Raw genomic sequence first — 53,539 nt, forward strand, 5'->3', positions numbered from 1 at the left:
AAAGTAAATACCTCTTCTTGTCGTTTTAAAACCTTGGTAATTGTTGTTTCCCTGTCGCATCTTGCTTGACAAAGCGACCAGCTTGTTGCATTTCTTTTCTAAGTATTTTGCGTACATCATCATCTGTCAAAGGTTCTTTTGATTCTTTTTGCTGCATTTGATACATTTTCTTAATTCCCGCAATATTCAGACCATCATTCAAATAATCTTTTATCTCTAGCAAAACATCAATGTCTTGAAGTGAATACAAACGGTGATTTCCTTGATTGCGTGCTGGATGGATTAATCCTTGGTCTTCATAGTAGCGAATTTGTCTAGCGGTGAGATCGGTTAGCTTCATCACAGGCCCAATTGGAAACAGCGGCATTGATCTCCGGATTTCCTTTTCACTCACGACAATTCCCCCTCAAAACATAATTATTTTTTGATGATAGTAGCATTATAATGTACGTCAGATGTTTTGTCAAATTTATGTAAGATTATCTAACATATACCATAAACCCATACATATCAACAATTCCACAACAAAAAAACCACGATAGAAACTACCGTAGTAAAAAAAATAAAAACTTTTTTTGAAAATGGAAGTTACTTTTTTATAAAGAATTTTCTATTGCTCTAGTTACAGCAATTTTAACGTGTTCGTATGTTAAACCGCCTTGGACGTATAGTTGATAAGGCTCTCTAATCGGTCCGTCCGCTGTAAGTTCTAGACTGGCTCCTTGAATAAATGTACCTGCTGCCATTATCACGTCATCTTCGTAGCCTGGCATATATGCGCCGATTGGCAATACATGCGCATTAACTGGGGAAGCTGCTTGGATTGCTTGAGCAAAAGCAATCATTTTATCTTTGCTGTGGAAAGATACACTCTGAATTAAGTCCGTTCTTTTGGCATTCCATAGCGGATCTGCTTCTACGCCGAATTCAGCTAACATAGCAGCAGTAAAACGCGCACCTTTAATTGCTTGAGCAGTTACATGCGGCGCCAAGAAGAATCCTTGATACATTTCTAATAAGCTATAAAGAGATGCACCTGCTTCTCTCCCTATCCCAGGAGTCGTCAACCGGTAGCCGCATAAATCGACCAAGATATTTTTCCCAGCAATATAACCACCAGTTTTCGCCAAACCTCCACCCGGATTTTTAATTAGCGAGCCTGCAATAATATCTGCGCCCACTTCGGTCGGTTCTATTCGTTCCACAAATTCTCCGTAACAATTATCTACAAAAACAATGATATTAGGATTGATATTCTTTACAAAAGTAACCATTTCTTTTATTTTCTCGATTGTAAAAGAAGGTCGATCTGCATAGCCTCTAGAACGCTGAATACCAATCATTTTTGTATTAGCGGATATTTTTTTAGATATTGCAGGATAATCTATTTCGCCCTTTGGTAGTAGCGGTACTGCATCGTAGCCAATTTGAAAGTCTTTAAGCGAACCTTGCCCTTTGCTTCTAATACCCACGATTTCTTCTAACGTATCATATGGTTCACCAGTTATATATAACAACTCATCTCCTGGGCGCAAGATTCCGAACAAAACAGTAGAAATTGCATGCGTGCCAGAAATAATTTGCGGTCTCACAAGAGCCGCTTCCGTTCTAAATACGCTCGCATAGACGCGCTCTAACGTGTCTCTCCCTTCGTCATCATATCCGTAACCAGTTGATGGATTAAAATGAAAATCACTTACTTTATTTTCTTGGAAAGCATTAAGCACTTTTGCTTGGTTAAATTCAGCAATTTCATCAGTTTCGTTTTGTAATGGAGCAATTTGTTGTTCAACTTTTTTTCTTATTGTTTGAATTTCAGTCATTAGTAGTTTCCTTTCTAGGTCGATAACCCTCGATTCGGTAACATGCTTTTTCTTCCATATATTCAAGCTTTGTTATCCATGCTTGTTGTTTCATTTGCGCTAATTCTTTACCTTTTTCTTCTGATAAATCTTCTGTAAAGAAAGTCCAGTTTTTCTCAATTAGTTCAATCATTCGTTGTTTTATTTTTTTAGGAGCACCTTGATCTAATGCAGAAATAAGTAAGTGCTCTGGACGATCAGGTACGAATGTAGATAGCGCTTTGTCCATTTTATTATAGATAATTAATGATGGAAGATGACTCATCTCAAGCTCTTCTAGCAAGTTTATTACAGTCGTTTCATGCTGAAGGTAATCTGGGTCAGAGGCATCTACTACATGAATTAAAACATCAACATTAGCGGTTTCTTCTAAAGTAGAACGAAATGCCGCGATTAAAGTTGTTGGTAAGTCTTGAATAAAGCCTACCGTATCCGTTAAAAGTGCTTGAAATCCACCTTCAAATCGTATTTTTCTTGTAGTTGGATCTAGTGTTGCAAATAATTTGTCCTCTTCAAGTGTCGTCTCATTTGTTAAACGATTGAAAATGGTTGATTTTCCCGCATTGGTATAACCGATTAAACCGAAACGAAATACGGATTGCGTGTTTCTTCTATCAATAATACGTTTGCGATGTCGTTCGACGTGTGTTAGTTGTGCTTTTATATCATGCATTTTTTCGCGAATATGACGTTTATCCATTTCTAGTTTCGACTCACCTGGACCTCTTGAACCAATTCCTCCGCCTAATTTCGAAAGTGAAGCACCTTGTCCACTAAGTCTAGGTAGTAAATATTTGTACTGCGCATAGGCGACTTGTAGCTTACCTTCTTTAGACTTAGCGCGCATCGCAAAAATATCTAAAATCAATTGTGTGCGGTCAATAATTCGAGCATCCACTACTTTAGAAATATTGCGAACTTGTGTAGCACTAAGTTCACTATTAAAAATAACTACATCCGCCTCGTGCATATCCACTAATTCTGAAAGTTCCATTAGCTTACCAGAACCTATGAATGACGTCTGACTGACACGTTCTAATTTTTGAATCAGCTCATCCATTACTTCTCCGTTCGCTGTTTTAGCAAGGCTACGTAGTTCGCTCATGGAGTTCCAAAAAGCTTCTTCTGTTTTATTTGGCAATATGACGCCTACAAGTATTATTTTCTCCCGTTCCACAAGTACATCTCCCTTTTTCAGACAAGACTAATCGTAGCATATTTTTAGCATAAAAAAAAGACATGAAACATCGCAAAAAAGCGAGTTTCCTGTCTTTTAAGTAAAGTGCTTATTCCGCATCAGGATTTAAAGCGACATTCTTCTGCGGAGAGAAAGTTGAAATTGCGTGTTTAAATACAAGTTGTTGTTTTCCTTCGACATCTAGTAGTACGGTAAAATTGTCAAAACTTACAACACGTCCTCTTAACTGAAAACCATTTGTTAAAAATACTGTTGCAAGAATTTTCTCCTTACGCAATTGATTTAAGTAATAGTCCTGTAACCCTTGTCCACCTTGTTTCATAATTTCCCTCTCCAATCTCTATCTTATACTAAAAATTTCCCAAACCCCAATGAAGTTCCATTGTGCAATTGGTTGGCTAATTTCAAATACCCTTTATTTCTTCTTACCAAACAGAAAAGTGTTATTTAACTGATAAAAAGCTTTGGGCTTTATTCAATGCTTCTGCTTCGGTAGTACTAGTGCCCGCTTGAATCCAGTCAATATCCATTCTATTCCTAAACCATGTTAACTGTCTTTTGGCAAAATGACGTGAGTTTTTTTGGATTAATTCTTTTGCTTCTTCCAGTGAACTATTTCCTTCAAAATAAGTAAATAGTTCCTTATATCCTATACCTCTTATGGCTGGTACATCGGCTAAATTCTCATCGTATAATTTTCTTGCTTCTGCAACGAGTCCTTGTTTAAACATCTGCTCTACACGTTGATTAATTCGTTCATAAAGCAACTCTCTGTCTAAATCAAGTCCTAAAAAAAGCGGTTGGTATCTTTCGTTTAACGCATGATGAACTTGATATTCAGAAAAAGGTTTTCCAGTCAAATGTATTACTTCTAGAGCACGTATAATACGCCTCTTATTATTTTCATGAATAAGTTCTGCGCTTTTGGAATCAAGTTGTTCTAACATTTGCCATAAGGTCGTTTTGTCCAATTGAGCTAGTTCTGCTCGGTAAGCCTTATCTTCACTTACATTTCCAAAATCATAATCATAAAAAACAGACTGAATATATAGGCCTGTTCCACCAACTATAATTGGAAGTTTTCCTCTATTATGTATGGATTCAATTAAGCCCCTTGTTTCCGATTGGAATTTTGCAGCTGTAAAAGGGACTGCAGGGTCAGTTACATCAATAAGATAATGCTTTATCCCACCCATTTCTTCTGGTGTGATTTTTGCAGTACCAATATTTAACCCGCGATATACTTGCATAGAGTCTCCACTAATAATTTCTCCATCCAATTTCTTCGCAAAAGCAACACTTAAATTTGTTTTGCCGACAGCAGTTGGACCAACAATGACGATGACAGGAATCTTACTCAAAAAAAAACCTCCTTTTCACCTGTAATCAATGTACCATGAAAAAGGTTTCTTGAAAATAGTGAAAATGATTTTTTTCATAAAAAAAAGCGCAAATCTGAAGGAATTGCGCTCTTTTTCTCATTCTTTTATCTATCATGCCAATCAGCTGGCTCTCTAGCATCATTAATTTGGATATTTAATTCTTCCATATATGTTTGTTTTACATCATCACTCCAGTGGAATTGTTTCGCCATTTCATCTACAACAGCATCTTTCCATTCGAGTAAATACGGCATATCAAACAATAAGTAACCTGTACGACGTAATAAGAAATCAATGGGTGTTGTTACTGCTTCATGTTGAATCGAATAGCGAAGTTCAGCATACAGGCTATTTGGTAAGGTAGTCTCATTTTGTTCTTTATGTTCTTGGGCGTAGGTAAACAGTTGATCAATATTACTACCAAATCGTTTAGCAATTTCGCGCCCTTCTTCTAATATCCAACCGAAACGATTATTTCCTTCTTTCGCTTTTTTTGAAAGGAATGTTTCTAACTGTTCTGAACCTCCAATGTCTCCACCGGAAATAGGTAAATGTTTTGTTTGTACTGGTTTATATTTTTTACCAGTTTCTTTAGACAAGGTTTTAGATACATCGTCTAGTAATTTTTCAGCCATTTTGCGATAACCTGTTAATTTACCACCAGCCATTGTGATTAAGCCACTTTCTGAGAACCAAACTTCATCTTTTCGAGAAATTTCAGAAGGATCTTTTCCTTCTTCATAAATAAGCGGACGTACACCAGCCCAACTTGATTCAATGTCTTTTTCACTAATATGCACATCTGGGAACATATAGTTTATCGCTTTAATAACATAATTATGGTCAGATTCGAGTGCTTTTGGATTAATCACCGCTTCATCATAAACTGTGTCTGTTGTACCCACATACACTTTTTTATCACGAGGAATAGCAAAAACCATCCGACCATCTGGCGTATCAAAATAAACAGCTTGTTCCATTGGGAATTTCTGTTTATCAATAACTAAATGGATACCTTTTGTTAAGCGGAGGTGCTTATTGTTTGTAGCATAATCGAGTTTTCTTACTTTATCTACCCATGGCCCAGCAGCATTAATTACGCGATGTCCTTTAATATCATAAGCTTTTCCAGTTAGTCGGTCTGTTACTGTAACGCCAACCACTTGTTTTTTATCATCATATAAAAAGTGTTCCGCTTTCGTATAATTAATTGCATTTGCTCCAAGTTCAACGGCTTTTTTCATTACTTCAATTGTTAATCTAGCATCATCTGTCCGGTATTCTACATAATAGCCAGAGCCTTTTAATCCATCTTTTTTAACAAATGGGTTTTTTGCTAATGTTTCTTTGGCGCTTAAAATTTTGCGTCGTTCATTCTTTTTTACACCTGCTAAGTAATCATATAGACGAATACCAAAAGAAGCTGTCGTTTTACCCATATTTCCGCCTTTATGGAATGGCAACATCATCCATTCTGGAGTCGTAACGTGTGGACCATTTTCATAAACGATAGCACGTTCTTTACCAAGGTCTGCTACTTCTTTAATTTCAAATTGTTGTAAGTAACGTAAACCACCGTGGACTAATTTCGTGGAGCGACTTGAAGTTCCACTTGCGAAGTCACCCATCTCCACTAGTGCAACGTTCATACCTCTAGTGGTGGCGTCTAATGCGATTCCTGCTCCAGTAATCCCACCACCAACTATGACTAAATCAAATTTTTCTTCTTGTAAATTTCTTTCAATGGTTTCTCTATCAAAAGCTGAAAATAATTGTACCATTTTGTTTGCCCCCTTCAAATTGTTTACCATCTGAATTATGTCTTCTTGCTACTTTTCCACTATTCCAACTAACTGAAACGCTTTAAGTTATAAAAAACAAAAAAAGAGACTGCAAATGAAGGCGATTGCGCTCGCCTTTTGCAGTCTCTCCGAATCTCAGACAATTTAATTATTAACTTACTTCGATTATAGCTTGTAATCTTTTAGAATGAAAGCGTTTTGCTCAGGGGTTTGTTTTATTGTTTTTAATGATTACAGCTTTTTCTGGAAAATCGGTCATAATACCTTTTGCAGTAATATCTAAGAAATGGCCTATGTCAGCTTCTTTATTAACCGTCCAAAAACGTGCTGGAATTTGTTGGAGAATTGGATTTCCACAAGCTTTCATTGACGGATGAACTGCATCTAACTGAATTTTTTTATGTAAAGGAAGCACTTTATCTAAATTAGCATGTGTGATAAGCGCTAATTTAGCTCCACTATCTAACCCTCTAAGACGGATCAATGTATTAGGATTAAACGAAGAATACATCCGCTTAACATTCGGAAATTGACTTGCTAGTTCTAATACTTTTTTCTCAATTCCCTCATATTCAAAGACATCTGTTTTTAATTCTATATTAAGACTTACTCCTGTGTGATTAACTAATTTAAATACTTCTTCTAAAGTAGGCACGCGAACTTTTCTTAAAAAATGCTTAGCAGTATATAATTTTTTCACTTCAGACAAAGTGTAATCTTTTAAAAATCCAGTCCCGTTAGTCGTTCTATCCACACGTTCATCATGCATTACAATTAATTCTCCGGATTTTAGAACGTGTACATCTAATTCCACTCCATCTGCACCAGCTTCTATCGCTTTTTTTATTGCTAATAAGGTATTTTCTGGATATGTGCCACTACTGCCTCTATGAGCATAAATCTCTGTCAAATCGTTCCCCCCAAACTATTTACTTATAAATACTATAACAAAAATAAGTAAATATACTCAAATTTTTAAAAACCATATATTATTTCATCTTTTTAAATTACTTCTTGATTTATGTGTGGTATTATAGTATGGAGCTAAAAACAGATGGCTTTACTATCTCTGTCTAAGTTTACACATATATTTATCACAAATAGGAGATGTTAATTTGAAAAGGACTACTCGCTACAGTAGAAAATATGTTCCGAGTATTGATGGACTTCGAGCACTCGCTGTTATCGCTGTTATCGCCTACCATTTGAACTTCAGTTGGGCTAAAGGCGGATTTATCGGCGTAGACATATTTTTCGTCTTATCTGGTTATTTAATTACAAATATATTGTTAACACAATGGGAAAAAAATCAATCACTTCAATTAAAGCAATTTTGGCTCAGACGCTTTCGAAGACTTATTCCAGCTGTTTATGTGATGATTGTGGTTGTTGTTATTTATTCCGTATTTTTCCATCCTGAAATTTTAAAAAACTTACGTGGTGACGCTATCGCTTCATTCTTTTATGTAAGTAATTGGTGGTTTATTTTCCATAATATATCTTATTTCGATTCATTTGGACTTCCATCACCCTTAAAAAACTTATGGTCTCTTGCTATAGAAGAACAGTTTTATATGGTTTGGCCTTTGTTTTTACTCGTATTCCTCAAGTGGGTTAAAAATCCTAAATTACTTTTAAAAATCGTCATAGGCTTAGGTCTTCTTTCTGCAATTTTGATGACTGTTTTATATGTCCCAGGAACTGATCCAAGTCGAGTTTATTACGGAACAGACACAAGAGCATTTGATTTACTAGCTGGTTGTGCGCTCGCTTTTGTTTGGCCCTTTAATCGACTTAGTCCTGTTGTACCGAAGAAAAGTAAGGCAGCACTTAATATCGCTGGAACAATCAGTATTCTTTTCTTTGTATTATTTACAGCTTTTGTGAGTGAGTACCAACCATTTTTATATCGTGGAGGGTTGTTGTTCGTTGCTATTCTTGGTGTTATCATGATTGCAACTATTTCCCATCCAGCCTCTTATTTAAGCAAAATATTTAGTTTTAAACCGCTTAGATGGATTGGGACACGCTCCTATGGTATTTATTTATGGCATTATCCAATTATTACATTGACTACTCCTGTTTTAGAAATCACCCAACCTAATATTTGGCGAGCTATCTTACAAGTTGCTGCAACAGTTATTATCGCCGAATTATCGTTCCGCTTCATTGAAACACCTATTCGCAAAAACGGTTTTATTAATTATTTTAAAGGCTTTAAAGATAAAAATTATTTTGTCTGGAAAAATAAACCGATTGGTAAATGGCTTAGTCTTGCTGGGGTTGTCGCTGTTTTAGCCGTTTTTTCGCTTGGGATGACAAATGTTCTTTCAGTCAATACAAGCGCCGAAAACCAACAAACATCAGTTAAAACTACGTCTTCTAATAAAGATACTAAGAAAGAAAACAAAAAAAATACAGAAGCGAAAGAAAAATCACCGACAGATACAAAGAAAAAGAAAGAAACCGAAACGAAAAAGGCTACGACTCCAAGCGATCCAGCGCAATCAGATAAAGAAAATAAAGCTGCTACTCCGCCCCCTACGATTACTCAAACAGTAGCAATTGGTGATTCGGTCATGCTTGATATCGAACCATACTTAAAAGAAGCTGTTCCTAATGTAACAATTGATGGTCTAGTTGGTCGACAGTTACGTGATGCTATAAATACCGCAACTGGTTATAAGGAATTTAATAGCAAAAATAGTGCAGTAATCTTAGAACTTGGTACAAACGGTCCTTTCACGGAAGAACAACTAAATACGCTATTAGATCAATTCGACAAAGCGACTATTTATCTTGTAAATACAAGAGTTCCTAGAGGATGGCAAAATGAAGTAAATAAGAGTATTGCTAATGCAGATTCACGTCCAAATGTGACCGTAGTTGATTGGTATTCACGCTCAAGTGGCCAGTCACAATACTTTGCTCCTGATGGTGTTCATTTAACCAAAACTGGAGCTCAAGCATATGTTGCAATGTTAACTAGTGTAATGAAAAAAAAACAAGTTGCCCCTAGCTAGGGGCAACTTGTTTTTTAGTCACGTTTGCAAAATCAGGTCAAGAAACTAGTTGAAATAGGGCTATAACCGCTCCACTACAAAGCTAGACTTTATTTGTTTTAGGTTACACCAGGATGTTGTTCCTCTTTAAAATTATTTGTAGAGAATTTTTCACTTTATTCCTCGAAAACATTTTTCCATTCGTTTCGTTTTGCTAAAAATTCTGCTGCCAGCTTTTTCGCCCCTTCCAAACTATGACTAGCTGCCCAGCCGCATTGAACTTCATTACAGGCTGGAACTGCATCTGCTGCTAATACATCCGTTAAAGTCGTAGCTAAAATCTCTAAAACGTCATCATAATCAGTGTGATTGATAAATGATACATAAAAACCAGTCTGGCAACCCATTGGGCTAATATCTACTAATTTATCTGTATGGTTTCGTGCAAGTTCAGCCATCAAATGCTCTAAAGAGTGCAGTGCTGGCATTTCCATATGTTCTTTATTAGGTTGTTTAAAGCGCACATCATACTTATAAATTTCGTCCCCATGCATGCCGACTTTTGTGCCAGCAAGCCTCACAAACGGCGCTTTTACTTTGGTGTGGTCTAAATTAAAACTTTCTACATTCATTCTTTCTGCCATCAATATACCCTCCTTTTATTCTTAGTCATTATAGCAAAAAAAAGAATTCTTGCATATTTTCTATGCAAGAATTCTTTTTTATTCGTCTTTAACATCTGTTGTATCTTTTATTTCTGGAATATCCAACCATATAGAAGTTGGCTCACCTTCCATTGTTTCATCTAATACAAAGGATCCGTTAGAATAGCGATCCGTCACTCGTAGATTAGCAACGTCGATTTCGACAATTTGGTCTGTATTTGTTTCGATAAATAGATGATCGTTATTATCAGCAAGCGTTAAACCAATGAAACGATGCGGATTACTTTTCAGTTCGCGTAACATTAATAAGCCGCGTTTTGCTCTTGAGATTGGTTCGAATTCACTAGCTTTCATTTGTTTAAGTGAGCCTCGCTGTGTGGCAAGAAGGATATGTTTTTGTTCGTTCGGCATAAGTACTACACCACCCACAACTATATCTTCTTGTTTTAAGTTAATCGCTTTTACACCAGCTGTTCTTGCACCAGATTCTGGAATTTCAGTAATCGAATAGCGAAGACCATAACCATTTTTGGTTGCTAAGAAAATATCTTCTGTGCCATCAATTAGATAAACACTTAGTAGCTCATCATCATCTTTTAGTTTAATCGCCATCATCGATTTAGAATAGCGCTGTGGTTTATAATTCGTAATAGCCGACTGCTTGATCATGCCATTTTTAGTAACGAATAAAAAGCGTTTTTCTTCTGAAAAGGCTTGGATTGCGATAGCAGAACGGATTTCTTCTCCTGCTGATAAATCGCTGGCCAAGTGACTCACGTGATCACCGAGGTTTTTCCAACGGATATCAGGAAGTTCATGCACTGGTCGATAAATGAAATTCCCTTTGCTTGTGAATAACAGAAGCGAATCAAGTGAATTCATTTTTTGGATAAAGATGGCATGGTCTGCTTCTTTCATGGCTAGTTCCGCACCATTTGATGCTGCATAAGAACGTTGGCTCGTACGTTTCACATAGCCTTCTTTCGTCACAGAAACAATCACATCTTCATTTGCAACAAGAACTTCCGTGTCAATTTTGATTTCTGTAATTTCAGCTTGCACTTCTGTACGGCGGGCAGTTTTATATTTTTTCTTAATTTCTACTAGCTCTTCTTTTAAAACTGCGATTAATTCAGCTTCATCACCCAGAATTTTTTCTAGCACACTAATTTGTTCAGCAAGAGATTTTGCCTCACTTTGAAGTTCGTGTATATCTGTATTTGTTAAACGATATAGTTGTAAAGATACAATCGCTTCAGCTTGTTTTTCGCTAAAATCATATTTTGTTTGGAGATTTAATTTCGCATCACGTTTGTCTTTTGAACCGCGAATTAATTTGATGACTTCATCTAAAATAGACAAAGCTTTAATTAAACCTTCTAAAATATGTTGGCGAGCACGTGCTTTACGAATATCGTACTCAGAGCGTTTTGTAATAATCTCTTTTTGATGCTCAATATAAGCGTCAAGCATTGGGATAATCCCCATTAGCTCCGGACGTTTTTTATTAATAGCAACCATGTTAAAATTATAGCTTACTTGTAAATCCGTATTTTTAAACAGGTAGTTCAGAACACCTTCAGCATTGGCGTCTTTTTTAAGTTCAACAGCAATACGAAGTCCTGTACGGTCAGTTTCATCACGTACTTCTGAAATCCCTTCAATTTTCTTCTCAATACGCAGTTCATCCATGCGTTTAACTAAATTAGATTTATTTACTTCATATGGAATTTCATGAATCGTAATTTGTTTTCTACCGCCACGAATATCTTCAATTTCTGTTTTAGAACGAACGACAACGCGTCCTTTTCCGGTTTGATAAGCTTTTCGAATACCATCAATCCCTTGAATAATCCCACCTGTAGGGAAATCTGGGCCTTTGACAATTTTCATAATATCATCCGTTGTGCAAAGTGGATTATCTAATCGTTTAATAACAGCTTCGATGATTTCTGTTAAATTATGCGGTGGAATATCTGTTGCATAACCAGCGGAAATACCCGTCGAACCATTCACTAAAAGGTTAGGAAAACGTGCTGGTAAAACTGTCGGCTCACTAGACGTATCATCAAAGTTAGGAATGAAATCGACTGTTTCTTTTTCAATATCGCGTAAAAGTTCTGCTGATATTGGAGAAAGTCGCGCTTCTGTATAACGCATTGCTGCAGGCGGATCCCCGTCGACACTACCGTTATTACCATGCATTTCAATCAGCATGTTACGTACTTTCCAATCTTGACTCATCCGTACCATTGCTTCGTAAACCGAAGAGTCACCATGTGGATGGTAGTTACCGATAACGTTTCCGACTGTTTTGGCAGATTTACGGAAACCTTTCTCAGCAGTATTCCCTTCGACATTCATTGCGAATAAAATACGACGTTGTACTGGTTTCAGTCCGTCACGAACATCTGGAAGCGCACGTTCTTGAATAATATATTTACTATATCTACCAAAACGGTCGCCCATAACTTCTTCTAGCGCTAAGTCTTGGATATGTTGTTCTGGATTACTCAAATGTCTTTCGCCTCCTCAACCATCATGTTTTCATTTTCTAAAATATTTTGGCTATCTTCCATAGAAAACTCGACATGCTTTTCAATCCATTGACGTCTTGGTTCTACTTTGTCACCCATCAGTGTTGCCACGCGGCGTTCAGCACGTGCAGAATCATCTACTCGTACACGAATTAACGTACGCGTATCAGGATTCATCGTTGTTTCCCAAAGTTGGTCAGCATTCATCTCACCAAGACCTTTGTATCGTTGAATCATGTAGCCTTTACCAATTTTTTGGATGGCAGAGTCTAATTCTTCATCTGTCCAAGCATACTCGATTACTTCTTTTTTACCAGAACCGCGACTTACTTTGTAAAGTGGTGGTAAGGCAATAAAAACTTTACCAGCTTCAACAAGTGGACGCATATAACGATAGAAAAAGGTTAGTAGCAATACTTGAATATGCGCACCATCTGTATCGGCATCGGTCATGATAACTACTTTGTCATAGTTACAATCCTCTACATCAAACTCCGTACCAACACCCGCACCAACTGTATGGATAATTGTGCTAATTTCTTCATTTTTTAAGATGTCTTGTAGTTTTGCTTTTTCTGTATTGATTACTTTTCCTCGAAGTGGCAAAATTGCTTGGAAACGACGATCACGGCCTTGTTTGGCAGATCCTCCCGCCGAGTCTCCTTCGACTAAATAAAGTTCATTTTTATTAGGATTTCGTGATTGTGCTGGCGTTAATTTTCCAGAAAGCAGTGTTTCAGAACGTTTCTTTTTCTTGCCATTACGTGTTTCTTCGCGTGCTTTTCTGGCAGCTTCTCTTGCTTCTCGGGCTTTAACAGCCTTTTTAACAAGAAGGGAGCTTGTTTCTGGATTTTCAGCAAGGAAGTAAGCTAAATGTTCCGCCACTACAGCATCTACTGCCTGACGAGCTTCCTGTGTCCCTAATTTTTCTTTCGTTTGACCTTCGAATTGAAGGATTTTTTCTGGAACCCGGATAGAAAGTACAGCCGATAACCCTTCACGAATATCGCTACCTTCAAGGTTTTTATCTTTTTCTTTCAAAAGATTTACCCGGCGAGCATAATCGTTGAAAATCCGAGTCATTGCAGCTTTCATCCCTGATTCATGTGAACCTGCCCCCCGAGTCCGAACGTTATTAACAAAACTCAAGATATTCTCAGAGTAACCATCATTGAATTGGAATGCCATTTCTACTTCAATAGTCGCATTTTCTCCTTCAAAGCTAGCTACTGGATGAAGTACATCTTTGCCTTCATTAATGTATTCAACAAAGTTCTTTACACCTTCTTCAAAGTGGAAAGATTCTGCCATACCTACACGTTCATCAATTAATTCAATTAACATTCCTTTTAAAAGAAATGCAGATTCTCTTAAGCGTTCAGATAATGTTTCATAATTAAATGAAGTAGTGGGAAAAATCGTTGGATCTGGTTTAAAACGAATAGTTGTCCCAGTGGCTTTTGATTTTCCGATTTTTTTAAGTGTCCCATCTGGCTTTCCGCCGTCTTTGAATTTCTGTTGATAGGTTGCACCGTCACGGTTAATTGTAACTACCAACCATTCTGAGAGTGCATTTACAACGGATGAACCAACGCCGTGAAGTCCACCACTTGTTTTATACCCACCTTCTTGACCAAACTTACCGCCGGCGTGAAGAACTGTTAAAATAACTTCTACCGTAGATTTACCAGTTTTGTGCATTCCAACAGGCATCCCACGACCTTCATCGCTAACACTAACACTGCTATCCTCATGAAGTGTCACAACAATTTTCTTACCAAAACCTGCAAGGGTCTCATCGACCGAGTTGTCCACTATTTCATATACTAAATGGTGCAGCCCGCGTACATCTGTTGATCCGATATACATCGCTGGGCGTTTCCGGACCGCTTCCAGTCCTTCAAGCACCTGAATAGAATCATCATTATACTCATTCCGATTCATATTTCAAAACTCCCTTCATTCCGTCAATCTACAACATTCACGTTGTTATTCGCTTAAAACCACCTTATCAGAATAGCATTAACCAGCTGATTAATAAAGTGATAGTTTAGTGACAAATTCCTTTTCATAAAAAAACAGGCTCTGCTATAAGAACCTGCTTCCTTCAAAAATGGTGTTTAAGTTAATCCATTTCTTGATAAGCAACCTTAATGCAATAATCCATGACAGTAGGATATCCTTTTTCTGTCAAAAAATCAAATGCTTCCTGATTAGCTATACCGAGCTGCGCCCAAAATACATCTGCATCTATTTGGTCAAAAGCTTCAGCTATTTCAGGTAAAAACTCTGAGCGACGAAAGACATTAACAATATCCACATGTTCCTCGATATCCGTTAAATGCTTGACGGTTTTTTCGCCAAGAATTTCGTCTGCATTAGGGTTCACTGGTATAATTTTGTACCCAGCTTGCTGCATTATTTGACTCACTCGGTAACTTGTGCGATCTGGTTTATCACTCAAACCAACGACTGCGATAACTTTTGCCTTCTTTAAGATATGTTGGATTTCTTCTTTTGTTGGATTTTGCATTAGTCTAATCGCCCCCTACTATTCTTTCTAATCATAAGCTATTTTTGCGGTTTTTTCAACTTTTCATCGGGATTTGTCCTAACTATTTAGCCAATTTGCTTCATTTTGTGCTATAATTCTTTATGGAAAACATCATTTCTTCTTGAGGGGTTTAAAAATGACAATTAATTTAATTCTGCTTTCTTTATTAGCCTATGTGATTGGTTCGATACCATCCGGTTTATGGATTGGCAAAATTTTTTACAAAAAAGATATACGTGATTTTGGTAGTGGTAACTTAGGAGCTACAAATTCCTTCCGTGTTTTAGGGATAAAAGCGGGCAGTATTGTTACAGTGATGGATATTTTAAAGGGTACTATTGCGACATTACTTCCATTCTTTTTCCAACTAAATGTGAATCATCACTTCTGGTTACTTACAGGAGCATTTGCGATTATTGGGCATAGTTTCCCGCTTTTTGCAGGATTTAGAGGTGGAAAAGCGGTTGCTACTTCTGCGGGAGTTATTCTTGCTTATGCTCCGCTATTATTTGTAGCTGCACTTATCGTTTTCTTATTGACATTAAAAATCAGCAAATATGTCTCCCTTAGTTCCATGATTGGAGCACTTGCAGCATTAATTATTTCTTTATTCATGGGAGACTGGATTTTAATTGTTCTTGTTGCTTGTATCGCTCTCTTTGTTATTTGGCGTCACCGAGCAAATATAACCCGCATTCGAAACGGCGAGGAACCAAAAATAAAATGGATGTAATAAAAACCCAGCAGAGTTAAAAAATTCTGCTGGGTTTTCGTTTTATCCAATAGTAACTCTATATTCAGAAGCAAAAACTGCTTCTGGTTCCAGATGTTCAATACCTGCTTTATCTCGAAGCTCAACGGATGTTCCAACACCATCTGCAATTCCGTACCAAGGTTCGATACATAAGAAAGGCGTTCCTGCTTTTGCTGTCCAAACCCCAACAAATGGGAACTCTGGAAATGACACTTTTACAAAATGTGGAGTCTTGTCTGATTTAATCGTAATTTCTTTTTGCTTTAATGCTTCAAAAATTAGTGCATCATTTTTAAATAAATCATAGCTTAGTGGCAAATATCTTGCTGGTTCACTGACAATTTTTTCAATTTCACCACTACGATAAGGACCTTCTAAACAAAGTGTTTCGAGGTTCTCTTCTGTTCCAAAATCTAAATAATAATCTTCAAATGTAGTTCCGTCCGCAAGCGGCAAGTTAAAGGCTGGATGCGCGCCGATCGAGAAATAGATGCGCTTATTATCAGTATTTTCCACTTCATAAGACACAGCAACTGAATCTTTTTCTATCGTGTAAATAATCGATAATTTAAATTTATACGGATAAATCGCTAATGAATCTTCATCTGCATCCAGTTCAAAGCGTACAGAGTTTTCTGTGTGCTCTATTACTTTAAAATCACGATCACGCGCAAAGCCATGTTGGCCTAAGTGATACGGGTTACCATCTACAAAATAAGTATCCTCAACAAGTCTACCTACCGTCGGAAATAAAACTGGAGAATGACGCCCCCAAAAAGCACTATCTGCATTCCATAAATACTCTAGCTTAGTATCCTTGTGGAAAATTCGCGTCAATTCAGCACCAGCTTCTTTCATTTCTACAATTAGTAATTCATTTTCTAGTTTAATCATTTTTATTTCTCCTCCAAATGAAACCGCTCGATTTGTTCAAAGGCTTTCTCTTTTTTTAGTACAACGAGTTGCATTTCGCCAAACAAATCATAATGCGGAAAGTTTTTTCGACGGTTATCAATCCAATCTGGTGCTAAACCGTATTGTTTTCCCCATTCTTGCAGTTTTTTCAAATCGACACAAGCAACTTTGGTTACTGTTTTTGAATCAGGAAAACGATCATCTAGCCAGTAATGCGTAATAATCGCAATCTCGCCACGAGCTGCTTTTTCTTTCCATAATTCCATTTCATCGCGTTTTACACCAAAAGCCATTTTTTATCACTACCAGTCTTATTTATTCTAAAGCTTTTAGATAGGCTTCATGCCAATTCGGAAATGTTCTTCTTATCGAAACAGGTCGAAAGTCTTCTTTCGTTACACAAACATGCTCTGTTTCTCCAGTTATTGCAACTTCATTTGTTTCTTCATAGCAAATTTCATAACCATAAGTAACACGAAGTCCATCATACCCTTTTATCCATGTTTTTACAACTGCTTTCTGTCCGTAGCGTAGTGGTTTTCCGTAATGAATATGCACATCTAACACCGGAGAAAGGTACCCCGCTTCTTCCATATCAAAATAACGAAAACCTAATTGTTCAATTAATCTTGTTCGGCCAATTTCCATCCATACAAGATAATTATTATGATAAACAACGCCCATCTGATCCGTTTCAGCGTAGCGCACCTCGATGATTGTTTCAGCAATTTCCATTCCAAATTCCTCCAGTCCCAACTACTTCTTCCTTCTTATTTTACCAAAGCAAGCAAAAAAAAGCTCTCCCTGAATATTCTCAGAGAAAGCTTTTCTGGTTTTTTAGTTATTTTTCAATTTTTCGAGTTCTACAAGGAATTTATCATTTAGTACACGGATAAATGTACCTTTCATTCCTAGTGAGCGAGAATCAATAACGCCTGCACTTTCTAATTTACGAAGTGCATTTACGATTACAGAACGTGTAATGCCGACACGGTCCGCTATTTTAGAGGCAACAAGAAGTCCTTCTTTACCGTTTAACTCATCGAAAATATGCTCAATAGCTTCTAATTCACTGTAGGAAAGAGAGCTGATTGCCATTTGCACAACGGCACGGCTACGAGCTTCTTCTTCAATTTCTTCTGCTTTTTCATGCAAGATTTCCATCCCAACAACTGTTCCACCGTATTCAGCTAATAGCAAATCATCGTCTGTGAAATTACTTTCTAAACGAGATAAGATAAGAGTTCCAAGACGTTCACCACCACCGACGATAGGTACAATAGTTGTTAAACCTTTAGTAAATAAATCGCTATTTTCGATTGGAAAAGCAGTATATTGGCTTGATACTTCTAAGTTAGAAGAAGTTTCACCTACATTAAATAAACTTTGTGTATACTCTTCCGGGAATTGACGTTCTGTAAGCATTTGTTTCATCCGGTCATTTTCAATTGGTAAAGCTTCAGAATAACCAAGTAATTTACCTTTACGGCTTACGATATACGTATTTGCTTCAATCACGTCTGTTAATGTGTCAGCCATTTCTTTGAAGTTTACTGTTTTTCCTGCAGCGTTTTGTAACATAGCATTAATTTTTCTTGTTTTTTCTAATAAAGTCATTATTAGATCCTCCTAGTATTTTATAAAATAAATTGTGTTAAGTCTTTATTCGTCATTATTGGTGCAAGTTTTTCATTAACATAGTTTTCTGTTACTTTGATAGACTCCATATTAATTTCAGGTGCTTCAAAAAGTAAATCCTCTAGTAATTTTTCTAAAATGGTATGAAGTCTTCTTGCTCCGATATTATCTGAATCTTGATTAACTTGGAATGCAATCTCAGCGATTCTTTCTACAGCTTCTTTTGTAAAAATCAAGTCAATTCCTTCTGTTTTAAGTAAAGCTTTGTATTGTTTAATTAGCGCATTGTCTGGTTCTGTTAAAATTTTATAAAAATCATCTTGGGTTAGTTTATCCAGTTCAATTCTAATTGGGAAACGACCTTGAAGCTCTGGAATCAAATCGCTTGGTTTAGACATATGAAAAGCTCCAGCGGCAATAAATAAAATGTACTCCGTGTTGACTGTACCATATTTGGTAGAAATTTGCGACCCCTCAACGATTGGAAGAATGTCTCTTTGAACGCCTTCTCGAGAAACTTGCGCATTTCCACCGCCTTCTTTACTGGCGATTTTATCGATTTCATCAATGAAAATCATACCCATTTGCTCTGCACGATGAATCCCTTCTGCTGCAAGTTCATCTGAGTCAATCAATTTAGATGCTTCATCCTCAAAAAGAATTTTCTTTGCTTCACGCACTGTTACTTTGCGTTTTTTCTTTTTTGCTGGAAACATGCCAGAAAGCGCATCTTGCATGCCATTCATTTGATCCATTCCAGCGCCGCGCATCATATCGAGCATTGGGTTTTGTTGCTCTTTTACTTCAACTGTTACTATTTCATCATCAAGCTCACCATTTTGAAGGCGCCATTCGATTTGGCTTCTTTTATTCTTTAGTTCTTGATCTACTTCTTCCTCAGCAGATTCATCTGATTGATTCATACCGCCAAAAAGAGCTTCTAATGGATTTTGCGATGTGGTTTGTTTTTTCTTTTGGCTCGGTGCTAAAAGTTTGATTAAACGTTTTTCTGCGTTTTTTTCTGCTTTCACACGTACTAATTGCATTTTTTCTTCTTTTACTAAACGAACAGAAACTTCCACTAAATCACGTACCATAGATTCCACGTCGCGACCAACATAGCCAACTTCAGTAAATTTAGTAGCCTCTACTTTGGAAAAAGGAGCACGAACAATTTTTGCAATTCGGCGTGCTATTTCCGTTTTACCTACTCCAGTTGGTCCAATCATTAGAATATTTTTCGGAATAATTTCATCTCGAATAGATTCATCCATTAGTTGTCTACGATAGCGATTTCTTAGTGCTACAGCGACTGATTTTTTTGCTCCAGTTTGTCCTACAATATATTGATCCAGTTTTTCGACAATTTGCTTTGGTGTCAACTGGTTCATTAACGTTAAATTTGTCAAATTAACCACTCCTTCAAAGCTCTTCTACTGTAATATGGTCATTCGTAAATACACAAATTTCAGAAGCAATTTCTAGCGCATGACGAGCTATGTCTTTTGCTTCCATTTGACCGCCATTATGTCTTTTAAGTGCACGTCCAGCTGCTAGAGCATAGTTTCCACCAGAACCGATTGCTAAAATACCATCATCAGGTTCAATAACTTCTCCTGTTCCAGAAACTAACAATAATGTATCTTTATCCATTACGATTAACATTGCTTCTAATTTACGTAGAACACTATCACTTCGCCATTGTTGAGCAAGTTCAACAGCAGCTCTTTCTAAATTTCCATTATATTCATTTAATTTTGCTTCGAATTTTTCAAATAAAGTAAAGGCATCTGCAACGGATCCAGCAAAACCAGCTATTACCTTATCATGAAAAAGACGGCGAACTTTTTTGGCAGTATGTTTCATTACTACCGATTCCCCGAGCGTAACTTGACCGTCCCCAGCCATCGCAGCTTTACCATCGTGCTGCACAGCAAAAATTGTAGTAGCATGTAATTCCATTTTCTTTAACCTCCTCCAAATTTAAGCTCGCGGATGATGTTTCATATAAGTAGCTTTTAAATGTTCCTTTGTCACGTGTGTATATATCTGGGTGGATGATAAGCTAGCATGACCAAGCAACTCCTGCACCGTTCTCATATCTGCGCCATTATTAAGTAAGTCTGTTGCAAATGTATGGCGTAACATATGCGGATGGATTTTCCGAGTCAACGAAGCCTTACTAATTATTTTCGTTAAACAATACCTAATCCCTCTTGTCGTAAGTGGATCACCATGATGATTAATAAGTAAAGAATCATGCGTTTTTTTGAAATGAATCATTAATTCTGTTCGTCCTCTTAAATAATCAGTTATCGCGTCCTCTGCATAGGCACCAAACGGCACATAACGCTCTTTATTTCCTTTTCCACGAATAAGAATTGCCTGATAAGATGTATCTAAATCAGAAAGCATTATACCTGCACATTCACTCACACGAATCCCTGTGCCATACAGCACTTCTAAAAGCACTCGATCTCTCATTGTAAGCGTTTCATTATCTTCATAAACCACTTGAAACAAAGCTTCCATTTCTTCTGAATAGAAAAATTTGGGAAGCCTTAGCTGATTTTTCGCATGTGAAACGTAGGTAAACGGATTTTCAGTAATAACATTCTCCCTTAAAAGAAAAGTGTAAAAACTCCGTAAACTTGAAATCTTTCGAGCTACTGTTGTTCTAGAAAAAGATTTTTGCTTTAATTCAGTTAAATAAATCCGAACGTCTAAAAATGTAACTTGTTGATACTCTGTAATAGCTTGTTCATTTAAGAAGTGACGAAAATCATTTAAATCATTTTCATAAGCCGTACTTGTATGTTCCGAATAATTCCGTTCTGAGTGAAGATAGTCAAGAAATCGCTTCTCTAACTGCCCCTCTTGCGTCATGCGAATACACCTCTCAAACACTTTCATGTTAACATAAGACTATGCACGTTGCAATAATTTTATACATTTTTCGCAACTTTTTGAATTAATCAGGATTTATAATCAATTCAATCTAAAATCAACTTTTATGTGAAATAGTCAACATTTATTACCACGATTTTCCTAACCATTTAATAGATAGAAAAACTGCCTTTCCATCACTATCGATTCTTTTAAAAATATAAAAACGATAATCGTGATGAAAAGAACAGTAAAGAATAGTCCTAAATTATTATAGTGTTTTTAAAGTTGTTCTGCAACCTTTTTTATTGCATCTAATGCTCTTCCAGCCAATTTTTCATTACGTTCTTGCTTAGCGCGAATCTTAGCAGGTAACTCCGGAAAGAGACCGAAATTTACATTCATTGGTTGGAAAGATTTTTTACTAGCACTCGTAATATAGTTAGCTAAACTTCCAATCGCGGACTCAGGAGGGAAAACAATCGGCTCTTTGTTCTGTACAAAATTAGCTGCATTGATTCCTGCTGCAAGTCCACTAGCTGCTGACTCCACGTAACCTTCCACACCAGTCATTTGACCAGCGAAAAATAAGTCATTTCTGGTTTTCAATTGATAGGTAGGATTAAGTACTGTTGGGGAGTTAATAAATGTATTTCGGTGCATTACTCCATAACGAACGATTTCCGCATTTTCTAGTCCTGGAATTAAGCCAAATACGCGTTTTTGTTCACCCCATTTAAGATGTGTTTGGAATCCTACCATGTTATAAAGTGTCCCTGCTGCATCATCTTGTCTTAATTGCAATACTGCATATGGTCTTTTGCCAGTTTTTGGATCTTCTAATCCAACTGGTTTAAGTGGACCAAAAAGCATTGTTTTAATTCCACGTTTTGCCATTACTTCTATAGGCATGCATCCTTCAAAGAAAACTTCTTTTTCAAATTCTTTTAATGCGGCAGTTTCCGCAGTTACTAGTGCTTCATAAAAAGTGTTGAATTCTTCTTCTGACATTGGGCAGTTTAAGTAGGCAGCTTCTCCTTTATCATATCTTGATTTTAAATATACTTTATCCATGTCAATACTATCTTTTTCAATAATAGGCGCTGCTGCATCATAAAAATAAAGGTACTCTTCACCAGTTAAGCGTTTAATTTCTTCTGCTAGAGCTGGGCTAGTAAGCGGACCTGTTGCAATGATGGTTGGCCCTTCTGGAATAGATGTGACTTCTTCTGTATGAATAGTAACGAGTGGATGATTTTTTACTTTGTCCGTGATATAGCCAGAAAATTCATGGCGATCAACTGCAAGTGCTCCTCCAGCTGGCACAGAAGCTTTGTCAGCTGATTCAATAATAATTGAATCAAGTATCCGCATTTCTTCTTTAATTACGCCCACCGCATTAGTTAAGCCATTAGCTCGCAGTGAATTGGTACATACTAGCTCAGCAAATTTATCTGTATGGTGTGCCGGCGTTTGCTTAACAGGCCTCATTTCATATAAATCTACTCTTACACCTCGCTTAACAAGTTGCCAAGTTGCCTCACTACCAGCTAATCCTGCTCCAATTACATTAACACTTTTTTCCATTTGTCCGCCTCCTCGCGCAACAATGGCAACACAGGAACTATCCGAGTGCTGCCATTTTTCCATTTATTGTTGTGTGGATTCTTTATAATCACAATTTGTACATTGTACTTGTACGCCTTTTTTCAATTTTTTCTCTACTAATGCACGCTTATTACATTTTGGGCAAGCTCTTTCAACTGGTTTATCCCAAGAAACATAATCGCAATCTGGATAACGATCACAACCATAGAAAATACGCTTTTTCTTGCTTTTTCTTTCTATTACATGTCCTTTTTCACATTTTGGACAAGTAACGCCGATTTCTTTAACAATTGCTTTTGTATTTCGGCAATCAGGAAATCTGCTGCACGCAAGAAACTTTCCATATTTCCCCATTTTGTATACCATTGGTGCCCCGCATAAGTCACAATCGATACCCGCTGGTTCATCTTTAATTTCAATTTTTTCCATTTCAGCATCAGCTTTAATAACATTTGGTTCAAATTGTTTATAAAACTCATCAATCACTTTAACCCATTCAACTTCACCATGCTCTACTTCATCTAATTCACTTTCCATATTAGCGGTGAACTTCACATCTAAAATTTCTGGGAAATATTCCTCAATCATTTCATTGACTATTTCACCAAGTTCAGTTGGAACAAAACGTTTATTTGTTAGCGAAACATAATTTCTACGCTGGATTGTATCTAATGTCGGTGAATACGTCGATGGACGCCCAATACCAATTTCTTCAAGTGTTTTTACTAATCTTGCTTCTGTGTAACGTGGAGGTGGCTGCGTGAAATGTTGACGCTGTTCGAGTGATTCGGACTGCACCTTGTCGCCTTTTTTCAAATCCGGTAAAATATTTTCTTTTTCTTCCGTATTATCATCGTTACTTTCAACATAGACTTTCATAAAACCATGGAATTTGATTTTAGATCCGTTTGCTCTAAAGTTAACACCATTATTATCCAAATCAACTCGCATTGTATCTAGTACAGCTGGTGTCATTTGGCTAGCAATAAAACGTTCCCAAATTAAGCGATATAATCGAAGTTGGTCTCTCGTTAGATATTCTTTTACTTCTTGCGGGTTTCTCATAGCGCTCGTTGGACGAATCGCTTCGTGAGCATCTTGTGCGCCTTTAGCATTTTTATCAGATCGTTTATGATTACGGGAAAATTCAGCCCCATATGTTTCTTTAATATAATTACTTGCTTCTAAAATAGCTGAATCTGCAATACGAGTAGAGTCAGTACGCATGTAGGTAATTAAACCAACTGTACCTTGTTTTCCAAGAGTGATTCCTTCATAAAGCTGTTGAGCAAGCATCATTGTTTTTCTAGTACGATAATTTAATTTCCTCGCTGCTTCTTGTTGTAAACTTGATGTAGTAAAAGGTGCAGCGGGATTTCTAAGCCGTTCTTTTTTAGTTACGTCAGTCACATCAAATGTTTTACCTTTAATTGCCGACATTACTTCTTTAACATCATCTGCAGTGGATAGTTTTTTCTTCTTACCATTCACACCATAAAAATTAGCTTGGAATTTTTTCTTCCCTTTTAGGAAATTTCCGTCAATTGTCCAATATTCTTCTGGTTTGAAATTATTAATTTCTTTTTCGCGGTCAATAATAATTCGTAGAGCAATAGATTGCACGCGTCCCGCACTTAGACCTTTTTTCACTTTCTTCCATAAGATAGGACTAATGTTATAACCAACTAAACGATCCAAAATTCTTCTCGCTTGTTGGGCGTTCACAAGGTCCATATCAATTTTTCGTGGTGACTTAAATGATTCTTTTACTGCTTCTTTTGTAATTTCATTAAAAACTACACGTAATTTATCTGATTGGTCTAAATCTAAACTATTAGCCAAATGCCACGCAATTGCTTCTCCTTCGCGATCTGGATCGGCTGCGAGATAGACTTTTTTCGCTTTTTTGGCTGCTTGTTTTAAGTCTTTCAAAACAGGGCCTTTTCCGCGAATCGTAATGTAACGAGGTTCGTAGTCATGTTCTGTATCTACGCCCATCTGACTCTTCGGTAAATCCCTCACATGACCCATTGAAGCTTTAACTTTAAATTTCTTTCCTAAATACTTCTCAATTGTTTTTGCTTTTGCAGGTGACTCTACAATCACTAAATAATCTGCCATATCTATATATTCCTCCCTGATTTGGGTCAATACACGGGCTTAACTAGTTGCTATCATACTATTACAGTCTTAGCCTCGCGTTCAATAAGTTTGCATGCTGACTTTTCACATAATTCAGTAGTAAATATTAGCCCTTCCTACTGGGTTTGTCAATGACTTTTAATAAAAAAACCATTTTATGTGGTGTAAAACAGCTTTCTTTAGCAAACTTATCTTAAAAAATCAGGAATTGCAAGCCAAATCACTTAAAAAGAATAATTTCACTACTTTTATAGCTTAATTTGAAAAAATTCTTCTATTATATTGTTTGTATTTAAAATTAACTTCGCACCTTCTTGAATTAAACGGTTTGTACCTCTCCAAGTATCTATAAAAATATTACCAGGAACCGCAAAAACTTGTCTATTTTGTTCAAGAGCAAAATCTGCTGTTATTAATGAGCCGCTTCTTTCAGCAGCTTCAATTATCACTGTACCGACAGCTAACCCGCTAATAATACGGTTACGTTCAGGAAAATACCATCTTCTAGCTTCTTCATTTGGTAAATATTCACTTATAAGTAAACCCTTTTCTGTTACTTCTGCTGCTAACGATTCATTCAAACGTGGGTAAATTCTATTCACTCCAGAGCCAAGTACTGCAATAGTAGCTCCCTTTTTGCATAAGGCCGCTTTATGAGCTTCTGCATCTATTCCAAGCGCCAGTCCGCTAACTATCGTGAAACTATGATTTGAAAGTTCACCAGCTATTAATGAGCACGCTTTTTTACCGTACTCACTCATTCGTCGTGTTCCGACAATTGCAATGGCTTGTTTTTTTAATAAATCTATATTTCCTTTACAAAACAATAGGGGTGGCGCTTCATATATTTCTTTAAGTAATTCAGGATAGGCATCATCAAGGATACAAACTATTGTTACTTCTTCTGATGAATAAATTACTGCTTCCTCTAATTCAGTAATCACCTGCTCTTTTATGTCTGGGGTGAAAAAATTAGTTGCAACTTGTTCTATTGACATCTCCCAACAATTAAAATTAGTTATTTTTTGCCAGATTACGGCCCTTTTTTTAGCAGAAATAGATTTACATGAAGCGATTTTTAACCAAGTGTCTCGTTTTTTTAAATTCATTTTCTGCACCTCCGTGATTGTTATTCCCTAGTGTACAAAGATAAGTCTTTTTTGTAAAATCGATAAAATTTACTTTTAAGCCCCAAAAAGCGTATTTTCTGGGGAGAAAATACGCTTTCAACTTAAGTATTTAACTATTTTAGTCTTTCAAAATGTGATTTTGCTTCTTTTACAGGCGAAAAACTTAAACGATGAATCGGGCAAATCCCAATAGTATCTAAGCCCTTCAAGTGTTTCTTCGTCCCATAACCCATATTGTTTACAAAATCATACCCTGGATATAGTTCATCATATTGTTGCATTATTCTATCTCTTGTAACTTTGGCAATGATAGAAGCACAAGCGATAGAAATACTTTTCGTATCACCTTTTATAAGAGATAACTCCGCTTCAGAGTATTTTAGCGGCATAGCATCAATTAAGGTAAAATCAGGTGCTGGATTCAATTCTTCTAACGCCATACGCATGGCTAATTTTGTCGCTTCATAAATATTTACTTGATCAATTACATCATGCTCAATAATTCCGATTCCGATAGAGATAGCTTCTTTTTTAATTATATCAAAAAGCGCATCCCGTTTCGCTTCATTTAATTGTTTAGAATCATTAATACCAAGTACAGAAAAATCTGCCGGTAAAATGACTGCTGCAGCGACTACTGGACCAGCTAACGGACCACGACCTACCTCGTCTACCCCAGCGATATGCTGGAAACCTTGTTTTAAGAGCTCCGTCTCATATTGTTTCATTTCTATTAATTTTGCAGCTAATTTTGCTTCTTTTTCCCATTTTTTCCGGGTCGAGCGCAGGAGTCTTTCTACACCTTTTCGTTCATCTCTTAAGCAGAGTTGAAAAAAAGGATCTTGTTCTGAAGTCACTTGGCTGAGTTTTTCTCGGATAATAGATATAGGTTCGCTCATTCAGCAGCATCTTCCCAATTAGGGAAATCAAAAGACATTCTTCCTAATTTTTGTTGACGGATTTCTCGAACAACGGTCTCAGCTGCACGTGAATAATCAGGATCATTATAACGATCTAAAAGTCCTCTTTTTTCAGCAATAAAAGCTAGTGTTTCAATTGGATCTTCTGATACTGTCTCTACTTTTAGCCAATTTTGAAGGCGATCAGGGTAATGTTTTTCTAAGAATCGTAGGCCATAACCAGCAATTTCTTCCATTTGTAATAAATCATCTTTAATCGCACCAGTTAATGCTAATTTATAGCCAATTTCTTGGTCTTCAAACTTAGGCCATAGAATCCCTGGTGTATCTAAAAGTTCTAGTGTTTTTCCCACCTTAATCCATTGTTGAGCTTTAGTGACTCCTGGTTTATTCCCAGTTCGTGCAATATTTTTTTTTGCCAAACGATTAATCAGTGTCGATTTTCCTACATTCGGAATTCCGAGTATCATCGCCCGAATAGCTCTTGGTTTCATACCTTTACTTCTTAAACGTTCAAACTTTTCAGCCATTAATTTTTCAGCTGCCTGTTCGATTTTAAATAAACCCTTTCCTTCTTGAGCATTGACTGCTACTGCTGGCAAGCCTTTCTCAGCAAAGTAATCAATCCATTCTTTGGTCGTTTTCTCGTCAGCTGTATCTGCTTTATTTAAAATAATCACTCGTCTTTTTTGGTGAATAATTTCTTCTAGCATTGGATTGGATGAAGATAGTGGGATACGTGCGTCTACTAATTCAAAAATCACATCTACTAGTTTTAATTTTTCTGTCACCTCACGACGAGCTTTGGCCATATGACCTGGAAACCATTGAATTGTCATCATATACTCCTAATCTATTAGTTTAGCATCTTCAATTGGCCAATAACAAATAGGTGTTGTTCCAAGCACCTTACTTAGTGGTATCGGACCTATTATTCGGCTGTCTTTGCTTGCCCTACGATTATCACCTAAAACAAAATAAGTATCTTTTGGAATTTTACCCCCATCTAGTTGATCTTTAGAACTGTAATCATCTGTTAGGTAGCCATCTTTCAGCTTTTCTTTGTAAGTATCTAAATACGGTTCATCATATTTTTTTCCATTAATGTAAAGTTGATCTGCTTTATACTCCACTGTGTCACCAGGTAAACCAATCACTCGTTTAATGTACTCTTTTCCATCTGTTTCACGAAAAACAATTACATCAAACCGATTTACTTTACCAAACCGATTTATAATGACACGGTCATCACTATGAAGCGTGGGCATCATCGAAATTCCATCCACAAGAATAGGCACGAACAAATAAAAACGGATTATAACAGCTAATAACACTGCTAAAACAGCCGCCCAAATCCAAGACCATAACCGTTTTAAATTCTTCTCCTTCAAAAAACTGCACCGCCCTATTTTTTACTAACAGTCTTATTATAAACGAAAAAACTTTCATTTAATAGATAAATCCGCGAAAAAGTAACTTTCACGGATTTCTTATTATTTCCCAAATTGAATTACTGTACCATTTACCGTATTTTCATCAATAAATCCAAAAACTCGGCTATCAGAACTACCACCGCGGTTATCCCCGAGGACAAATAGCTTGCCTTTTGGAACCGTACTTTCTCCCGTCATATCTGATAATGTATAATCCGCTATATATGGTTTTTGATTTGGGTCCGGGTTCCATAGTGTTAGCGTTCCTTCTGGCAAATAACTTTCAACTTTTCGCTTACCATTTAAATATAATTCACCATTTTTAAAAGCAATTTTATCTCCTGGTATGCCAATAACTCGTTTGATAAAATGTTCACCTGATCCAATCATTGGTGGTTCATCAAATACAATAATATCAAAGCGATCAGGACTTGTTATTTTCTCAATAAAAATTCGGTCTCCATCTTGATAGGTAGGAACCATAGATGTTCCTTCTACTTTCACTGGCGCAATAACAAAATTACGAATAACTAATGCAATTGCAAGTGCTGCTACAATAACAAGCACCCAGCTTAATAATTGATGTGTCCTGCTTTTTTTCTTAGGCTTTTCTTCCAAATAATCTGCCATCTACGTCTCCTCCTAGAACTCTTCGTAAGTTTGAACTATCGCTTCAAAGACTTTCCAAACGAAATTACTTTCCCAAGAACTGTATCTTTGGAAATAAAGCCGATATAGCGACTGTCCTTACTTACTTGACGATTATCCCCTAACACAAAAAGTTTGCCATCTGGAACAGTAAGAGAGCCATCAGAATATGGAATATCAGCCATCGTAAAATTAGGATCGCCTTTATCATCTGTTGTTAAATAACCACTAGTTAAAGCACTTTTCTCAGAATCTAAATATGGTTCCTCATACTTTTTACCATTAATATAAAGTTGGTCTTCCTTATACTCCACTTTATCTCCTGGTAGACCAATCACTCGCTTAATATACTCTGCATTTTCTTCATCAGGGGCAGGAAATACAATAATATCAAAGCGTTTTGGATCAGATATTTTATTAATAAATAGATGTTCACCATCATGTAGTGTTGGGTCCATTGATTTCCCATTAACAGTAACTGGAGAAATTAAAAAATAACGAATACCGAAAGCGAGTATGAGCGCAATGATAATTATTTTTATCCATCCAAATGCCCCAGAAAAAAATTTATTTTCACTTTTCATGTCTTTTTATCCTCTCCAATTATTATTAATAAAGTATAGCACGAAACAAGCCGGTTGTTACAGTAAAACAAGCTGGATTAACATAAAAAATACGCGCCATTTACGACGCGCATTTCGAATCATGCTGATGTTTTAATAGGGATAATGGAACCATCCTCTAATTGCAGCTGAGGTTCTTCTTCACCGCGAGCTGCTTTATCAGTAATAATACACTTTGTAATGTCATCACGAGAAGGAATTTCAAACATGACTTCTAACATGATTTGTTCAATGATGGAACGAAGACCACGAGCCCCAGTTTTACGTTCAATCGCCTCTTTCGCAATTTCAATTAAAGCTGTAGGTTCGAATTCAAGCTCTACATCATCAAGCTCTAACATGCGTTTATATTGTTTTACTAAAGCATTCTTCGGTTCTGTCAAAATGGAAACTAGTGCGGCTTCATCCAGTTGTTCTAGTGTTGCAATAACTGGCAAACGACCGATAAATTCTGGAATTAATCCGAATTTTAATAAGTCTTCTGGAACAACGCGAGAAAGATAAGTTTCATCTTCTTTTAGTTTCGCATTATCAGTTCCAAATCCAATGACTTTTTCACCCATTCGATTTTTTACGATTTGTTCGATTCCGTCAAATGCCCCACCAACGATAAATAGAATGTTTCCTGTATCAATTTGAATTAACTCTTGATGAGGGTGTTTTCTACCACCTTGAGGAGGAACACTTGCAACAGTCCCTTCCAAAATTTTCAGCAATGCTTGTTGCACACCTTCACCGGAAACATCTCTAGTAATGGATGGATTTTCAGATTTGCGAGCAACTTTATCGATTTCATCAATGTAGATAATACCTTTCTCGGCTTTCTCTACATCATAGTCTGCTGATTGAATTAGTTTAAGAAGAATATTTTCTACATCCTCCCCAACGTAACCAGCTTCTGTTAGTGAAGTCGCATCTGCAATCGCAAACGGAACATTAAGAATTCGCGCTAATGTTTGAGCAAGAAGTGTTTTACCACTACCAGTTGGACCGATTAAACAAATATTACTTTTTGAAAGTTCTACTTCATCTTCTTTAGTTTCATTGGAATTAATACGTTTATAGTGGTTGTAAACTGCTACAGCGAGTGCTTTTTTAGCACGTTCTTGACCAATAACATAGTCACTTAATATATGACGGATTTCTTGTGGTTTTGGCACCTCACCAAAATCAACAAATTCAGAAATACCTAGCTCTTCTTCAATAATTTCATTACAAAGCTCGATACATTCATCACAAATATAAACACCTGGACCGGCCACTAATTTACGTACTTGATCTTGAGTCTTTCCGCAAAAGGAGCATTTAAGTTGGCCTTTTTCGTCGTTAAATTTAAACAAAATATTTCACCCCTTCGCATAGGTATGTTCTTTATAGGCGATTTTTACATCTCCTATGTGTGTTAATAATATCATTTGTTTATTAGAAATGCCAATCATCTGTATTCATATTTCTACATTCAGAAGGACACGAGTATAACTCATGTCCCCCTCATTTTTAATGAAATTATTCAAACAATCGTAGTTTATTTTTCCACTGCGCTATCTAATAATACATCAATAGCTTTACGAATTTTAAGGTCAGATTTAAGTTCGCTCATATCGCCAAGTGCAGCACGAACAGCGTCTTTTTCCATACCATATTTTTCAGCTAATGTAGAAATTTCTTCGTCAATAGCTTCTTCAGTTGGTTCAATGTTTTCAGCTTCCGCAATAGCTTCAAGCACTAGGTTCATTTTCACGCGTTTTTCAGCGTCTTTTTCCATTTGTGCGTGCATTGCTTCTTCTGTTTGACCAGTGAATTGGTAATACAATTCAGGAGTTAGACCTTGTGCTTGTAAATCTTGTGCAAAATGATTCATTAAATGATCAGCTTCATGGTGAACCATTGCGTGTGGAATATCCACTTCTGCATTTTCAACAGCTTTCGCAATAACTTCTTCTTGTTTAGCTTGAGCAACTGACTCTTCTTTTGCTTCTTGTAAACGTTTAGAGATTTTTTCTTTTAATTCATCTAAAGTTTCTACTTCTTCGTCAATGTCTTTTGCAAGTTCATCGTCAAGAGCTGGAACTTCTTTTGTTTTGATTTCATGTAATTTCACTTTGAATACTACTGGTTGTCCAGCTAAATCTTCCGCATGATATTCTTCAGGGAAAGTTAACTCGATATCCGCTTCGTCGCCAGCTTTTAGGCCAACTAATTTTTCTTCAAAACCAGGAATGAATTGTCCGCTTCCAAGTTCTAGAGAATGATTTTCAGCTTGTCCACCTTCAAAAGCTACGCCGTCTTTAAATCCTTCAAAATCAAGGATAACAGTGTCGCCATTTTCAGCAGGAGCATCTTCTTTAACAACTAACTCAGCTTGACGCTCTTGTAATTGTTTTAATTCAGCTTCTAATTCTTCTGTTGTTAGTTCTGTTTCGCGTTTTTCAACTTCAAGACCTTTATAGTCTCCTAGTTTCACTTCAGGTTTTACTGTAACTTCTGCTGTTAAAACCCAAGTTTCACCTTTTTCCATAGACTCAATGTTTACTTGTGGAGTGTCTACTGGATCAATTCCAGCTTCGTCAATTGCAGCAGAATATACTTCTGGTAGCAAGATATCAAGCGCATCTTGGTAAAGTGCTTCTTCGCCAAAACGTTGATTGAAAATTTGACGTGGAACTTTCCCTTTACGGAATCCTGGTACGTTAAGAGTTTTACGTACTTTTACGAAAGCTCTATCTAAACCTTCTTTTACTTTTTCTTGTTCAATTTCAAAAGTAAGTTTTCCAACATTACCTTCTTGTTTTTCCCATTTTACTGACATGGTATAATTCCCTCCATCATCTATTTAGTTCAATTTAATTGCTCTCATGACAAGTTTCAGCCATACTCACTAATAATAACACAGATATCCCTGACTTGAAAACAAGAAATATCATTATATAAAATAATTTTGCTGCCTTATTTCTAACTCTTCAATAATTGAAATTGCTTCCTCAACTGCCTCTTGATTTACTGCGTCTGAAATCATGCTAACATCGCCGTACATAGAGTTAGCCCATTTAAAGTATGCATTTACCCATACATTTACTTCTTTTGGCTCAAGTTCAAACGGATAAAGCATAAATAAATGTTGTTGAATAATCCCTATTATTTGTTCTAATAAACTAGGATTACTGTGTTCAAGTTTATCTGTGAGACCAGAAAACAGTTCCATCGCAAATGTATTTTCGGCTAACATTGGGACTTCACTGGGGTTAAAGGTGCCAGTCTTTTCAATTTTTCGAACTTCTATTTCTTCATTTACTTCCTTTTCTTGCATCAGCTCAAAGATCATTGACTGTACAAACGGAGAAAAACTTTCATCCGCTAAAAACACTTTAAAAGCTGGTAAAAAGTCATCAATTTCTAGAAAACGAGCTTCTTGTAAAAATTCGAGTTGTTCAGCAATTTGCCACGAAGCAAAATCCCGAATATCTTTTCTAGGAACAAATTGTTTAGGAAATGGAATAACATTGTTCGTTACTTGCTCCGTGTCTTCCTGTTTTTCTTCTTCCATATAATGACGAACCAATGTAAAATAAGTATCCATATTATCTTCTTGCATAAAAGTAACAGATAATTCTCCTAAAATTTCCTTATTGTAGCCATTCATTGTTAAGAAATTTTGGCCTATTTCTTGCGCTTTTTTAGTTTTATTCGTCTGATTATAAAATTGAATTAATCTATGTACAATTTCCTCGTTGCATGGTTCTTGGTGATACGCATTTTCCAAATAATGCAGCGTACTCATTTTTTCTTCTTCAGTCAACGAGGCAATCCCTTTTTCCATAAATTTTTTAACGCTTACCGGAAAAAAAGCACCACTTTCACTCATCGTTTTATCTCCTTTTATTCAAAAAGCTTTATTTATTCTAACTGGATTTACCCTTATTGTAGAAAGTCTAACCATTTTCAACAAAATATGTTAACTTGGATTTGATTCATTCTACTTGGATAGTTTAGTTCTGTCAAGTGAGTTTGGTGGTGTTTTATTACGTAAAATTGTCTGGAATAAGCCTTTGCTTTATCAAATTTTTTGCCAACAGAAATATAGACCTCGATTTTTTATTTCGAGGTCCAATTCACTTTATTTACTCACTATATTCTGTTAAAACTTCTTGATACATTTCCTGATATATTTCTTCTATATTATCTGTTTCTTCCGTAGTTTCTCCACCATCTAAAAATAATTCTTCTTTGGGTAACTCTTCCTCTGGGAATTTACTTATAACAGCATTTGAAAGAATATAGTTATCACCATCTGGATTTTTTTCTAAGAAAAGTGTGTATTCTTCCCCGTTTTCCATGTTTTTATAGCCATCAATCGTTAAATCATATTCTTTTCCCTCTACTAAAACATTTTCTACACTATACTCTAATACTTTGATAGTCATATTCTCTTTCAATTTTCCTGTTGTATCTTTTTCGATAGAATTTATTTGCACATTGCTCATTGTATAAAAATCGGTTGGGAATATATTTTCTTTCGTTTCTTTAGTTACTGTGGCTTTTTCTGATTTCTTAGTAGCCTTCACAATAATTGGGGCGCCTTTTTCAAGCGTATCCACATCTTCAGCAAGTTCTAGGTATTTTCCGTGGTAGGAAACAACGCCATTATTAGCTTTTACAGTTTCCGATTCGCTTTGTGTAGTTGTTTGTTCTTCTGTTGGTTTTTCTTTAACACTTTCGCTATTAGAACAAGCAGTTAATATACTAAGGCTTACTAAACCTATAACTATTATTATTTTTCTTTTCATCATCCATCCTCCTTTTTACTTATATAAAGCTTTAATGCCATTTAAATCATCTGTTTGCGGTTTAGTTTTATTGATAAAGCCTTTATCTAGCATAATTGCATTTCTGGTTTTTACATGCCCCAAGCCAAATCCATGGCCAAATTCATGCGCTACGGTTTCTATTTTGTGATTGTTTGAAAGTGAACGGAAACCTTTGTAAAGTGTAATTTCATTTTTCACAATTAACTTATTTGATTTGTAGTAAGTTGTATTACATACTGCTAAGACGTCTCCTTTGTTCGTTCCTGAACTACTGACGGTAAAGTTTGGATTCACATCATTTCCCATACTCACCGTATTTAGGTACGGGGAAGTATTCCAAGATTTTGCGCCACTAATAATGATATTTTTAAATCCTCTAGCTGAACCATTAATATAAATTTTAAAATTTTTGGCGCTACTTTTCGTCAATACATATCCGAGTTTTGAATATGCACTTACGTTAGTCGGTATGAGGAACGAAACTAATACCGTCAAAATAAGAAACATTACTAAAGTTTTTTTCTTCATGTTGTTTGCTCCTTTTTTTATATTACCACATGGTGTGGCTCATTAACTAAAAACGCTCATTTTGAGTGCTTTTTAATTATTTTTAACCTATGCTACTCATAAAAACACTTTAAATCACACATTAAAATCTCACTTAAAATAACGGCATTTTTATGAGATAATCGTACACTTCCCTTTTCGATATTGCTATATCCTGATGTGTACTTGTAGCCCATTTTCCTTGCGATAAAAGCTTGTGTAATTCCCCGTTCTAACCGTAATTCCCGAATTTTGGCCGTGTTAATTTTTCTGCTGTCTACTGTTTTCATGTCATCTTCTCCTTATCTACACAGTTTGAGTTATTAATATAATAATAACAACTCAATTAGAGGTTGTCAATTGAAAATTAATTCACTTTGTGTTAAATTATAGCTAAATTGAGTAAAATATTGTATAATCAAACAAAAAGGAGTGAAATTATGCCAAATTTAAGTAACAGACTCACTTTACTACGAGAAAAACAGGGATGGTCAAAAGCAGAAACAGCAAGAAGATTAGGTTTGAAGGCACCCTCTACTTATGGCAACTGGGAATATGGTATTCGTGAACCTGATTTAGATATGGTTACACAAATTGCAACTCTTTATGATGTGAGTGTAGATTATTTGTTAGGTCAACAAAGTATCCCAACCTATACTCCTAGTGAACTTCAAGGGGAGAAAGATATTGCTAAAAGAATGATAAAAATTAGTGAAGATTTAAGATATGAAGATGATTTGAATTTAAATGGAGAGCCTTTGAATGAATCAACAGCTCATTTCCTAGCTGATTCCATTGATTTTCTCTATGAACAAGTGAAAAAACTTAACGATTAAAATTTTCTATTCGTTTAACTTTGCCTTTTTTTGGGAATAATTAACAGAGTCAAAATAAAAAGTTAAAGGGGGAGTTTCATTTGTCAGAATGGTACTTCAAAAAGAACGAGCAGAAAATGGGGCCTTTTACAAATGTAGAAATGATTGCTCTATATAAAAAGAACGAAATTAATGATTTTACATTGGTCCAAAAATCCCCTCATCCTGAGTGGGTCGCTTTTAAGCAAACAGAATTACATCAACATGCTTTAAATCATGGGAATTCAGAACTAAAAATCAAAAATCTATTCTCTGCTGTATTCAAAAAGCATTCTAAAGAGGAAGGTGAGAAAGTCTTTATTGCTGGAACAAAATATACGACGCCAGCAACAAGTGACATTCCACATACTTGGCCTCATCCTTGGGTGTTTTCTAGAGTATTCTTAGTTTTAATCATTACGTACTTTTTACTTCTTGCTTGTACATATTTGTTTGATAACAGCAATACTATACCCGGGCTGATGGTTATTGGCTCTTTCGCAGTTCCGTTTTCGGTCTTATTATTCTTTTTCGAAACAAATGCACCGCGAAATATCAGCGTTTTTGATGTAGTAAAGATGTTTTTCATTGGTGGGGTCGCAGCACTTGTGGCAACTCTTGTCATTTATTCGATTATTCCGGTTGGAAAATTAAACTATTTTAATGCTTTATTAGTTGGTTTTATAGAAGAAACTGGGAAAATGATTATTGTTGCCCTATTCATCCGCTCGCTTAATTCGAAGTATATTCTAAATGGCTTATTAATTGGTGCAGCTGTTGGAGCTGGATTTGCTGCTTTTGAATCACTTGGATATGCATTTAACTATAGTGTCGATGCAGCATTTTTATTCAAGGATATTCATATTGCTGGTGAAACAATGATGAATGTTATCTTTAGTCGTGGTTGGCAGTCTATCGGTGGTCATGTTGTATGGGCTGCAATAACTGGTGCTGCTCTTGTAATTGCTAAAGGAGATCAAAAACTAGGAATGAACCATATTTTCACGGGCACTTTCTGGAAATGGTTTATTATCCCGATTGCTTTACATTTCGTTTGGGATTGTCCTTTCAACCCATTACCTGCTATTGCGTTTAAACAAATTGTTCTAATCGTAATTGTGTGGTTCGTTATTTTACGCCTAATCAGTAAAGGATTAAAACAAGTTTCAGTCATCTCAGCTGCGAGTAAAGCTACAAAATAATAAAAAAGGATTCTAAGAAAATTTCTTAGAATCCTTTTTTAGTGATTACTTGGTCAAACAACAATATATTATAGACATATCTCTATTTTCATGTAAAATAGAAGTATTATCTAATTAGCAGAGGGGTCATAAAAATGCGCGAATCTTTAAAAAATAGCAAGAGATTAGTTATCAAGGTTGGTACAAGTACATTAATGTATGGAAATGGCCATATTAATCTAAGAACTATTGAAAAATTAGCGATGGTTTTATCCGATTTACGTAATGAAGGAAAAGAAGTTATCTTAGTTTCTTCTGGCGCTATTGGAGTTGGCTGTCATAAATTACAACTTCCAGTGAGACCCACGAGTATTCCAGACCAACAAGCAGTCGCTTCTGTTGGACAAAGTGAATTAATGCATATATATAGTAAGTTTTTTGGTGAATATGGACAGGTTGTTGGTCAAGTCCTACTTACTCGTGATGTAACTGACTTCCCTATAAGTAGAGAGAATGTTATGAACACGCTCGAAAGTCTCTTAGAACGCGGTATTATTCCTATCGTAAATGAAAATGATACAGTTGCTGTTGAGGAACTAGAACATGTAACTAAATACGGCGATAACGACCTTCTTTCAGCTATTGTAGCTAAACTCGTGCAAGCTGATTTACTTATCATGCTATCTGATATTGATGGTTTTTATGGTAGTAATCCTTCAACTGACCCAAATGCAGTTATGTTTTCTGAAATTAATCAAATAACACCAGAAATCGAAGCACTTGCTGGCGGTAGAGGTTCTAAATTCGGAACTGGCGGCATGTTAACTAAACTTTCCGCTGCTTCTTATTGTATGAATGCTAACCAAAAAATGATTTTAACCAATGGTAAAAATCCTACAATTATTTTTGATATAATGCAAGGTGAACAAATCGGGACTTTATTTGCGAGTAAAAAGGAGGAATTTTCCCATGACGGAACTCATTAAAAAAGGAAGTGCCGCTAAAGAAGCAGCCCAATTTTTAGCGCAAGCATCAACTAAGCAAAAAAATGCAGCTTTGCTAAACCTAAGCAATGATTTGCTTGCTCATACAGCTTTCCTTCTTGAAGAAAACAACAAAGATATTATACGTGCTCGGGAAAAAGGAACACCTGAAACAATGATTGATCGCCTCCGTTTAACAGAAGAAAGAATAAAAGAAATTTCTGACGCTGTTAAACAAGTTGTTGCTTTGAAAGATCCAATCGGAGAAGTAACTAATATGTGGAAAAATGAAGCCGAACTCACTATCGGAAAAACAAGAGTCCCACTTGGAGTTATAGGTATCATTTATGAATCAAGACCAAATGTTACAGTTGATGCTTCTGTACTTTGTTTTAAAACTGGTAATGCTGTTATTTTACGTGGTGGTAGTGATGCAATTGATTCGAATAAGGCTCTTATGTCCGTTATTCAGAGTTCACTAGAGGCATCTGGCTTTCCTCGTTCTAGTGTTCAATTAATTGAAGACACATCTCGTGAAACAGCTCGTGATATGATGCGTTTAAATCGCTTTTTAGATGTTCTTATCCCGCGTGGTGGAGCTAAATTAATTCAAACTGTTCTTGAAAATGCTACTGTTCCAGTCATTGAAACCGGCACAGGAAATTGTCATATTTATGTCGATAAAGCTGCTGAAAAACAAATGGCAATCGATATTTTAGTGAACGCAAAATGTTCGCGCCCTTCTGTTTGTAATGCAGCAGAAACCTTACTTATTCACCAGGATGTAGCAGGCGCCTTTCTTCCTGAAATGGAAACTGCTTTAAAGGAGCATAACGTTGAATTACGCGCGGATGAACGCGCACGAGAAATTCTAAAAGAGTCTAAAGCAGCAACAGAGTCAGACTGGGAAGATGAATTTTTAGACTTTATTTTGGCCATTAAAGTTGTAGATTCAGTAGATGAGGCAATTAATCACATTAATAAATACGGGACAAAACATTCCGAAGCAATTATTTCGAATGATTATGCAACTGGACAAGCTTTTCATCAAAAAGTCGATGCTGCGGCAGTATATATTAACGCTTCTACTCGCTTCACAGATGGTTTTGCAATGGGATTTGGTGCAGAAATTGGCATTAGTACGCAAAAGCTTCACGCCAGGGGGCCAATGGGCTTAACGGAGCTCACCTCTACTAAATATATTATTTTCGGAGACGGTCAAATCCGCAATTAAAAACAAGGAAGCCTATTGGTTAGGCCTCCTTGTTTTTTGTATTCAACCAAGCAATTACATCTTTAAAAACAGTTTCTTTACATAATTCATTGACAAGTTCATGACGCGCATCTTCGTATATTTTATAGGTAACATCTTCCACTCCAGCTGCTTCTAAAGCTAAAGCGATTTTAGGTGTATCTTTCCCAAAATGCCCTACTGGATCATTACTACCTGACAGTAATAAAATAGGTAAATCTTTCGGTACACTTTCGATAGTTTGTTTTTGCTGGCTTATTTTAACTGCTTCAAAAAGATTATGGAAAAATCCGCTCGTTCCGACTACTGGCCCACAAAACGGGTCTTTCTCATAAGCTTCATAAATCGCTACATCACGTGAAAGCCAACTGAAGCGATGATTTTCATTAAACGGCTTATTATATCCCCAAAATGCTAATTTATTTAGAAATCCGCTTCGTTTCATTTCATCTTTTTTTACCCGGTGTTTCGTTATAATTTGTCCCATTTTTAGTAACGGAATTGGTTGTAACCCGCTTCCGCTAAGTATTACTCCGTCAACTTGATGTTGCGCCATAAAAGTGCGGATGACGAAACTTCCCATACTGTGTGCGAAAATAAAATAAGGCCGTACGGGGTAAGTTTCTTTTAAATAAGTTCGAACAACTACTTCATCTTGTATCATATTTTGAAAACCTGTTTCACCGTCTAAATGACCCAAATAACTTTCATCTATAGCTGATTTTCCAAACCCACGATGATCGTCTGCTACTACAATATATCCCGCTTCATTCAAACGTTCAGCAAACAAGCCATATCTAGCCCCGTGCTCTGCCATGCCGTGAACAATTTGAACTACACCAACTGGATTTTTAACTTCATCCCATATATGTAAATGTAAATCTAACCCATCTGTCGCTTTTAATTTTATTTGTTTGTACATGTGTCTCCCTCCCATTTCATCTTAATATTAGTATAACATCTGGCACTTATTTTCACTATTTCACTGCCTTTTATTAGGACTTTTGTATAACTAGTTAAAAAGTTACAGTTCCAACTATTCATTTATTCTAACTTGATTGTTCAGATAATCACAATATGCTATAATAAACCCATAAGGAGATGACACACATGGATAACTGTTTAGCGCAATTACAAATGTATGATTATTTACTAAAAAAATACCGTAACAAAGAGGTTTTCCCCGATACGCGAATGATTGTTGAAATCGATGGAAAACTTTGGACAGGTGACTTCCTCCAACTTGATGACTGCCATATCATTGAGATTGACTGGGAAGATACTCGTTTTACAAGAATTGAACGTACAAAAGAGGCTATCAATGATGAATTTAATGAAAAAGTAACGAACTCCAATGTGAATGTTAGTGAAAACCGCATTGATTCAAAAATTGGTAGTCTAAAAAATATTGAAATTCTGTATCAAGAAATTGGTAATTTTGTTCGCCAAGTCGAAAGCTCTACAACGACTTTAAAACCTTTACTATACAACGCATATTGCTTAGACACACGTGTTAAATTACCATTTTTAGACCTTAGCAAAAAAGAAATTACATTAGTATCTTTGACTAATTAAATGAACCCCCGCGAAACTTAAATTTCGCGGGGTATTTTTATGTTGTTTATTGAATGTGTTTTATAAGATCACTTGAAAGTTGAGTTAGTTCTGTTTGGAGGAATTTTGGCAATATTTCTATCTCACTCATCTTGTCTATTTCACACCATTTAAAATTCAGCTCGTAACCTGTCTCCCCTCTCTGCCCATATTGTTCTATTTTTGTAAACGTCGAAAGTTCTAACAGTGCGCTATTTGGATATAACTCCACAATATAATAAAACTCAATACTATCAATTTCCTCGCCATGATATACAAAGCGATTTTCCGCGATAATTTTTAAATCTCGAATAGTCACTTCTTCTCCAAGTTCTTCTCTCATTTCTCGCTGTAATCCTTCTTTAGTTAACTCATTTTCAACGGCACCACCCGGCAAAGTCCAATAATTTTCATTTTTAGTTGTGTGGAGTAAAATTTTGTTTTGATGCCTGATAATCGCTGCTACTCTTATATGTTTCATAGTCTCTCTCCTACAACTAAGACTTTGTTTCACGGGACACCGAAAAACGTTTGGCCAGGACATTTTCACTTGGAAGTAGTGTGTTTGCTGGATAAACGCCGGATGTAATATCTTGCTCTAGTTCTAAATAAATGTCAAAAAACTTATTTTTTTTATTCAAATTAACTCACACAACGCTATTGTAGCATATTTGCAGTTAAATGTAACCGAAATTTGCTAGTCCGCTTTATTACCAAAATCACGTGAAATTTGTTACACTAATAATAGTAAGATTTGTTCTTGTGTTTTGATTTAAGAGGAGGTATTTTCTATGACTAAAGTTATTTTAACTATTATCGCAATTATCGTTCCAGCATTTCTTGGATTTTTATTTGCTTATCAAATTTATAAGAAAAAAACTGCCACTTATATGCCATTAAGAAATGAATTTGTTCACTGGGCAAAGTAAACATCTATTAGGGAGGAAATCAAGATGAAAAAAACAGAAAGTGAAAAACCGCTTGTCATAAAAATTGTTATTAGTGTTCTTGTTGGTTTATTTTTACTTAATTTAATGCCATTCTTAGCAATCTTCGGTTAATTTTTTACTTAATAGTGCTTGAAGCAGCTTATTTTTTATGGTATATTGTAAATTGTGTTGAAATGAATAGCAATTTTTTATGGTGAGACAATTAATGACAGAGATGTCAGTTAATGCTTTTTTTATAAAAAGACTCCAGAGTGCCGGTTTTGCGGTGTTCTTGGGTCTTTTTTTGTGTGGAAAGGAGAAATGGATATGAATAATAAAACTGGTTGGAACATCGCAAAAATTATTGTTGGAGCACTTATTTTTTCGCTCGCTGTCAATGTTTTTGCAATCCCTAATAATCTTGGGGAAGGCGGCGTTACGGGGTTAACGATGATGCTTTACTACTTGCTTGGTTGGACTCCAGCGATTACGACGTTTATTTTTAATGGTATCTTACTTGTTATTGGTTATAAGTTTTTGGATCGCATGACGATTGTTTGGACGATTGTCGCGATTAGTTTCACTTCGCTATTCTTGCATTTTTCTGAACCACTTGCTTTTGTTGCAAGCCAATCTATCGTGGCAGCCATTTTTGCTGGCTTAATGATGGGAATTGGTATGGGGCTCATTATGAACGGCGGCGGAACTACTGCTGGAAGTGCTATTTTAGCAAAAATAGCGAATAAATATTTAGGTTGGAATACTAGTTATGCGCTCTTATTTTTTGATTTAATTGTCGTTATCCCTTCTGTTTTTGTTATTGGTTTTGAGAACATGCTATTTACAGTAGTTTCGCTTTATATTTCTACTAAAGTACTTGATTTCATTCTGGAAGGTTATAATCCTAAAAAATCTGTTACAATTATTTCTGACTACTATGAGGAAATTGCCACAGAAATTGATGCGAATTTGGAACGAGGCATTACCCTTTTCAATGGTCAAGGATTCTATATGCGTCAAGATAAAAAAATCCTTTATATTGTAATTAGTCGTGATCAACTTCTCCCACTAACAAAAATCGTGAATAAATATGACGAAAAAGCTTTCTTTATTATTAATGACGTGCAAAGTGTTGTCGGGGAAGGATTCACAAAACAAATTACAAGCGAGTGATGTTGTTTTGTGAAACTTATGTTACAATAATGTGGAAATTATTTTTAATGTAAGTGAGGCGTCCTTATGAAAATATCTAAACCGGCATATATTGGTTTACTTGTTGTTGGCTTGGTTTTTGTTTTTTTAGGACTATCTAATATCGGAATTTCTATTTTTTGGGATTTTAACGACTTAGAAAATTTGCTGGTTGGCTCTTTGCTAATCATCATTGGACTTATTACACTTAGAGTTCGATATACACTTAAAAAAAGAGGATAGAAAAGCACTGCAAATATTGATTGCAGTGCTTTTCTGCTGTTACCTCTTAAAAAATGACATTTTCTTGAATAACATTTAATTTTTTAATGATAATATAACGGTTTTGCATAGTAATAACGCCTTCTTTTTTTAATTGTTGAAAAATCCGATTGACACTACTTGCTGAATTTATCCCGCAAAAGTGACCAATTTCTTCATTACTCACTAAAAAATCTATCAAAAATTGATCTTTTTCTATTTCCACCCCGAAAAGTGTATAGAGCTCGTATAACTGTGTACAAATTGCACCAAGTTTACCGTTCATCAGCATTTGCTGCATTTTTTTGATTGATTGTAAAAGTCTTGTGCGATAGTAATCTTTAACATAGATTTGCAAATCGACGTCACAGTTTACATCCTTCCAAAAACGTACTCGGTCAACTTGATATAGTTCCGCTGTATCTGATTCCACACGAATATTAAACGGTGCATTAGCAAATTGAGAGTACTCATCTTTTAAAAGGGAAATAATGTCCATTTTATTAATGTAGTTTAAATTAAATTCCCTGCCATCCCTTGAGATAATACTCGTTTTAATAATCCCTTTTTTAAGTATGTACACATAAGAATCTTCAAGTCCCTCGTAAGTTAAATATTTGCGTTTTCCCCTTGTAATAACTGGAAAATCATTTGTGCTTACATAATTATTAAGAATATTTTGTTTCATGTTCTTAACCTCCTTTTTGTCATTCCAGTTAAAGCATATTAATCATACAAAATACTATTCCCTATTTTTTCAACATATGTTATACAAATTTGTATATATCAGAAATAATTACCAAATTAAAAAGTATCCTCTTGAGATTTCGCCTATAATACTCTTTGTCGCTGAGATAAATTATACGTAGGAAGGGATTTTAATTTATGAAAGAAAAATTATTTAATAAGGGCTTTGTTTTAATAACGTTGATTAACTTTGTCGTTTATCTTGTGTATTATTTGCTGATGGTGATTATCGCCGTCATTGCCCAAGAAGAGCTCGGTGCATCACTCGGAGAAGCGGGTTTTGCTTCCGGTATTTATATTATCGGTACACTCCTTGCGAGACTTTACATGGGGAAAAAGCTCGAGCTATTTGGTCGTAAACAGGTATTAAGGTTTGGTATTTTATTTTTCCTAGTAACGACATTGGCTTACTTATATATGCCGACAATTACAGTTATGTTCATTATTCGTTTTTTAAATGGATTTGCATACGGAACTACTTCCACTGCAACAAACGCGATTGTCACTGCTTATATTCCTAATTCTAGAAACGGAGAAGGTATTAATTATTATGGCCTTAGCACAAGTCTTGCTGCTGCCATTGGTCCATTTATTGGAATGATTTTATTAAGCAAAACAAGCTTTTATACAATTATTATTTTTTCCACTGCAATTGTCTTATTAACTACAATACTTTGTTTCTATCTGCCAGTAAAAAATATTATTTTAACGAAAGAACATCAAAAAGTATTACAAACTTGGACTGTTAAAAGTTTTATCGAAACAAAAGTTATTCCAATTACTTTCATTGCCTTTTTAATGGGGATTTCTTATTCAAGCGTACTTACCTTTCTTGCTTCGTATGCGAGAGAAATTAATTTAGTTAGCGCTGGCACCTTTTTCTTTGTTGTTTATGCGCTAGTTATTACATTCACCAGGCCTATGTCGGGGAAACTATTTGATGCAAAAGGTGAAAAATATGTCATGTATCCTAGTTATCTCTTTTTAACTGTTGGTTTAGTTGTGCTTAGTACTGCGACCTCAAGTCTAGTTTTACTTATTTCAGGTGGATTAATTGGTTTAGGTTATGGAACGTTTATGTCGAATGGACAGGCTGTTTGTTTGAAAGTTTGTGAACCCCACCGTATTGGCATTGGTTTATCTACTTACTTTATTGGGCTCGATTTAGGCCTTGGTATCGGACCTTATATTATGGGGGAAATTCATCATGTTCTTTCATTCCAAGGGATTTACATTATCGCTGGTGCTATCGCATTTGTCTGCGTATTTATTTACATGTTTTTATCCAGAAAAAAAGTGTCCAGTGGCGCGCATGAACAACTAAAAGGGAGCGAAGAATTATGAATAAATTATTACTCATAACCGCAGCAGGTTATATCGTAGGAGTGAGAGCGATTGAAAATGAAAAAAATCATTCTATTTTGCTTAGCGATGTTTATATTAATAATCCCTCGCAGCGATTGATTGATCATTTTGAAAGTCTAGAAATTGCTAAAGAACAAATTATCGGACATAAAAAATTATCTGCCGATGATGCACAAAATTTAATTAGTAGATGGGAAGCTACTTATTTTACAACATCTTGATAATAAGTAGAAGCATTGCGCAAATTCGCAATGCTTTTTTTATAAGACTTGATGGCTAATATGTAGTAACCTATTTTCGTGGTATTTTGTTGTAACTTCTATTCTTGTTAAATCATTCGGAACATGCTTGATAAGATAAGGCAGATTGTTCACTACACCTGTATTTTCTTGATTAAGTATCCATGATATCTTTTTAAAGTCGAGAATTCCTTCTGCAGTTGCCACCGGGGTTTGATATACAAAATCATCTTTTAGTTTAGCAACAAACAAATGCATGCCACCAAGGTTCTCCCCTTCTACAAACCATTTCATTTCACCAATATCACGTATTTCGTAGTCAGTTGCTTTAATTCCTGTCTCTTCTTTGATTTCACGCTTGATAGATTCCATGAGTGATTCTCCGGGCTCTATTTTTCCACCCACGCCATTCCAACTTCCCATCCACGGAGACTTTTGTCTATTTAACAATAAAATTTCATCTGTTCTTTGGATGAAACAGAGCGTGTATTTGTACATAATATAACCTTCTTTTTTCGTTTTTATTAGTATAGCATACTTAATGACATAAAAAATAACAGCATCCGCGTTTAGGTTGGGAAACGGATGCTGCCAGGTGAGATATTTCATTGAAAAAAGGTTACTCTTAATATACCGAATAAATATGAAAAAAGTATGAACAAACTAAGAAAGTTCATTTTTAATTTTTTGAAGTAAAAGATTGCCTTGATGTGTCATACTATAATACTTCTGCTGATTATTATTTTCGTCACGTATGATAAATCCATGAAATTCAAGCCAGTAAGTACAGTATAACAAATCATTTCTCGTAGCATCGCCAACAATATTATTTTGCAGAAAATTGATGGTTAACGATTTTATATTATATATAGGATTTTTAACAACTTCTAACACCATTACAATAAGCTGATTATCTGGCCTTTCCATTGTTTGACCTTCTTTTCTTTTAATTATCGTTTTCTTGCTTCGTTTACTTTGAGACGCCTACCCTTCACTTTTCGTGAACGCATCATTTCAAGGACTGCTGGGCCTTTTCCGTTTAGAATTTCGACAAAGGAGACATGGTCTTCAATCGTAATAATACCAATATCTTCCGCTGTAATCCCTTCTAACTTAGAAATGGTTCCAACAAAATCTACTGCACGAATTTTTTTCTTTTTACCACCATTAAAATAAAGTTTCATAATGTTTTTATTTAGTTTTTCACCGCGAGCTTTCTTTATTGTTGGGCGCTTTTGTTGTTTTTTATGGAAAGCTTCTTCATTTGCTTTTACTTCGATGATAGTTGGTTTCCTCTTTTTCTCAATCGTAATATTTAGCATTTCTTCTATATCACGAAGAAGCGGATTTTCATTCGTTTTAACAAAACTGATGGCTTTTCCGCTATTTCCAGCTCGCCCTGTTCGTCCGATTCGATGCACGTAGTTCTCTTTTTCAATTGGTAAATCGTAATTAATTACAAGTGAGACATTATCAACATCAATTCCTCGGCCGGCTACATCTGTCGCAATTAAAAAACGCGATTTGCCGCTTTTGAAGTCATCCATAGCGCGGAAACGATCTTCCTGTCTTAAACCACCATGAATTTTACTAACACTCAATTCGAGTAAATCGGTGAGTTCATCCACTTGATTTTTCGTATTACAAAAAATAATTGCACTATCAGGGTTTTCAGTAATTAAAACTTCTTTTAAAGTTTTTTCTTTATTATCCGTTTGCATTTCCACATGGAAAATGGGGTTTGTTTTTTCAGATGCCATTTCAATTACCATCGGATTGTTTTGGTACCGTTTGATTAAATCTTGCATTTCTTCTGGAAGTGTCGCAGAGAAAAATAAGTTTTGGCGCTGTTTTGGTAAACGACTAAGAATATCCTCTACTTGGTCAATAAAGCCCATGCTTAACATTTCGTCTACTTCATCTAAAACTAAATGGACTACTTTGTCGACATTAAGTGAGCCTTTTTCGATATGATCCAGTAATCGTCCCGGGGTTCCAACAACAATATGGTTTTTTTGACTTAATTCTAATTTTTGTTTAGCAAAAGGTGATTGTCCATATATTGCTGCTGCTTTAATTCGTTTAAATCGTCCAATATTGGTACATTCTGTCTTAACCTGCATTGCAAGTTCTCTCGTTGGTACAATGATTAAAGCTTGAGGCTTGTTTTCCTCCCAAACGACTTGTTCTGCAATTGGAATAGCGAAGGCTGCAGTTTTCCCACTACCAGTTTGTGATTTTGCAACAATATCTTCTCCTGTTAATGCAACTGGAATTACTGCTTTTTGAACAGGGGTAGCATCTTTATATCCTAGTTCAATAATGGCTCTTTTAATTTCTTCACTTAATTTTAAATTATTCATGTCAGTCCTCATTTCCTCATATCATCATACCATATTTTTTCACAAATGACGGAACGAATTGTTTGTACTTCGCTCTTACTTCCTTTAAAATAAACTATAAGCCCCCAAAATAAGGAGGAAACAATGAATTTAGATGATTTGAAGAATAAAGTTACTGAGTCCCTGCCCCTGGAAAATCTAGGAACACTGACAGAAGAGGCAACAAACAAAGCATCTGAGCTTGGCGAACAAGCAAGTAATGTGACAGAGGATCTACAAAATGAAGCAACTAATTTAACAGAAAATTTACAAGATAAAGCAAGTGGACTAACAGAAAATTTGCAAGATACCGCTAATGAATTAACGGGTGGGTTTTTAGATAAAATAAAGAATTTATTTCAATAAGAAAAAAGCACTCATTTTTGAGTGCTTTTTTTATCTTGTGCTTTCTATATGAGTTCCTTTAGCAAAATCATGATTGATAAAATTAACTAACGTAAATTGGCCATTTTCATATTCAAATTTTAAAATACAGCAGTTTTTCAGTCCGGTTACTTTACCAATTCTGCTTGTTTTTTCCCAGTAGCGAGCAAATTGAGCACAAGCGGCTCCGTGTGATACAGCGAGAACACTATCATGGTTATCTTGCATCATAATGCTTTCCATTGTCTCCACTAAACGTTCTCTAAATGTTACTTCTCGCTCGCCTCCAAACGTTGCAAAAAAGTCACCATATGGTAACGGTGGATTTAAGTCTTCGCTTTCCCCTTCAAAAGTACCGAAATTCCATTCTTTTAATCCTTTTAGACGAGTGTATTCTTTTGTCGTAACAAGCTCTAAAGTGTCGCATGCACGCTCTGAAGTGGAACTATAAGCTTTGTCAAATATAATATTATTTTCTTTAAAGTAGCTTCCCGCTATTTTTGCTTGTTTAATACCTAGCTCTGTAAGTGGTGCATCGCAAAATCCTTGAATTTTTTTGCGCTGGTTAAATAAAGTTTGACCATGACGCATTAAATACATTGTTTTTTTCATGTAAATTCCCCCGTATCTATATCTTATTACAAGTCTATCACCTTGGAGTAGCTTCAAGTCAAGTAATAATTAGCTTAATTTTTCCTCTTTTTCATCGTATCTGCTATAATAAATACACCAAAATGAATAGAACTCTAGCGAATAAAAATCGAGGAGGAATTCAAATGACGTTAAATGTTTACTTGAATTTTAGAACACAATCCAGAGATGCTATCGCGTTTTATGAAGAAATTTTTGGAACAAAGTGTACAGATTTGATGACTTATGGGGAAATTGAGACAATAGAAGATTCGCTAAAAGACTTAGTTATGAATGCAAGTTTAGTACTTGACGGAGTAAAAGTAATGTTCTCTGATGTACCAAAGTCTATGCCACTTACTTTTGGAGACAATATCACACTCGTTATCGATACAACGGATGAAATAAAACTAACGAAACAATTCCATCAACTTGCAGAAGGTGGCAATATTATCATGCCACTTGGAAAAACATTTTGGTCAGAAAAATACGGTCAAGTTACTGATAAGTTTGGTATTGGTTGGCAACTTAATTTGTCCTAAAAGTAAGAGAACTGGGATAAGTTTCAGGTTCTTTCTTTAAGTCATTTTGTCCTTGAAAAGCTCATTTGCACGAGGTAAAACAACACATATTTAAGATTAGAAAAGAGGTATTCTTTATGGCAAAAACAGATTTAAATCCCAAAGTAGATTCGTTTCTTAATAAGCCTTCTACCTGGCAAGACGAATTCAAAGCATTAAGAGAAATAGCAATCACGTTTGAACTAGAGGAAGAATTTAAATGGGGAAAACCTTGTTATGCTATAGACGGGGGAAATGTTTTCTTAATCCATGGCTTTAAAAACTACTGCGCCCTATTATTTATGAAAGGTGCTCTTCTTCGTGATCCGGACAATATTTTAGTGCAACAAACAGAAAATGTGCAAGCTGCTAGACAAATCCGTTTCACAAATTTGCAAGAAATCCTTGATCAAAAAGAAATTTTAAAAAAATATATTCAAAACGCAATCGAAGTTGAAAAAGCTGGTTTAGAAGTGGAACTTAAGCCAAGAGCAGAAACGCCTATTCCAGAAGAGTTACTTGTGAAGTTTGAGGAATTGCCTGCTCTACAAACAGCTTTTGAAGCTTTAACTCCTGGACGTCAAAAAGCGTACTTACTTTATTTTGCGGCTCCAAAGCAATCAAAAACGCGTGTTTCGCGCATTGAAAAATATGAAGCAACTATTTTAGACGGGCTAGGGTTGAATGATTAATAAAAACAGGCGCAACTTTTGATAGTTGCGCCTGTTTTTATTTTATTTAATTTCTTCAAAGTCAAATAGTTGCCAGCTGTTATCAAATGCTGGTTCAGTTGGTCCGTAAATCCGGAAATAGGTGAACCAATTGGCATCAGGAACCGTTTGAATCCAAGGAAGAGACTCGTCTTCTGGTGGATTTGGCCCAAAGTAAAGCGTTGTATTGCCGTCAGTATCGACTTCGAAAGTATCTTTAATGGAATTAAGTGCTGGCATAAATTGTTCGGTAACGATTTCTGAACGAGTATCCATATCATAAACCGTTACGGACCAGAAGATACTTGTTGGTACCGGTGTTGGCACTTTTAATTTATAATTTTTACCTCCATCCAGATAATTTCCTTCTCTGTCTTTCACCCCGAGCATATAAACAGAGCCAAAACCAACTTTATGCATAAACATCATATGGGTTTCGAGTGTCGCTTGATAGAACCAGCGCTCTCTTACAGGTAGATTTAAGTATGTTTTTTCATAAAAATCATTGTTTTCACCGTATACAGCCCACTCCCAGTTCTTCCCTGACCAAACGATTGCAGCTGGATCATCTGTATTGAAGGAATTTACAAACATCATTTTATCAGCTTTTTCAGCAGCTTCAATTAGCAATGCCTTTTTCTCTGAATCTGGTTTAAATTCTTTATTTGGTGCTAAACCAATTGCTTTTAATAGACCGTACATTTGATAGTATTCTGGGTCTGTGGCATCATTATCGAGTGCCCATTTAATTACTTCCCAATAATCGAATTTTCCTTCCACATAATAAGGTGTTGAAATTGCTTTACGATGAGAAAAATCATGGAATGTACTTATTGGATTATTTTTTTCTTCTTTTAGTGGATAAAATTTCACTGTTTTTAATAATTCAAATGCCTTTTCATAATCGCTTGCTTGATGAACCATTGCTCGCAGACATATCAAAAATCTAAAACTAGATGGTTTTCGAACTATGTACCCTTCTGGAATATCTCCATCATAATTAGGAGGAAGAAATAAATATTTAGCGCCTTTTCCTTCTTCGTCACCAGTTAGGCCCATATTCGTAATGAACTTAAAATTAATATCATCGGCTACACCGACTATTGCGCCTGAAGGTAATTCAATGACAACTGGACCATTTTCTGTGTTTCCTGTTCCAAGACAATACGGGGTATCTGAATTTTGTGTCAATACATTTAAGTCAGGAGTTGTAAGTTGAATAATAAAGTCGTGATTCTCGGTAATTCCTAAATCATGTAATGCTTTAAAATTGGATACATTGGAAACTGTCGGATAAAAGAACCGATATGCTTCCACAGCTCGATTTAAAAACCCTTCTTTTCTTATCGCTTCTACTTTACTCTCAGGTAGCATTTTTTTCATGTAAAAAGCCTCCTTCTATTATCTTTTAGAACACTTAACTAATACCCTTATTTTTGGAAGTTAAAGCATAAAATAAAAACCTCCTTTGAAAAGGGAGGCTGTAGAAAGATATTTTTAAAATAAATACTAATCATTTTAACTAAATTAGAGTAATGAACTTATGACCTTTAAATAAGTTCAACAGACCTTTTTCGACAGTATCACCTATCAAGCAAAAATAATTATCATAACCACCGTATAAACCACCGGATTTAGAGACAAAGAAGACCATATGCTCTGAAAACCCTATCCCTACAGGACACAGTTGACTTCTGATTATCTTCTCATAATATTCACTTACCCACTTAGGATCTAGCCATGCTAAAGGTTTAACGGGATTAAATTCTGAAATATCTGTTTCATTACTATCAGAATAAGCTTCATGTATTATCGTCAATCCACCTAAAATATGGAAAAACTTTTCTGCGCTTGCATTCAAATAATAGTTTTTTTCTTCTAGAAGGCAACGATAGTTATCAATGTTTATAAATCTGTCTGGATACCACCCATTTTGGATTAGTATTTTAATTATTCGCTCATCAAATGTATAATTCATAAGGTTATCCTTTCATAACCGCGCCATTGTGGCTTTAGCACATTTTATTTTTTTACAATTAATTCTCCATCTGTTTTTCCGTCCTATTGCATTAGAAATTATCCGCCCTTACTTTTTAATTTTACTGGCAGAAATTTTGCATTATCAAGTAAAAAATAACTATATTTTGTTTTTCAGATTTTGATGATATATTTTACATCTTTTGCTTCACAAATCATTTTAAATTATTATTCTACTTATTTTAGTACTTTCTCCAAAAAAATCCTAAACTGCTCGCAATATTTAGCATTAATTTCTAGTAATAATGATAAATAAAGTTCAATAAGAATATAACTTTCATTATTCTTAGATGCCTCAAAACTTTTTTCATATAAACTAGAGACGATTGCACGCAAAATATTTTTTCTTAACAAATTTTCTTCCGCATCATGTAGTTTCCATGCTCTAATTCTAACATCAGAAAAATCATCGCTAGTTATTTCCCCACAAAAATATTTACTGGGGTATTTTAATAAATTATCAATAATTAGAAAAAATTCTCTATCCATCATCCCAATTTCAAAATTTTGTTTCATAGTATATTGAAGATATTCCGCATAAAGTTGCACCAATTTTGCTGGAGGGTTTTTTTCAAGATTTACATTCTTTATAAGTATATCTAATTGAATTGCATCTGCCTTCATTTTAATTTCTCCTTGAATTCAAATATGCTTTGATTATCGCCTGATTCATATTGTGCTATTAGATTTATCACCGTTTCAAAAATAGCTGTCTAATTGGATTTAAAATATTGTCTTCTGCGTTTGAGTGATTCATATACTCATAGAAAATAGAGTTTGTGTTTTCACCTAATTTCTTTTCTTTTATGATGGGAATTAATGTATTATATATCCATGCTTCATTATTTAAGCTAAATGCCATGATTGAAAGTGTAGTGAATCTGTCCCTAATCCCAATTAAAAAGTTATTATCATAAACACGTGCTAATATAGAATTATAATCTGCCGTCATTCCGTATGCAATTGGGTAATAATATTCCATAATATTCTTTAAAATATTGTCTACTTTATAATCATCTTCTTCATCCTCTACTTGAAAAAAATAATTTCGTTCTAGCTCTCCGGCTGGAAGAATATTATAATTTCCAAAATAAACAGATTCTCTATTTTTCGATATAAAATATTTTTTAATGTTTGTTATTTCCATATTATATATATACATATTTACTTGAATATGATATAAACCTTTCCC

At 35.5% G+C, this 53,539-nt stretch carries 58 protein-coding genes and 1 pseudogene; 15 read left to right on the plus strand and 44 right to left on the minus strand.

All coding sequences use genetic code 11. The features are described 5' to 3' along the window. Window positions 1-25: 25 nt before the first annotated feature. The 7 genes from HCB45_RS07930 to HCB45_RS07960 all read right to left on the minus strand — a co-directional run bounded on the left by HCB45_RS07930 (window position 26) and on the right by HCB45_RS07960 (window position 7,154). Window positions 26-394, minus strand: a complete 369-nt coding sequence (locus HCB45_RS07930; RefSeq protein ID WP_003719570.1) for a MerR family transcriptional regulator — start codon at window positions 392-394, stop codon at window positions 26-28. A gap of 202 nt (window positions 395-596) precedes the next feature. Further along, on the minus strand, window positions 597-1,823 hold the full coding sequence (locus tag HCB45_RS07935) for a methionine gamma-lyase family protein (RefSeq protein WP_185619495.1): 1,227 nt from the start codon (window positions 1,821-1,823) through the stop codon (window positions 597-599). Further along, on the minus strand, window positions 1,816-3,039 hold the full coding sequence (hflX, locus tag HCB45_RS07940) for a GTPase HflX (RefSeq protein WP_185619497.1): 1,224 nt from the start codon (window positions 3,037-3,039) through the stop codon (window positions 1,816-1,818). The genes HCB45_RS07935 and hflX overlap by 8 nt, the downstream gene beginning before the upstream one ends. 109 nt (window positions 3,040-3,148) lie before the next feature. Next, a complete protein-coding gene (gene hfq, locus HCB45_RS07945; protein WP_003719566.1) occupies window positions 3,149-3,382 on the minus strand; it encodes an RNA chaperone Hfq in 234 nt (77 codons plus the stop codon). Window positions 3,383-3,503: 121 nt separating this feature from the next. Then, window positions 3,504-4,421: a tRNA (adenosine(37)-N6)-dimethylallyltransferase MiaA gene (gene miaA / locus HCB45_RS07950; RefSeq protein WP_185619499.1), complete on the minus strand. Its 918-nt coding sequence runs from the start codon at window positions 4,419-4,421 to the stop codon at window positions 3,504-3,506. Between the two features lie 125 nt (window positions 4,422-4,546). Then, entirely contained in the window at window positions 4,547-6,223 is a 1,677-nt protein-coding gene (locus HCB45_RS07955; protein ID WP_185619501.1) for a glycerol-3-phosphate dehydrogenase/oxidase, read from the minus strand. A gap of 223 nt (window positions 6,224-6,446) precedes the next feature. After that, the gene (locus HCB45_RS07960; protein ID WP_185619503.1) at window positions 6,447-7,154 is read right to left on the minus strand and encodes a glycerophosphodiester phosphodiesterase; all 708 of its coding nucleotides are present in this window, start codon (window positions 7,152-7,154) and stop codon (window positions 6,447-6,449) included. 205 nt (window positions 7,155-7,359) lie between these two features. Between HCB45_RS07960 and HCB45_RS07965 the strand changes: the two genes are divergently transcribed. Continuing rightward, window positions 7,360-9,267, plus strand: coding sequence for an acyltransferase family protein (locus HCB45_RS07965; RefSeq protein WP_185619505.1), 1,908 nt, complete (start codon window positions 7,360-7,362; stop codon window positions 9,265-9,267). A 155-nt stretch (window positions 9,268-9,422) separates the two neighbouring features. Here HCB45_RS07965 and HCB45_RS07970 read toward each other — a convergent pair whose 3' ends face one another. The 4 genes from HCB45_RS07970 to HCB45_RS07985 form a co-directional block, all read right to left on the minus strand. Next, window positions 9,423-9,890: an S-ribosylhomocysteine lyase gene (locus tag HCB45_RS07970; RefSeq protein WP_185607726.1), complete on the minus strand. Its 468-nt coding sequence runs from the start codon at window positions 9,888-9,890 to the stop codon at window positions 9,423-9,425. 78 nt (window positions 9,891-9,968) lie between these two features. After that, window positions 9,969-12,428, minus strand: a complete 2,460-nt coding sequence (gene parC, locus HCB45_RS07975) for a DNA topoisomerase IV subunit A (RefSeq protein WP_185619507.1) — start codon at window positions 12,426-12,428, stop codon at window positions 9,969-9,971. Next, window positions 12,425-14,392, minus strand: coding sequence for a DNA topoisomerase IV subunit B (gene parE / locus HCB45_RS07980; protein WP_185318635.1), 1,968 nt, complete (start codon window positions 14,390-14,392; stop codon window positions 12,425-12,427). Before parE ends, parC begins: the two co-directional genes overlap by 4 nt. A gap of 181 nt (window positions 14,393-14,573) precedes the next feature. Beyond that, window positions 14,574-14,981, minus strand: a complete 408-nt coding sequence (locus HCB45_RS07985; protein WP_003732802.1) for a CoA-binding protein — start codon at window positions 14,979-14,981, stop codon at window positions 14,574-14,576. 157 nt (window positions 14,982-15,138) lie between these two features. Here HCB45_RS07985 and plsY point away from each other — a divergent pair, with 157 nt between their 5' ends. Next, the gene (gene plsY / locus HCB45_RS07990) at window positions 15,139-15,735 is read left to right on the plus strand and encodes a glycerol-3-phosphate 1-O-acyltransferase PlsY (RefSeq protein WP_185318634.1); all 597 of its coding nucleotides are present in this window, start codon (window positions 15,139-15,141) and stop codon (window positions 15,733-15,735) included. Between the two features lie 42 nt (window positions 15,736-15,777). Here plsY and HCB45_RS07995 read toward each other — a convergent pair whose 3' ends face one another. The 21 genes from HCB45_RS07995 to HCB45_RS08095 all read right to left on the minus strand — a co-directional run bounded on the left by HCB45_RS07995 (window position 15,778) and on the right by HCB45_RS08095 (window position 35,340). Further along, window positions 15,778-16,650, minus strand: a complete 873-nt coding sequence (locus HCB45_RS07995) for an aldose 1-epimerase family protein (RefSeq protein ID WP_185318633.1) — start codon at window positions 16,648-16,650, stop codon at window positions 15,778-15,780. A 2-nt stretch (window positions 16,651-16,652) separates the two neighbouring features. Beyond that, entirely contained in the window at window positions 16,653-16,964 is a 312-nt protein-coding gene (locus HCB45_RS08000; protein ID WP_003761975.1) for a hypothetical protein, read from the minus strand. Between the two features lie 22 nt (window positions 16,965-16,986). Then, complete coding sequence (locus HCB45_RS08005) at window positions 16,987-17,406, minus strand: acyl-CoA thioesterase (protein WP_185607724.1); 420 nt, start codon at window positions 17,404-17,406, stop codon at window positions 16,987-16,989. Between the two features lie 102 nt (window positions 17,407-17,508). Then, window positions 17,509-18,288 carry a GTP-sensing pleiotropic transcriptional regulator CodY gene (gene codY / locus HCB45_RS08010; protein ID WP_003747412.1) on the minus strand — a complete coding sequence of 260 codons (780 nt, stop codon included), beginning with the start codon at window positions 18,286-18,288 and terminating at the stop codon, window positions 17,509-17,511. Between the two features lie 20 nt (window positions 18,289-18,308). After that, window positions 18,309-19,718, minus strand: a complete 1,410-nt coding sequence (gene hslU / locus HCB45_RS08015) for an ATP-dependent protease ATPase subunit HslU (protein WP_185607723.1) — start codon at window positions 19,716-19,718, stop codon at window positions 18,309-18,311. A gap of 13 nt (window positions 19,719-19,731) precedes the next feature. Next, window positions 19,732-20,271 carry an ATP-dependent protease subunit HslV gene (gene hslV, locus HCB45_RS08020; RefSeq protein WP_003761964.1) on the minus strand — a complete coding sequence of 180 codons (540 nt, stop codon included), beginning with the start codon at window positions 20,269-20,271 and terminating at the stop codon, window positions 19,732-19,734. Window positions 20,272-20,292: 21 nt separating this feature from the next. Further along, a complete protein-coding gene (gene xerC / locus HCB45_RS08025) occupies window positions 20,293-21,195 on the minus strand; it encodes a tyrosine recombinase XerC (protein WP_185607722.1) in 903 nt (300 codons plus the stop codon). 282 nt (window positions 21,196-21,477) lie between these two features. Beyond that, the gene (trmFO, locus tag HCB45_RS08030; RefSeq protein ID WP_185318629.1) at window positions 21,478-22,782 is read right to left on the minus strand and encodes an FADH(2)-oxidizing methylenetetrahydrofolate--tRNA-(uracil(54)-C(5))-methyltransferase TrmFO; all 1,305 of its coding nucleotides are present in this window, start codon (window positions 22,780-22,782) and stop codon (window positions 21,478-21,480) included. 63 nt (window positions 22,783-22,845) lie between these two features. Beyond that, window positions 22,846-24,924 carry a type I DNA topoisomerase gene (gene topA / locus HCB45_RS08035; RefSeq protein ID WP_185318628.1) on the minus strand — a complete coding sequence of 693 codons (2,079 nt, stop codon included), beginning with the start codon at window positions 24,922-24,924 and terminating at the stop codon, window positions 22,846-22,848. Between the two features lie 269 nt (window positions 24,925-25,193). After that, window positions 25,194-26,054, minus strand: coding sequence for a DNA-processing protein DprA (gene dprA, locus HCB45_RS08040; RefSeq protein WP_185619509.1), 861 nt, complete (start codon window positions 26,052-26,054; stop codon window positions 25,194-25,196). 134 nt (window positions 26,055-26,188) lie between these two features. Continuing rightward, entirely contained in the window at window positions 26,189-26,974 is a 786-nt protein-coding gene (gene rnhB, locus HCB45_RS08045) for a ribonuclease HII (RefSeq protein ID WP_185619511.1), read from the minus strand. After that, window positions 26,971-27,834, minus strand: a complete 864-nt coding sequence (gene ylqF, locus HCB45_RS08050; RefSeq protein ID WP_185318625.1) for a ribosome biogenesis GTPase YlqF — start codon at window positions 27,832-27,834, stop codon at window positions 26,971-26,973. Before ylqF ends, rnhB begins: the two co-directional genes overlap by 4 nt. 9 nt (window positions 27,835-27,843) lie before the next feature. Further along, the gene (gene sipZ / locus HCB45_RS08055) at window positions 27,844-28,386 is read right to left on the minus strand and encodes a type I signal peptidase SipZ (RefSeq protein ID WP_185318624.1); all 543 of its coding nucleotides are present in this window, start codon (window positions 28,384-28,386) and stop codon (window positions 27,844-27,846) included. A 102-nt stretch (window positions 28,387-28,488) separates the two neighbouring features. Next, window positions 28,489-29,058 carry a type I signal peptidase SipY gene (gene sipY, locus HCB45_RS08060; RefSeq protein ID WP_185318623.1) on the minus strand — a complete coding sequence of 190 codons (570 nt, stop codon included), beginning with the start codon at window positions 29,056-29,058 and terminating at the stop codon, window positions 28,489-28,491. Between the two features lie 35 nt (window positions 29,059-29,093). After that, on the minus strand, window positions 29,094-29,660 hold the full coding sequence (gene sipX, locus HCB45_RS08065; protein WP_185318622.1) for a type I signal peptidase SipX: 567 nt from the start codon (window positions 29,658-29,660) through the stop codon (window positions 29,094-29,096). Between the two features lie 119 nt (window positions 29,661-29,779). Beyond that, on the minus strand, window positions 29,780-31,039 hold the full coding sequence (clpX, locus tag HCB45_RS08070) for an ATP-dependent protease ATP-binding subunit ClpX (RefSeq protein WP_185318621.1): 1,260 nt from the start codon (window positions 31,037-31,039) through the stop codon (window positions 29,780-29,782). Between the two features lie 185 nt (window positions 31,040-31,224). Continuing rightward, window positions 31,225-32,508 (minus strand): trigger factor, encoded by a 1,284-nt coding sequence (gene tig, locus HCB45_RS08075; protein ID WP_003730674.1) that lies wholly within the window; start codon window positions 32,506-32,508, stop codon window positions 31,225-31,227. A gap of 114 nt (window positions 32,509-32,622) precedes the next feature. Beyond that, complete coding sequence (locus HCB45_RS08080) at window positions 32,623-33,561, minus strand: hypothetical protein (protein ID WP_185318619.1); 939 nt, start codon at window positions 33,559-33,561, stop codon at window positions 32,623-32,625. Between the two features lie 256 nt (window positions 33,562-33,817). Further along, window positions 33,818-34,483, minus strand: a complete 666-nt coding sequence (locus HCB45_RS08085) for a hypothetical protein (RefSeq protein WP_185318618.1) — start codon at window positions 34,481-34,483, stop codon at window positions 33,818-33,820. 15 nt (window positions 34,484-34,498) lie between these two features. Beyond that, window positions 34,499-35,032 carry a matrixin family metalloprotease gene (locus HCB45_RS08090; protein ID WP_185318617.1) on the minus strand — a complete coding sequence of 178 codons (534 nt, stop codon included), beginning with the start codon at window positions 35,030-35,032 and terminating at the stop codon, window positions 34,499-34,501. Between the two features lie 92 nt (window positions 35,033-35,124). Next, the gene (locus tag HCB45_RS08095) at window positions 35,125-35,340 is read right to left on the minus strand and encodes a helix-turn-helix domain-containing protein (protein WP_185318616.1); all 216 of its coding nucleotides are present in this window, start codon (window positions 35,338-35,340) and stop codon (window positions 35,125-35,127) included. Between the two features lie 150 nt (window positions 35,341-35,490). Here HCB45_RS08095 and HCB45_RS08100 point away from each other — a divergent pair, with 150 nt between their 5' ends. The 4 genes from HCB45_RS08100 to HCB45_RS08115 all read left to right on the plus strand — a co-directional run bounded on the left by HCB45_RS08100 (window position 35,491) and on the right by HCB45_RS08115 (window position 39,302). Continuing rightward, on the plus strand, window positions 35,491-35,886 hold the full coding sequence (locus HCB45_RS08100) for a helix-turn-helix domain-containing protein (RefSeq protein ID WP_185318615.1): 396 nt from the start codon (window positions 35,491-35,493) through the stop codon (window positions 35,884-35,886). 80 nt (window positions 35,887-35,966) lie between these two features. Next, window positions 35,967-37,106 carry a PrsW family glutamic-type intramembrane protease gene (locus tag HCB45_RS08105; RefSeq protein WP_185318614.1) on the plus strand — a complete coding sequence of 380 codons (1,140 nt, stop codon included), beginning with the start codon at window positions 35,967-35,969 and terminating at the stop codon, window positions 37,104-37,106. Between the two features lie 134 nt (window positions 37,107-37,240). Then, window positions 37,241-38,071, plus strand: a complete 831-nt coding sequence (gene proB, locus HCB45_RS08110) for a glutamate 5-kinase (protein WP_185318613.1) — start codon at window positions 37,241-37,243, stop codon at window positions 38,069-38,071. Continuing rightward, on the plus strand, window positions 38,055-39,302 hold the full coding sequence (locus HCB45_RS08115; protein WP_185619513.1) for a glutamate-5-semialdehyde dehydrogenase: 1,248 nt from the start codon (window positions 38,055-38,057) through the stop codon (window positions 39,300-39,302). The genes proB and HCB45_RS08115 overlap by 17 nt, the downstream gene beginning before the upstream one ends. Before the next feature lie 19 nt (window positions 39,303-39,321). On the opposite strand, the gene HCB45_RS08120 is transcribed toward HCB45_RS08115, so the two are convergent. Next, a complete protein-coding gene (locus HCB45_RS08120; protein WP_185619515.1) occupies window positions 39,322-40,242 on the minus strand; it encodes an alpha/beta fold hydrolase in 921 nt (306 codons plus the stop codon). Between the two features lie 188 nt (window positions 40,243-40,430). Between HCB45_RS08120 and HCB45_RS08125 the strand changes: the two genes are divergently transcribed. Further along, complete coding sequence (locus HCB45_RS08125; RefSeq protein WP_185619517.1) at window positions 40,431-40,895, plus strand: hypothetical protein; 465 nt, start codon at window positions 40,431-40,433, stop codon at window positions 40,893-40,895. 46 nt (window positions 40,896-40,941) lie between these two features. Here the strand turns inward: HCB45_RS08125 and HCB45_RS08130 are convergent, their stop codons facing one another. Beyond that, on the minus strand, window positions 40,942-41,394 hold the full coding sequence (locus HCB45_RS08130; RefSeq protein ID WP_185619519.1) for an NUDIX hydrolase: 453 nt from the start codon (window positions 41,392-41,394) through the stop codon (window positions 40,942-40,944). A gap of 25 nt (window positions 41,395-41,419) precedes the next feature. Beyond that, window positions 41,420-41,554: pseudogene (locus tag HCB45_RS08135) on the minus strand (GntR family transcriptional regulator); the annotation flags it as partial. A 150-nt stretch (window positions 41,555-41,704) separates the two neighbouring features. Here HCB45_RS08135 and HCB45_RS08140 point away from each other — a divergent pair. From HCB45_RS08140 to HCB45_RS08150, 3 genes are all read left to right on the plus strand, one after another. Next, entirely contained in the window at window positions 41,705-41,842 is a 138-nt protein-coding gene (locus tag HCB45_RS08140) for a hypothetical protein (RefSeq protein WP_185318606.1), read from the plus strand. Between the two features lie 327 nt (window positions 41,843-42,169). Beyond that, complete coding sequence (locus HCB45_RS08145; RefSeq protein WP_185318605.1) at window positions 42,170-43,015, plus strand: YitT family protein; 846 nt, start codon at window positions 42,170-42,172, stop codon at window positions 43,013-43,015. Window positions 43,016-43,081: 66 nt separating this feature from the next. Beyond that, the gene (locus HCB45_RS08150; RefSeq protein ID WP_185318604.1) at window positions 43,082-43,276 is read left to right on the plus strand and encodes a hypothetical protein; all 195 of its coding nucleotides are present in this window, start codon (window positions 43,082-43,084) and stop codon (window positions 43,274-43,276) included. A 46-nt stretch (window positions 43,277-43,322) separates the two neighbouring features. Here the strand turns inward: HCB45_RS08150 and HCB45_RS08155 are convergent, their stop codons facing one another. Then, entirely contained in the window at window positions 43,323-43,982 is a 660-nt protein-coding gene (locus tag HCB45_RS08155; protein WP_185318603.1) for a Crp/Fnr family transcriptional regulator, read from the minus strand. A gap of 197 nt (window positions 43,983-44,179) precedes the next feature. On the opposite strand from HCB45_RS08155, the gene HCB45_RS08160 reads away from it, so the two are divergent. Continuing rightward, complete coding sequence (locus HCB45_RS08160) at window positions 44,180-45,385, plus strand: MFS transporter (RefSeq protein ID WP_185619521.1); 1,206 nt, start codon at window positions 44,180-44,182, stop codon at window positions 45,383-45,385. Continuing rightward, complete coding sequence (locus tag HCB45_RS08165; RefSeq protein ID WP_185607717.1) at window positions 45,382-45,627, plus strand: hypothetical protein; 246 nt, start codon at window positions 45,382-45,384, stop codon at window positions 45,625-45,627. The genes HCB45_RS08160 and HCB45_RS08165 overlap by 4 nt, the downstream gene beginning before the upstream one ends. A gap of 39 nt (window positions 45,628-45,666) precedes the next feature. On the opposite strand, the gene HCB45_RS08170 is transcribed toward HCB45_RS08165, so the two are convergent. The 3 genes from HCB45_RS08170 to dbpA all read right to left on the minus strand — a co-directional run bounded on the left by HCB45_RS08170 (window position 45,667) and on the right by dbpA (window position 48,008). Then, complete coding sequence (locus HCB45_RS08170; protein ID WP_185619523.1) at window positions 45,667-46,143, minus strand: NUDIX hydrolase; 477 nt, start codon at window positions 46,141-46,143, stop codon at window positions 45,667-45,669. A 165-nt stretch (window positions 46,144-46,308) separates the two neighbouring features. After that, entirely contained in the window at window positions 46,309-46,572 is a 264-nt protein-coding gene (locus tag HCB45_RS08175) for a DUF3116 family protein (protein WP_185318599.1), read from the minus strand. Between the two features lie 23 nt (window positions 46,573-46,595). Beyond that, window positions 46,596-48,008, minus strand: coding sequence for an ATP-dependent RNA helicase DbpA (gene dbpA / locus HCB45_RS08180; protein WP_185619525.1), 1,413 nt, complete (start codon window positions 48,006-48,008; stop codon window positions 46,596-46,598). 123 nt (window positions 48,009-48,131) lie between these two features. Between dbpA and HCB45_RS08185 the strand changes: the two genes are divergently transcribed. Continuing rightward, a complete protein-coding gene (locus HCB45_RS08185; protein ID WP_185318597.1) occupies window positions 48,132-48,392 on the plus strand; it encodes a hypothetical protein in 261 nt (86 codons plus the stop codon). A 30-nt stretch (window positions 48,393-48,422) separates the two neighbouring features. On the opposite strand, the gene HCB45_RS08190 is transcribed toward HCB45_RS08185, so the two are convergent. Then, a complete protein-coding gene (locus HCB45_RS08190; protein WP_185318596.1) occupies window positions 48,423-49,022 on the minus strand; it encodes a histidine phosphatase family protein in 600 nt (199 codons plus the stop codon). Window positions 49,023-49,186: 164 nt separating this feature from the next. On the opposite strand from HCB45_RS08190, the gene HCB45_RS08195 reads away from it, so the two are divergent. Then, on the plus strand, window positions 49,187-49,582 hold the full coding sequence (locus HCB45_RS08195) for a VOC family protein (protein WP_185619527.1): 396 nt from the start codon (window positions 49,187-49,189) through the stop codon (window positions 49,580-49,582). Between the two features lie 116 nt (window positions 49,583-49,698). Continuing rightward, window positions 49,699-50,292: a YdeI/OmpD-associated family protein gene (locus HCB45_RS08200; RefSeq protein ID WP_185619529.1), complete on the plus strand. Its 594-nt coding sequence runs from the start codon at window positions 49,699-49,701 to the stop codon at window positions 50,290-50,292. Between the two features lie 42 nt (window positions 50,293-50,334). Here the strand turns inward: HCB45_RS08200 and HCB45_RS08205 are convergent, their stop codons facing one another. From HCB45_RS08205 to HCB45_RS08220, 4 genes are all read right to left on the minus strand, one after another. Next, window positions 50,335-51,693, minus strand: coding sequence for a DUF1254 domain-containing protein (locus HCB45_RS08205; RefSeq protein WP_185619531.1), 1,359 nt, complete (start codon window positions 51,691-51,693; stop codon window positions 50,335-50,337). A 139-nt stretch (window positions 51,694-51,832) separates the two neighbouring features. Next, the gene (locus HCB45_RS08210; protein ID WP_185318592.1) at window positions 51,833-52,288 is read right to left on the minus strand and encodes an SUKH-3 domain-containing protein; all 456 of its coding nucleotides are present in this window, start codon (window positions 52,286-52,288) and stop codon (window positions 51,833-51,835) included. A gap of 236 nt (window positions 52,289-52,524) precedes the next feature. Continuing rightward, window positions 52,525-52,971, minus strand: a complete 447-nt coding sequence (locus HCB45_RS08215) for a hypothetical protein (RefSeq protein WP_185619532.1) — start codon at window positions 52,969-52,971, stop codon at window positions 52,525-52,527. Window positions 52,972-53,038: 67 nt separating this feature from the next. After that, on the minus strand, window positions 53,039-53,539 hold a 501-nt coding region (locus HCB45_RS08220), incomplete at its 5' end, for a hypothetical protein (protein ID WP_185619534.1).

This window comes from Listeria farberi (assembly GCF_014229245.1).
GTDB lineage: Bacteria > Bacillota > Bacilli > Lactobacillales > Listeriaceae > Listeria > Listeria farberi.

Bases quoted from the DNA above. Each gene is read 5' to 3' on its own strand.
- HCB45_RS08085 (WP_185318618.1), bottom strand. From the start codon at position 34,483: ATGAAAAGAAAAATAATAATAGTTATAGGTTTAGTAAGCCTTAGTATA.
- HCB45_RS08115 (WP_185619513.1), top strand. From the start codon at position 38,055: ATGACGGAACTCATTAAAAAAGGAAGTGCCGCTAAAGAAGCAGCCCAA.
- HCB45_RS08150 (WP_185318604.1), top strand. From the start codon at position 43,082: ATGAAAATATCTAAACCGGCATATATTGGTTTACTTGTTGTTGGCTTG.
- plsY (WP_185318634.1), top strand. From the start codon at position 15,139: ATGACAATTAATTTAATTCTGCTTTCTTTATTAGCCTATGTGATTGGT.
- HCB45_RS07995 (WP_185318633.1), bottom strand. From the start codon at position 16,650: ATGATTAAACTAGAAAATGAATTACTAATTGTAGAAATGAAAGAAGCT.
- HCB45_RS08090 (WP_185318617.1), bottom strand. From the start codon at position 35,032: ATGAAGAAAAAAACTTTAGTAATGTTTCTTATTTTGACGGTATTAGTT.
- HCB45_RS08175 (WP_185318599.1), bottom strand. From the start codon at position 46,572: ATGGAAAGGCCAGATAATCAGCTTATTGTAATGGTGTTAGAAGTTGTT.
- HCB45_RS08130 (WP_185619519.1), bottom strand. From the start codon at position 41,394: ATGAAACATATAAGAGTAGCAGCGATTATCAGGCATCAAAACAAAATT.
- sipY (WP_185318623.1), bottom strand. From the start codon at position 29,058: ATGGCAGATTATTTGGAAGAAAAGCCTAAGAAAAAAAGCAGGACACAT.
- proB (WP_185318613.1), top strand. From the start codon at position 37,241: ATGCGCGAATCTTTAAAAAATAGCAAGAGATTAGTTATCAAGGTTGGT.
- HCB45_RS08170 (WP_185619523.1), bottom strand. From the start codon at position 46,143: ATGTACAAATACACGCTCTGTTTCATCCAAAGAACAGATGAAATTTTA.
- HCB45_RS08165 (WP_185607717.1), top strand. From the start codon at position 45,382: ATGAATAAATTATTACTCATAACCGCAGCAGGTTATATCGTAGGAGTG.
- parE (WP_185318635.1), bottom strand. From the start codon at position 14,392: ATGAATCGGAATGAGTATAATGATGATTCTATTCAGGTGCTTGAAGGA.
- hfq (WP_003719566.1), bottom strand. From the start codon at position 3,382: ATGAAACAAGGTGGACAAGGGTTACAGGACTATTACTTAAATCAATTG.
- HCB45_RS08145 (WP_185318605.1), top strand. From the start codon at position 42,170: ATGAATAATAAAACTGGTTGGAACATCGCAAAAATTATTGTTGGAGCA.
- HCB45_RS07955 (WP_185619501.1), bottom strand. From the start codon at position 6,223: ATGGTACAATTATTTTCAGCTTTTGATAGAGAAACCATTGAAAGAAAT.
- xerC (WP_185607722.1), bottom strand. From the start codon at position 21,195: ATGACGCAAGAGGGGCAGTTAGAGAAGCGATTTCTTGACTATCTTCAC.
- HCB45_RS08005 (WP_185607724.1), bottom strand. From the start codon at position 17,406: ATGGAAATTGCTGAAACAATCATCGAGGTGCGCTACGCTGAAACGGAT.
- rnhB (WP_185619511.1), bottom strand. From the start codon at position 26,974: ATGAGCGAACCTATATCTATTATCCGAGAAAAACTCAGCCAAGTGACT.
- HCB45_RS07935 (WP_185619495.1), bottom strand. From the start codon at position 1,823: ATGACTGAAATTCAAACAATAAGAAAAAAAGTTGAACAACAAATTGCT.
- tig (WP_003730674.1), bottom strand. From the start codon at position 32,508: ATGTCAGTAAAATGGGAAAAACAAGAAGGTAATGTTGGAAAACTTACT.
- HCB45_RS07970 (WP_185607726.1), bottom strand. From the start codon at position 9,890: ATGGCAGAAAGAATGAATGTAGAAAGTTTTAATTTAGACCACACCAAA.
- codY (WP_003747412.1), bottom strand. From the start codon at position 18,288: ATGACTTTATTAGAAAAAACAAGAAAAATTAATGCTATGTTACAAAAC.
- HCB45_RS08120 (WP_185619515.1), bottom strand. From the start codon at position 40,242: ATGTACAAACAAATAAAATTAAAAGCGACAGATGGGTTAGATTTACAT.
- HCB45_RS08140 (WP_185318606.1), top strand. From the start codon at position 41,705: ATGACTAAAGTTATTTTAACTATTATCGCAATTATCGTTCCAGCATTT.
- sipX (WP_185318622.1), bottom strand. From the start codon at position 29,660: ATGAAAAGTGAAAATAAATTTTTTTCTGGGGCATTTGGATGGATAAAA.
- HCB45_RS08195 (WP_185619527.1), top strand. From the start codon at position 49,187: ATGACGTTAAATGTTTACTTGAATTTTAGAACACAATCCAGAGATGCT.
- HCB45_RS08205 (WP_185619531.1), bottom strand. From the start codon at position 51,693: ATGAAAAAAATGCTACCTGAGAGTAAAGTAGAAGCGATAAGAAAAGAA.
- HCB45_RS08215 (WP_185619532.1), bottom strand. From the start codon at position 52,971: ATGAAGGCAGATGCAATTCAATTAGATATACTTATAAAGAATGTAAAT.
- HCB45_RS08095 (WP_185318616.1), bottom strand. From the start codon at position 35,340: ATGAAAACAGTAGACAGCAGAAAAATTAACACGGCCAAAATTCGGGAA.
- HCB45_RS08185 (WP_185318597.1), top strand. From the start codon at position 48,132: ATGAATTTAGATGATTTGAAGAATAAAGTTACTGAGTCCCTGCCCCTG.
- trmFO (WP_185318629.1), bottom strand. From the start codon at position 22,782: ATGGAAAAAAGTGTTAATGTAATTGGAGCAGGATTAGCTGGTAGTGAG.
- HCB45_RS08190 (WP_185318596.1), bottom strand. From the start codon at position 49,022: ATGAAAAAAACAATGTATTTAATGCGTCATGGTCAAACTTTATTTAAC.
- HCB45_RS08080 (WP_185318619.1), bottom strand. From the start codon at position 33,561: ATGAGTGAAAGTGGTGCTTTTTTTCCGGTAAGCGTTAAAAAATTTATG.
- ylqF (WP_185318625.1), bottom strand. From the start codon at position 27,834: ATGACAATTCAATGGTTTCCAGGTCATATGGCCAAAGCTCGTCGTGAG.
- HCB45_RS08000 (WP_003761975.1), bottom strand. From the start codon at position 16,964: ATGGCTTTTGGTGTAAAACGCGATGAAATGGAATTATGGAAAGAAAAA.
- dbpA (WP_185619525.1), bottom strand. From the start codon at position 48,008: ATGAATAATTTAAAATTAAGTGAAGAAATTAAAAGAGCCATTATTGAA.
- HCB45_RS08155 (WP_185318603.1), bottom strand. From the start codon at position 43,982: ATGAAACAAAATATTCTTAATAATTATGTAAGCACAAATGATTTTCCA.
- HCB45_RS08100 (WP_185318615.1), top strand. From the start codon at position 35,491: ATGCCAAATTTAAGTAACAGACTCACTTTACTACGAGAAAAACAGGGA.
- HCB45_RS07985 (WP_003732802.1), bottom strand. From the start codon at position 14,981: ATGCAAAATCCAACAAAAGAAGAAATCCAACATATCTTAAAGAAGGCA.
- hslV (WP_003761964.1), bottom strand. From the start codon at position 20,271: ATGGAATTACATGCTACTACAATTTTTGCTGTGCAGCACGATGGTAAA.
- HCB45_RS08160 (WP_185619521.1), top strand. From the start codon at position 44,180: ATGAAAGAAAAATTATTTAATAAGGGCTTTGTTTTAATAACGTTGATT.
- HCB45_RS08125 (WP_185619517.1), top strand. From the start codon at position 40,431: ATGGATAACTGTTTAGCGCAATTACAAATGTATGATTATTTACTAAAA.
- topA (WP_185318628.1), bottom strand. From the start codon at position 24,924: ATGGCAGATTATTTAGTGATTGTAGAGTCACCTGCAAAAGCAAAAACA.
- HCB45_RS08200 (WP_185619529.1), top strand. From the start codon at position 49,699: ATGGCAAAAACAGATTTAAATCCCAAAGTAGATTCGTTTCTTAATAAG.
- dprA (WP_185619509.1), bottom strand. From the start codon at position 26,054: ATGAATTTAAAAAAACGAGACACTTGGTTAAAAATCGCTTCATGTAAA.
- HCB45_RS08210 (WP_185318592.1), bottom strand. From the start codon at position 52,288: ATGAATTATACATTTGATGAGCGAATAATTAAAATACTAATCCAAAAT.